Genomic DNA, 57671 nt, shown 5'->3' on the forward strand with positions numbered 1-57671 from the left:
TCACCGCGTGGAACGACTTCGTGTTCGCGAAGACCTTCATCCTGGACACCGACCACCAGACGCTGCCGGCGGCGCTGATGGTGTTCTTCAAGCCGGACGAGAACGACTGGGGCGGCATCATGGCCGCCTCCACCCTGATGACCATTCCGGTCCTGATCTTCTTCGTGCTGGTCCAGCGGCACCTGGTCTCGGGGCTCGGCGGAGCGGTGAAGGACTGATTCCTCCATGACCACCTCCTCGTCCTCCTCGACGGGTGGCTCGTCCTCGACGGGCGCCTCCTCCTCGCTGGGTGGCTCGTCCTCGCTGGGTGGCTCGTCCTCGACGGGTGCCTTCGCCTCGCCGTCGCCGGCGATGTCCGTGCTGCCGCGGCCGGCTCGGGTCGCCCCGGGCGCGGGCACGTTCACGCCCACCGCGACCACGGGGGTGACCCATCCGCCGGAACTGGCGGCCGAGGCCGCGTGGTTGCGCGGCGCGCTCGGCCCGGCGACCGGATGCCTCCTGGGGTCCGGTCCGGGCATCACACTGCTGCTCGACCCGGACGCGCTGCCGGCCGAGGGCTACCGGTTGGAGGTCACCACGACGGCGGTCGAGTTGCGCGGCGGCTCGGCGGCCGGGGTGTTCGCGGGTCTGCAGACGCTGCGCCAACTGCTGCCGGCGGACGCGTTCCGGCGCGCGCGGGTGGGCACGGCCGCGTGGTCGCTGCCGGTGTGCGTGATCGAGGACGAGCCCGCCTTCGCCTGGCGCGGGGTGATGCTGGACGTGGCCCGGCACTTCCTGCCCAAGCAGGACGTGCTGCGCTTCGTGGACCTGATGGCGGTGCACCGGTTGAACGTGCTGCACCTGCATCTGACCGACGACCAGGGCTGGCGGATCGAGGTTCCGGGATGGCCGCGGCTGACCTCGGTGGGCGCGTGGCGCACGGGCAGCATGCGGGGATCGCGGCAGCACGAGACGTTCGACGAGCGTCCGCACGGCGGCTACTACACAGGTGCGGACCTGCGCGAGATCGTCGCGTACGCGGCCGATCGGCACATCACCGTGGTGCCCGAGATCGACCTGCCGGCGCACGTGCAGGCGGTGGTGGCGGCCTATCCGGAGCTCGGCGCGGTACCGGTGGAGGGGGTGCGCACCCGGTGGGGCGGGTTGTCCGACGGGGTGCTCGCGCCGACCGAGGAGGCGCTGGGGTTCTGCCGCGACGTGCTGGCCGAGGTGTGCGCGATCTTCCCGTCCCGGTACGTGTGCGTGGGCGGCGACGAGGTGCCGACCGGGCCGTGGGAGCGGATGGGTCACCCCGATCCCGGCTCGCTCGGCGGCTGGTTCGTGGCCGAGTTGGCCGAGATGCTGGCCGCGCACGGGCGGCGGCTGTTCGGCTGGGACGAGGTCCTCGCGGGCGGCGCGGCGGTGCCGGCGGACGCGCTGATCGGCGGCTGGCGCGGCGAGCACGGCACGATCGCGGCGGCGCGGGCCGGGTTCGACGTGGTGGCCTGCCCGGACACCTCGGTGTACTTCGACTACCGACAGGGCGAGGGCGCGGACGAGCCGATTCCGGTCGGGCCGTTGCTGACGTTGGCGGACGTGTACGCCTTCCGGCCGGTGCCCTCGGCGCTGACGGCCGAGGAGGGCGCGCGGGTGCTGGGCGGGCAAGCGCAGATCTGGACCGAGCACATGGACTCGGTCCGGCGGATCGACTACATGGCGTTCCCGAGGTTGTGCGCGTTCGCCGAGGCGGTGTGGTCGGGTCCCGGCGACTTCGCCGAGTTCACGGAGCGGTTGACGTCGGCGCACCTGGCTCGGCTGGACGCGCTGGGGGTGGAGTATCGGCCCTTGGCCGGCCCGCATCCGTGGCAGACCCGGCCGGACGCGATCGGGTGGCCCCGGGAGCGCGCGGATCGCGAGGCGGAGTTGTTGGAGTTGACGAGGGACATTCGGCGGGGGGCTTGAGGCGGGACGGGGTGGGGCGGGGGCGGGGCCCGGATCGAGGCGTTCGGGACGTGGCTTCCGATCGAGACATCTGACGCAACGTCAGCTACGGTCGGGCTGCGGTCGCGGTGCGCCGCGGGTCGGGCCGTTGCCGTCGGTCGAAGCGTCGAGAGGTCGAGAGGTCGCCGTCATGTCGTCCGGATACCACGCGATTCCGAATCTGATCGGGCTGTACGCCGAGCGCATCGACGCCGGCGACTACGCGGGCGTGGGCGAGTTGTTCGCGCACGCGGTGATCACCGCCGAGGGCCAGAACCTGAAGGTGGCCGGGGCCGACGCGGCCCGGGCGATGTTCGAGGCGTGGACACGCCGCTATCCCGACAACGGCACACCGCACACCCGGCACGTGACCACGAACCTGGTCCTGGACGTTGACGACGAGGCGGGCACCGGAACGTGCCGCAGCTACGTGACGGTCTTCCAGGCCCTTCCCGACTTCCCGCTCCAACCCGTCTTCACCGGCCGCTACCACGACACCTTCGAACGACCCGAGGGAACCTGGCGCTTCACCCGGCGCCACATGATCACCGACTACGTGGGCGACCTGAGCCGGCACCTGAACCAGTCGTTGTGACGGGCGGGGCGCGGCCGACGCGTGGTGACGGGCGGGGCGTGCCCGACGCGTGGTGACGGGGCGGGGCCTGCCCGACACGTGGTGACGGGGCGGGGCCTGCCCGACACGTGGTGACGGGGCGGGGCCTGCGCGACGCGTGGTGACGGGGCGGGGCCTGCGCGACGCGTGGTGACGGCCCGAAGTGCGCCCGACGAGACCGGTCGTCGTGACGGAGCGAGGCAGGCCCGACGGTCGGCCGATCGCGCCGGACCGCTCGTGACCCCCGCGGCTCCGGCAGCCGGGGCGGGCGGCGGCGCCCGCTCCTCGCACCTACTCGAACGTGACGCCCTCCGGTGGTACGTCCACCCGGCTGTCGTCGTCGAGGATCGGGACGCCGAGGCGTTCGTGGGCAATGCGTTGGGCGGCCAGTGCCTGGAGCAGACGCGCGTCGTGGCCGCCGCCGAGGAGTGCGACGGCTCGGCGCGGGGTGACCAGGGCGCGGCTCCACGACCATCCCGTCGCCGGGTCGGGGGCGAGCGGACCGAGTGCGGCGAGCCGCGCGGCGCTGCGGGATCTGACGTCGCCGCCGTCCGGGTCGGACAGATAGCCCACATGGGTGGTCTTGCCCAGCACCGCGTTGGCCTCCTCGGCAACCTCGCGCGTCAGGGTCGCGAGCGCGTCCACGTCCTCCGGTTCGGCGCCGCCGCCGGGCAGCGCGTACCCGCCGTCCGGGTCGCCGACCAGCAGCACCCGACCCTCCGGGTCGAACAGCCAGCCCGCCGCGCGGCGGACCGGGGTCCCGGCCGGGATCGGTTCGTCCTCGTGCCACACCCGCTCCTTGGCCGGCCGGTACTCGCGCCCGTCGACCACGTACAGACAGGCCCCCGACGCGTACGCCTCCAACGCCACCGACACCCGCCGCCGAGTCCGCCCCGCGAAGCGCGGCAGCGCCTGGTCGGGCGTGAGTACGTACACCGCGTGCGACCCGGCGTCGACCGGGGCCAGTGCGGCGACCTGCTCGTCGGTCAGCGTCGGCCCGTCGAAGAGGAAGTCGAGCACGACCCGGCCGTACGCCCCGGCCGTCGAGGTGCACACCGCGAGCAGCCGGTCGACGGTGAGGTCGAGAGCCAACGCCTCCCGCACCGCGCGCCGGGCGGCCTCGTGCGGGGTCTCCCCCGGCTCGGCCGGCCCGCCCGGAAGGTCCAGTCCCGGCTTGTGGCGGGGATCCAACACCACGAGTCCGCCGTGCCGATCACGCAGCAGGACGGACGCGGCCACCGGCATCCCCCGCGGGGTCGCGTGGTGGTCGATCGGTCCCTGGGATACCGGTTCGTCGTTGCCGCTCACGCTCATCCGCTCCCCCGCCGCGTCCGTCGTAGTCGTGGCTCCATCCTGGCCGACGGTCGGGTGTAGCGGATTTCGGGGGCCGGATGCGGGGGCCGGATGCGGGGCGGATGGGCGGGTTCGGCGCGGGGCCGGGGCGGGAGCGGACGCGGGGTCGGTGGCGCGGGGTCGGTGGCGCGGGTCGACGGATCGCAACCTTCGGGGCCTCAGGACAGGCACAGGGGGGTCAGCCCGTCCATCGGCGAACCGGCGAACCCCGCCGATCGGTCCCGGATGCCACACTCCCGGATGCCGCCCCTTCGGGTGTCACCGCCATCGGAGTCGCCCCTACGGGTGCCGCCCCCACGGCAGCCGCCGCTACGGAGTGTCGCGCAGCATCTCGATGGCCTCGGCCGGGTCGAGCTCGGTGTCCTTCGCGGGCGCCCACCGCGCGAGGACATCGGCGGCGCCGAGGGCCAGTTCGGCGGGCAGGCCGACGGCCGTCAGAGCCGCGGCGACCTCTCTCATCTCCGGCTCCCAGCGCCAGGCCTTGGCGGCGACGTCCGCGATGTAGTCCGGCTCCGCGAGGTGCCGCGTGGAGTGATCCCGGGCGATGTCGAGCAGCTCCGCCCCGACGCCGTATTCGCTCGCCATCGCATGCGCCACGGCGGCAAGCGCCCTGCTCGCCTTCTGATAGCTCGCGAACGAGAACTTCAGTCCGGACGCCTGCCCGATCCCGCCGGGAAGGCTCCGCACCCGCACTCGCGTGTCGGCGAACAACTCGGCGACACGGGCCACCTCGCCGTCCGCACCGGACAGGTACAGGCGCGGAGACCGGGTCGGCGAAGGCGGGGACCCGACCACACTTGCATCGACAACGGCGGCTCCGCCCGCGGCAAGCAGCGCGGCCAGCCGCCCCATCCGCTCCGGACTCACCGCGTTCGCCTCCACGTACAGCCCGGCGTACCGCCGCTCGGCGACCGAACGGGCAACCGCCTCCGCCGCCGCGGGCGGGCACAGCGAGATCACGCAGGCACTGCGATCGAGCAACTCGTCGAGTTCCTCGACGGGTTCGAGACAGAACCCGTCCGCGCGCGCCGCGGTCGCCGCACCACGACCCGTGGGACACCACAACACGGTGATCCCGCGGCCGGTCAACTCCCCCGCCACCGCCGCGCCCATGCTGCCCGGATGAAGAATTCCGATCGTGGTCATGTCGCCCCTCGAAGCAGGTGGGTCGGGGTGCGTCGATCCGGCGCCCGGTCACGCACAGCCTGCCGGATCAGCGCCGCGGACTCGTCCGGCGACGTCCGGTCGGTCCGCACGATCACGGACCACGGCACCTCGCGGTGCGCCTCCAGGTCCGCGTACGTCTCCGCCCAGACCCTCAACCGGGCATCACCGTCGACATCGCCGCGCCCGGCCGAGCGCTCGGCGGTGACCTCCCGCGAACACCACAACAAGACCCGCGTCCAGTGCACCGGATACGCCGCAAGCGCGAAGACCGCCTCGACCTGTCCCACGTGCACCACGGGAACGCACCCGCGCGCCGTAAGCCGATCGAGCTCGGGTACGTCCGTCGCGTACTCCGCCCCGTAGCGCCGGTTGCCGTGCACGATCAACCCGTCCCGCCGCAACCCCGCCAACACTTGCGAGTCCGTCATGCGATACCCGGTCGAACGCCCCGGCCCGGCCTTCAACCGCCGGAACTGAACAAACGCCCCGTCCACCCGCGACAGGGCCGCCGTGACCGTGTCCTTCCCGGCCGCGGGCGGCCCATAAAGAACCACAGCCCCCGAAGTCACCGCCACCCTCCCCACCCACAACCCACGAGCGAAGTATGCCGCCGACCCCGCCCCCACCCCTCAACCCCCCGACCGATCGGCCCCACGCACAACAAAGGCCCCCGACCGCGTCTCCGCTGGTCAGGGGCCTTTGTTTCGGTGTGGCGGGTGTTGGGTTCGAACCAACGTAGGCATACACCGGCAGATTTACAGTCTGCTCCCTTTGGCCGCTCGGGCAACCCGCCGTGTGCGCCTTGCGGCGCGACGGGACAACAATAGCGGACCACCCGGGGTGCTTCGCCACTCGGTATCGGATCGGGCGGGGTGGGGCGCGGTCGGAGTCCGGGTCGTGGGGGACGCTCTAGGCTGGAGGGGTTGCCTTCCCTCTCACTTCAGATCCCACAGAAAGCGATTCCGAGCCTTGGCTGACTCCTCTTTCGACATCGTGTCCAAGGTCGACCGTCAGGAGGTCGACAACGCGCTGAACCAGACCTCGAAGGAGATCGCGCAGCGGTTCGACTTCAAGAACGTCGGCGCGCACATCGGCTGGACCGGCGAGCAGATCGAGATGCGCGCCAACTCCGAGGAGCGCGTGAACGCGATCCTCGACGTGTTCCAGGGCAAGCTGATCAAGCGCAGCATCTCGCTCAAGTCGCTCGACGCCGGGGAGCCGAAGGCTTCCGGCAAGGAGTACAAGATCTTCGCGTCGATCCAGGAGGGCATCTCCCAGGAGAACGCGAAGAAGGTCTCCAAGATCATCCGCGACGAGGGGCCCAAGGGCGTCAAGGCGCAGATCCAGGGTGAGGAGCTGCGCGTCTCGTCCAAGAACCGGGACGACCTCCAGGAGGTCATCGCGCTGCTCAAGGGCAAGGACCTGGACTTCGCGCTCCAGTTCGTGAACTACCGCTGACCGAGGCCGCCACCCTGCGGCGGCGGGATCGTGGCGGGCCCGGTGGGTGACGGGTCGAGGGCACGGCGAGGGCGGATCGCCGGTCGGTCACGGCCGGTGGATTCACCGCCCTCGCCGTGCCCGTTTTTTGTGCTCCGGGCGCGCGGCCGTGGAGGACGGTGTCCGCGTGTCGCGATCGGCTTCCCGAGCCGGAACCGCCCGACCGCCGCACGCGCTCCACCAGCCGGAACCGCCCTACTGCTGCACGCGCTCCACCAGGGGCCCGCACGCGTCGATCGTCGGGGTGTGGGCGCCGGTCAGGACGGCGGACAGGCGGGTGGGTACGGCGTCCTCCTCCAGGCGGCCGGTGAAGCCCGCGTGCAGGACGCGCAGGGCGTCCTCGTAGGCGAACGGGGCCAGGTGCGCGCCGGTGGACAGTTGTTCCCGGGCGATCGCGAACATGGTCAACGCGTGTCGGCGGAAGCGCGCGACGCGGCCGGTGGGCGGGACCGGCCAGCGGGCGATGATCGTGCGGTAGGTGTCCTCGTACCGGCTCAGCGAGTCGAGCTGGGCCGCCGCGCCGCCGGACAGGCTGGAGTCGGCGGGTTCGCGGTGGTAGACCACGCCGGGCTCGGACAGCCGGGCGAACGACCAGCCCCGATCGTGCACCAGCCGCAACCACAACGACCAGTCGACCAGAAGCGGCAGCTCCGGGTCGAAGCGGAACCACGACGCGGGCGCGGTGTGCGCGGGATTGCGGGCGACCACGGCGGTGGTCGGCACGAAGTTGGCCACCGAGAGCATGTCCGGGTCGTACGGGAAGTCGTAGCGGTACGGGCTGCCCGGCGTCTCGCCCGGCGCCGCCCGGTCGCCGCTGAGGATGCAGTCCGCGTACACGGCGTCGGAGCCGGTGCGCTCCAGAGCGGCCAGTGCCCGGTCGAGATGGCCGGGCAGGTACATGTCGTCGTCGTCGAGGAAGGCGACGAACCGCCCCGTGGCGATCTCCAGACCGGCGTTGCGCGCCGCCGCCGGGCCGCGCGAGCGCGGGAAGGAGAGCAGCCGCACGGTCATCCCCCGCACGCCCAGCGGCAGCACACCCGCGACGTCCGCGCCGCCGTCGTTGACCACGACGACCTCGATGTCCCGCGTGCCCTGGAGGGCCACGCTGCGCAGGGCATCGGCCAGTAGGGCCGTGCGGTCGCGGGTCGGAACGATGACACTGACCGTCGCCGCCACGGCAACCTCCGCGCTTCCCGGTGTGGGTCTGCTTCCCGGTGTGGGTGTCTTCTCCGTCTACCCGGGCCTACCGGGACATATCGACACACCGGGAGCGCGACTACAGCGGTTGGCTCCGGTCTCCCTCGTACGAGACCACACGATTGGCCTGTCCGGGCTCAGCGACCGCCCGACGGGCGATCGCCGAGGCCGCCCAACCGTTCAGACGCCCACGTGCATCGGGTCGTCGGTCGAGACGATCTCGCGGCCCAGCGGAGTGAGCGACACCGGGATCAGCTTGAAGTTCGCCAGCCCGAGCGGGATGCCGATGATGGTGATGCACAGGAGGAGGCCGGTGACCAGGTGCGCGAGCGCCAGCCACCAGCCGAACAGCACGATCCACAGGATGTTGCCGAGCATCGATCCGGCGCCGGCGTCGCGACGCCATTCCACCCGGCGGCCGAAGGGCCACAGCGCGTACGCCGCGATCCGCCAGGACGCGATGCCCAACGGGATGGTGACCACGAGGAAGAACAACAGAAAGCAGACGATGCCGGCGACGGCGTAGCCGATGGCCAGCCACAGGCCGGAGAACACGAGCCAAATGATGTTCAGGACAGTTTTCACGAACTTGTTCTACCCCGCCCCGGGCCCGCTGACGTCCCCGCGGGACCGACGGCCCACCGAATCCACCCGTCGAGGCCGGCGGCCCAGTCGCCGCGCGGCCTCGATGCCCCTCGGTGCACCGGCTCGGTGCCCCTCGATGCCCCGCCTCAGTGCCCCGCCATCGCCTCGAGCCGCGCGATCCGGTCCGCCATCGGCGGGTGCGTCGAGAACAGTTTGCTCATCCCGCCCGCGCCCCGGCGGAACGGGTTGGCGATCATCAGCGAGCTGGTGGTCTGCAGCTTCGGCTCCGGCGGCAGCGGCCGCGCCTGCGTGCCCGCGTCCAGCTTGCGCAGCGCGCTCGCCAGCGCCATCGGGTCTCCGGTGAGGCGGGCCCCGGAGGCGTCCGCCTGATATTCACGCGAACGGCTGACCGCCAACTGGATGACACCGGCCGCCAGCGGACCCAGGATCATGATGGCCAGCATCCCGAACAGACCCGGGCCCTCGTCGTCGTTGCTGCGGCCGAACGGGATCAGCCAGGCGAAGTTGACCAGGAACATGATCACGCTGGCCAGCGCACCGGCCACCGACGAGATCAGGATGTCCCGGTTGTAGACGTGCGAGAGCTCGTGCCCGATCACTCCGCGCAGCTCGCGCGCGTCCAGGATGCGCAGGATGCCGGTCGTACAGCACACCGCCGCGTGGCGCGGGTTGCGGCCGGTGGCGAACGCGTTCGGCGCCTCGGTGGGCGAGATGTACAGGCGCGGCATCGGCTGCCGGGCGTCGTTGGAGAGCTCGCGCACGATCCGGTACAGCTCGGGGTTCTCCGCCTCGCTGACCGGTCGCGCGCGCATCGAGCGCAGCGCGATCTTGTCGCTGTTGAAGTAGGCGTAGCCGTTCGTGGCCAGGGCCACGAACAGGGCGATGATCAACCCGGTCCGACCGAAGAAGCTGCCGACGACCAGGATGAGCGCCGACATGCCGCCGAGCAGTACGGCGGTCTTCAGTCCGTTGTGCTGGCCGTGCACGGCAGAGTCCTCTCGCAAGCGTCCCAGGGGTGACAATGCGGGTCCGTGCGGGGTATCCGCCGGCTTGTCGCCCTCTGCCCGTTGTCTCTTCTTTCGCAACGGGACAACGCCTCGCAGAGTTCCCTCCCGGGGCGGGCGTAACCCCCCGCTCCGGGACCGGAACCGCAGGTCAGCCGAGTAGGCCCGGCACAGTGAGCACGCGCAGCACAAGCTGTGGCGCGACCGAGAGCAGCACTCCGAGCGCCCCCGTGAGCACCAGCGCGGCGACCAACGGAGCCGGCGTCCGACCACGATCGAAACCGCCACGCGAGCCGGCCGAGCTGGCCGAGACGACCGAGGCATCCGAGCCGGCCGAGCCCTCCGCACCCCCCGCGCCGTCCGAGCCCCCGACCGCGCCCGGCGCCCCCGGCACCCCGGCCGCCGCGGGAGCGAACAACTGCGCCGTCCAGGCCAGGTAGTAGTACAGCCCGATCACCACGTTGACCGCCATCACCACCGCGAGCCACCCGGTGCCGGAGTCGATCACCGCCTGGAACACGGTCACCTTCGCGAACAGCCCGGCCAGCCCCGGCGGGATGCCCGCCAGGCACAACAGGAAGAACGCCATCGCCGCGGCGCAGACCGGGCGCGACCGGAACAGCGCGCGGTGGTCGGAGACCAGCCCGCCGCGCTCGCCGGCCACCAGCGTCACCACCGCGAACGCGCCCAGGTTCATCACCGCGTACACCGCGAGGTAGGCGACCGCCGCGGGCAGCGTGTCGGCCAGGTCCTCGCCGTGCCCGGCGGCGGTTCCGAACGGGACGAGTACGTAGCCCGACTGGGCGATCGAGGACCACGCCAGCAGTCGCACCGCGTCGGTCTGCCGCAGCGCGGCCACGTTGCCCGCGGTCATCGTCACCGCGGCGAGCACCGCCATGCCCGGACCCCAGATGTGCGCGTAGGGGCGGAACGCGATGCCGGCGACCAGGAGCAGCCCGGCGAACCCGGCGGTCTTGGAGACCACCGACAGGTAGGCGGCCACCGGGATCGGCGCGCCGCGATAGGTGTCCGGCACCCACGAGTGGAACGGCACCGCCGCGACCTTGAAGGCGAACCCGACCATGGTCAGCACCGCGCCGGTCGCGGCCACCTCGGTCAGCCGCGGGTCCAGGTGTTCCAGGTCGCCCGCGATCCTGGCCAGGTGCACGCTGCCGGTGCTCCCGTAGACCAGGCTCACGCCGAACAGCATCACCGCCGTGGCGGCCACGGACAGCAGGAAGAACTTCAGCGCGGCCTCGCCGCCCTGGCCGTCCCGACGCAGGCCGACCAGCGCGAACGCGGGCAGCGACAACGTCTCCAGGGCCACCACCAGGGTGAGCAGGTCGCGCGCGCCGGCCAGCGCGACCGCGCCGGTCACCGAGGACAGCAGCAGGAAGTGGTACTCGCCGCCGGGCACCTCGCCCTCGTCGCCGTCCGCACTGTGCCGGGTCATCGGCATCGACAGCAGCACGACCACGAACGCCGAGCCGAGCAGCACCAGTTGCAGGACCAGGGTCAGGTCGGTGACCACGTACGAGCAGCCCGACGGCGAGCAGAAGGTGCCGCGCGCGGTGTCGCCGTCGGCGCGCAGCGGCAGCAACAGCACCAGCGCCGCGCCGAGGCCGGCCAGGGTGAGCCAGGGCAGCGCGGCCTTGCGCGCGCCCTCCGGGAACAGGTCCGCGAGCAGCACCACGAGGGCGGCGACCGCGACGGCGACCACCGGCCCGATCGCGAGCCAGTCGATCGACTGGACGTCGAACGGCATGTCAGCTGCCTCCCATGAGGGCGCGCACGGCCGGGTCGGTGATCGCGAGCACGGTGGCCGGCCACAGCCCGGCGAGCAGGGTCAGCGCGACGAGCGGGGTCCACACCACGACTTCGCGGCCGGTCACGTCCGCCTCGGGCCGCCCGGTCGGGGCCTCGCCCGCCGGGCCCATGCACAATCGGCGGACCAGGCCGAGCATGTAGGCCGCGGTCAGCACGGTGCCCAGGCCGGCCAGGACCAGGAAGGTCCGGTAGCCGCCGGTGGACAACCCGGCCGCGGGTTCGTACGCGCCGTACATCGCGAGCAGTTCGCCCCAGAAGCCGGCCAGCCCGGGCAGCCCGAGACCGGCCACCGCGCCGAACGCCACGAGTGCGCCCAGCCGCGGCGTGCGCCCGTACATCCCGCCCCCGAGTCGGCCCAGCAGCGCGGTGCCGTGCCGGTCCTTGACCGCGCCGGCCAGGAAGAACAGCAGGCCGGTGATCAGGCCGTGGCCGATGTTGACGAACAACGCGCCGTTGATCCCCTGCGGGGTCAGCGTCGCGATGCCCAGCAGCGCGAAGCCCATGTGGCCCACCGACGAGTAGGCGATGATGCGCTTGAGGTCGCCGTCCGGGTCGCGCAGCAGGGCCAGGCACACCAGCGAGCCGTACACGATGCCCACCACGCCGAACGCGGCCAGATACGGCGCGAACGTCTCGGCGCCCTCCGGCAACATCGGCACCGCGATCCGGATCAGGCCGTACGTGCCCATCTTGAGCAGCACGCCGGCCAGCAGCACCGAGCCCGCCGTCGGCGCGGCGGTGTGCGCGTCGGGCAGCCAGGTGTGCAGCGGCCACATCGGCACCTTGACCGCCAGGCCCAGGCCGATCGCCAGGAACGCGAGCACCTGGGCGCCGTGCGACATGCCCGCGCCGTGCCGGTCGGCGAGCTCGACCATGTCGAACGTGCCGGTCTTCGCCTGGATCAGCAGGAAGCCGAGCAGCATCACGGCCGACCCGAGCAGCGTGTACAGGATGAACTTGTACGAGGCGGGGCCGCGCTCGCCCGGACTCCCCCAGCGGTTGATGAGGAAGTACATCGGGACCAGCACGACCTCGAAGAAGAGGAAGAACAGGATCAGGTCGAGCGCCGCGAAGGTGCCCAGCGTGCCGGTCTCCAGGAGCAGGAACAGCGCGACGAACGCGCGCGAGTCGCCGCCGGGCGGAATGTTCCACAGGCTGTGTACGGCGACCAGCAGCGTGAGCAGCGCGGTCAGCAGGAGCAGCGGCAGCGAGATGCCGTCGATGCCCAGGTGGAAGCGCAGGCCCAGCGAGGGCGCCCAGGACGCGTCGGTCTCGAACTGCATGCCGCGGCCGCGGTCGAACCCGCACGCGAGCACGACGGCGCCGAGCAGGGTCGCGGCGCTCGCGGCGACGCCGATCAGCCGGGCCGCGCGATCACCGACCCCGGGCAGCGGGAGCAGGGCGGCGCCGAGCAGCGGCGCGGCCACGACGAGGATCAGCACGACGCTCACCGCGAGGTCTCCTGGGCATGAGGGGGCGTCGGGGGCAACGGTCGACGGCGCGTCACGAGCCCACCGCCACCGCGACGGCGAGCACGACCACGCCCGCGAACAGGCCGGTCAGGTACAGCCGGGCGTTGCCGTTCTGGCCCCGGCGGATTCCGCCGCCGAGCAGCCACGCGCCCTGTGCGGCGCCCTTGACGTAGGTGTCGACGACGGCCCCGTCGGTGAACCGGGACGCCTTGGCGGCGAGCCGGACGGGGGTCAGGACCAGCGCCGCGTACAGCCCGTCCACGTCGAACCCGCGCAGGGCCGGGCCGCGCAGCGGACCCAGCGCGCGGGCCGGGTCGGCGGCCGGGTCGCGCCGCCACAGCGCGGCGACCGTGCCGGCCCCGAGCCCGAGCGCGATCAGGGCGAGCACCGTGGTCAGCGGGTGCGGGGCCAGGTCGTCGTAGCCCAGGTCGCTGCCGAGGGACGGCAGGCCGGAAAAGGCCACGAAGCCGAACAGCACGGTGGGCACCGTGAGCACGATCAGCGGCCACGACATCGCGGCGGGTGCCTCGCCCGCGTGCGCGGGCTCGCCGTAGTCCGCCGCGTCCGCGTGCGCGGGCACCTCCACGCCGGGCGCCGCCTCGCGCGCCGACCCGAAGAACACCCGCAGCCACACCCGGGCCGCGTAGGCCGCGGTCAGCACCGCGGTGAGCAGCCCGGCCACCAGGACCAGCCAGCCGGCCACCTGCGGTACCGGGCCGTGGCCGCCGGCGGTGTGCTCGGCCGCGCCGAGCACCGCCTCCTTGCTGAAGAAGCCGGAGAACGGCGGGACGCCCGCGAGCGCGGCGAGTCCGGCGGTCATCGTCCAGAACGCGATCGGCGCGCGGTGCCGCAGCCCGCCCATGCCGGCCAGCGCACCGGTTCCGGCGACGTGGATGGCCACCCCTGCGCCGAGGAAGAGCAGCGCCTTGAACGCGCCGTGCGAGAGCAGGTGGAACACCGCCGCGTCGCGCCCGCCGACCGCGAGTCCGCCGGTCATGTAGGCGAGTTGGCCGACCGTCGACCACGCGAGCACCCGCTTGAGGTCCTCCTGGGCGAGCGCGGCCAGCGCGGAGCCGATCATCGTCACGGCGGCCAGCACCGCGAGCACGATCAGCGTCGCGTGCGCGGCCAGGAAGGCCGGGTACAGGCGGGCCACCAGGTAGGCGCCGGCGGCGACCATGGTGGCCGCGTGGATCAGCGCGGACACCGGGGTCGGGCCGGCCATCGCGTCCGGCAACCAGGTCTGCAGCGGTACCTGCGCGGACTTGCCCGCGACGCCGCCCAGCAGCAGCAGGGTGCCCGCGGTGACCCACCCGGCGCCGCCCTCGGGGACGGCGGCGAGCACGTCCCGGATCAGGAACGAGTCGGCTCCCGCGGCGAGCACCAGGATGCCGATCAGGAACGGCACGTCGCCGAGCTTGGTGACCACGAACGCCTTGATCGAGGCGGAGCGGGCCGCCTCGGTCTCCCAGTGGTGGCCGATCAGGAAGTACGAGCAGACGCCCATCACCTCCCAGCCGACCAGGAGCACGATCAGGTCGCCGGTGAACACGACGAGCAGCATCGCCGCGGTGAACAGCGACACCAGCGCCGCGTAGGACGAGTAGCGCGGGTCCTCGCGCAGGTAGGCGGCCGAGTAGACCTGCACCAGCAGCGCGACCACGGTGACCAGCACCGCGGACAGCGCGGCGAGTCCGTCCACCTGCAGCGCCAGCGTGATGTCCAGGGCGCCGGTGGGGGTCAGCCGCACCGCCGATTCGCGCGTGTCGTCGCCGATGCCTGCGGCCACGACGATCGCGAGCACGGTCGCGACCAGGGCGGCGGGGACGGCGATCAGGGCCGGGCGCACCCGGCGTCCGAGGAACAGCCCGAGCAGGGCCGCGAGCGCGGGCAGGCCGGTGGCCGTCGCGGCGGCGACCGTCATACCGATCCCTCCTTGTGCTCGGCGAGCTCGCGCAGTTCGGGAACGTCGGTGGTGGCCCGGTTGCGGAACACCATCAGCACGATGGCCAGCCCGAGACCGATCTCGGCGGCGGCGATGGTGATCACGAACAGGGTCAGCGCCTGACCGGCGTGCAGCGTGTCGCGCAGATACATGTCGAACGCGACCAGGTTGATGTTGACGGCGTTGAGCATCAGCTCGATCGACATCAGCACGAGGATCGCGTTGCGGCGCGCGATCACCCCGTAGAGCCCGATGCCGAACAGCAGGACGGCGAGGACGAGCGGATAGACCAGATGCATCGCGGGGTCAGCCCTTCCGGCCCGAGCGCACGCCCGATCGGGAGCGGGACAGCACGATGGCGCCGATCAGCGCGGCCAGGAGCAGCACGGACAACACCTCGAACGGCAGCACCCACACCTTGAACAGGCTCTCCCCGGTGACCCGGGTGCTGCCCACGGTGTCGTCGCCCAGATGCAGGTAGGCGGTGCGGAAGGCGTCCACGATCACGGTGAGCAGGGTCGCGGTGGCGCCCAGCGCGACCACGGCGGCCGGGATCCGGGCGGCGGGGTCGGCCGGTTCGGAGTATCCGATCGGCGCCTTGGTGAGCATCAGGCCGAACAGCAGCAGCACCACGACCGCGCCGACGTAGATCAGCACCTGGACCCAGGCGATGAACTCGGCGGTGAGCAGCAGGTACTCGGCGGCCAGCCCGCCGAGCGTGACCACCAGCCACAGCGCGGCGTGCACGACCTGACGGGTGGTCACCACGAGCAGCGCGGAGCCGAGCACGACGACGCCGACCAGGACGAAGGCGATCTCGGCGCCGGTGGGCGAGAGGAAACCGTGCTCGGTGGCGGCGAGGTTCACGGGGTCTCCTCCGCTTCCGGTGCGGCGGCCCGGGCCGCGGCCGCGGCCTTCTCCGCCTTCTCGACGGCCTTGCGGGCCTGGATCAGTTCCTTGGGGTCCTCGGCGTGCTCGTCCAGGGCGGGTGGTGGCGGCACGGTCCACATCCACTCGCGCAGCTTGTCCTTCTCGTGCGTGAGTTCGTGGATGTCGCCGGTCGCGTACTCGAACTCCGGCGACCAGAACAGCGCGTCGAACGGACACACCTCGACGCAGATGCCGCAGTACATGCACAGCGCGAAGTCGATCGCGAAGCGGTCGAGCACATTGCGGGTGCGGTCGCGCGCGCCGGGTTCGCGGGCGGGCACGACCTCCTTGTGCGAGTCGATGTAGATGCACCAGTCCGGGCATTCGCGCGCGCACAACATGCAGACCGTGCAGTTCTCCTCGAACAGCGCGATCACCCCGCGCGAGCGGGGCGGCAGTTCCGGGAGGACCTCCGGATAGGACTGTGTGACGGACCTCTTGGTGAGCGTCCTCAAAGTCACCGCGAGGCCCTTGGCCAGGCCCTTCATCAGGTCGCCACCTTTACCACGCCGGTCAGGACGAGTTGGCCGAGCGCGAGCGGGACGAGCACCGTCCACGCGAGCTTTTGCAGTTGGTCCTCGCGCAGTCGCGGATAGCTGACCCGCAGCCAGATCACCACGAACGCCAGGACGCCGGTCTTGAGCAGAGTCCACAACCAGCCGACCGAGTCCGACCACGGTCCGTGCCAACCGCCGAGGAACAGCACGGTGGTCAGCGCGCACACGATCAGGATCCCGGCGTACTCGGACAGCAGGAACAGCGCGAAGCGCAGGCCGGAGTACTCGGTGTAGGCGCCGAAGATGATCTCCGAGTCGGCGACCGGCATGTCGAACGGCGGGCGCTGGATCTCGGCGAGGCCGGCGGTGAAGAACACCACGCCGCCGATCGCCTGCCAGGGCAGCCACCACCACTCGAAGCCCTCGACGATCCCGGACAGCGACACGGTCCCGGCGGCCATCGCGACCGAGGCCGCGGCCAGCAGCATCGGCAGTTCGTACGCCATCAACTGGGCGGCCGAGCGGATGCCGCCGAGCAGCGAGTACTTGTTGGCCGAGGCCCAGCCGCCCATCAGCGAGCCGAGCACGCCGACGCCCATCACCGCGAGCACGAACACGATGCCGGCGTCGACGGTCCGGCCGACCAGGCCGTTGGGGCCGATCGGGATGGCGATCAGCACCACGAAGTAGGGGATCAGCGCGACAGCGGGCGCGAGCTTGAACACCCTGCGGTCGGCACCGGCCGGGACGATGTCCTCCTTCTGGGCGAACTTGACGCCGTCGGCGACCAACTGCGCCCAGCCGTGGAAGGCGCCCGCGTAGATCGGGCCGACCCGCGCCTGCATGTGCGCCATCACCTTGTGCTCGGTCTGCCCGATCAGCAGCGGCAGCACGAGGAACGCCCCGAGCACGAGAACGAGCCGGAGGCACACGTCGAGGAGACTCACGGGGTGTCCCCTTCGGTGGACGGGCGGGTCGGGCGGGACGGACCGCTCTCGCGCGGCTCGACGGCGGGCGCCTCGGGCTCGGACGGCGCGTCGGGCTCGGCGGATGCCTCGGGCTCGGGTGGCGTCTCGGGCTCGGGTGGCGTCTCGGGCGACGCACCGGATTCGGAGGGCGGCGTGGACTCGGGTCGCGCGGCGGGCTCGGGTGGCGCCGCAGGCGCCGGTGACGTCGGCTCGGCCGGCGGAGTCGAGCCGGTCGCGGGAGGCTCGGGCGACGCCGGCTCGGGCGCGGCCGGCGGCGCGCCGGTCTGGCTCGCCGAACCCTGCGACACGCTGCGGGTGCGGCGCGCGGGCGGCGCGCCCTCGCCCGCCTGGCTCGCCGAACCGGCCGCGACACTGCGGGCGCGGCGCGCCGGCGGTGCGCCCTCGCCGGCCTGGCTCGCCGAACCGGCCGCGGCGCCGCGGGCGCGGCGTGGGCGTTCCTCGGCGGCGGCTGCGGCCTCGGCCGCCGCCTCCTCCTTGTGCGGACCCCAGGTCGCCGGATCCGGTACGCCCGGCGGCAACGTGCGGCGGCGGCCCGGCGAGCGGCCCGGCCCGGTGCCGTGGTCGGACTCGCCCGGCTCCTTGGCGCCCGGCCACGCCTTGGCCACCCGCGAGGCCAGGACGAACTCCTTGCGCAGCGGATGTCCCTCGAAGCCGTCCGGCAACAACAGCGGATCCAGGCCCGGGTGGTCGGTGAAGTCGATGCCGAACATCTCGTGCGTCTCCCGCTCGTGCCAGCGGGCCCCCGCGTACACGCCGGTCACGGTCGCGAGCACGGCGGCCTCGCGCGGCACGCGGGTGCGCAGCAACAGCCGGGGCCCGGTCGGGATCGCGCACACGTGCGCGACCACGTCGAACCCCTCGGCGAGTTCGTCGACACCGGTGAGCCAGTCGAAGAACGCGCAGCCGAGCCCGTCGCGCGCGGCGGTCAGCGCGGCCTGCCAGTTCTGCGCCGCGACATCGACGGTGACCAGTCCGTACGCGTCCGACACCGCGAGCACCAGGTCCTCGCCCAGGCCCGCGCGGATCTCCTCCGGGGTCATCCGGCATCCCCCGTCGCGGGCTTCGGCGGCGCGACCAGCGGTCGCGCGAGCGCGGCGGCGGGCAGCTTGCGGGCGTACCGGGCGGCCGGGTTCTCCACCGCGATCCGCTCCTGGAGCTTGAGGATGCCCTGGAGCAGCGCCTCGGGCCGAGGCGGGCAGCCGGGCACGTACACGTCGACCGGCACGATCTGGTCCACGCCCTTGGTGACGCAGTACGAATCCCAGTACGGCCCGCCGCAGTTCGCGCAGGATCCGAACGAGATGACGTACTTGGGCTCGGGCATCTGCTCGTACAGCCGCTTGATCGCGGGCGCCATCTTGTCGCTGACCGTCCCCGAGACGACCATCAGGTCGGCCTGCCGGGGCCCGGGCGCGAACGGGATCACGCCCAGTCGGATGAAGTCGTGCCTGGCCATCGAGGACGCGATGAACTCGATCGCGCAGCACGCCAGGCCGAAGTTGAACACCCAGAGGGAGTAGCGCCGTCCCCAGTTGAGCACGAGCCGCACCGGGTCCGGCGCGAGCCGCGAAAGCACCCCGAGCCGCGGCTGCGGGAGGTCGACCGGTGTGCGTTCCACCGGTGCCGGTGTCAGGTCCATGCGAGGACGCCCTTTCGCCACGCGTACAGCAGTCCGGTGGCCAGGAAGCCGACGAACACGAACATCTCCACCAGGGTCGCGGCGCCGAAGCCCGGCGCGTCGAACACCGTCGCCCAGGGGAACAGGTAGATCACGTCGACCGCGAAGATGACGTAGAGGTACGCGTAGAGGTAGTACCGGATGTGGACCTGCGCCCACCCCACCCCCACCGGGTCGACCCCGCACTCGTACGTCGTGAGCTTCTCGTGCGTGGGTACGCTCGGTCGCAGCAGTCGCCCGCCGGCGAACGCCACCGCGACGAAGGCCGACGCGACGAGAAGCACCAGACCCACGAGCGCGTACGTTCCGTAGTAGCCCTCCACCTGGCGCCTGCCTCCCGATCCGACATTGCCCGAACGTTGCGTGGACGTTGCTTACGTTTGTGGCACGGGAGTCTAGGGGGGTTGCGCCGGACCTGTCCCCGGTGTCCAATCCGCCGGCCGGCCGGATCGGCGATACCGCTCCCGAGCCGAAGGTGGTAGGGACAACCCCACCCCCAAGACACCGACCCGCGCCATGGGACCCGCCCGGGTCACCGGGCAGAGTTGACCCAACGGATCGGCTTCTCTCCCAGCGAGGCAACTCCATGTCCATGCCCTCACCCGTGACTGCCTACGACGGGTCCACAGGTGATGCCCCGGCCCGAGCGCGGCCGGGCATCCTGCGCGCGCCGTTCACGGTGCGCACGTGGACCGACACGATCCATCTCGTGCTCAATCTGCCCATCGGCATCATCGGCTTCACCTACGCCGTGGTGTTCATCGCGCTCGGCGTCGGTCTGACCCCGCTGTTCCTGATCGGGTTGCCGATGTTGGCGTTGACCCTGATGGGCAGCAGGCTGTTCGGCCGGATGGAGCGGGCCCGGGCGAGCGCGCTGCTGGACGAGCATGTGCGCGCACCCGCCCCGCTTCGGCCGCGGCCGGGGATCACCGGCTGGATCAAGTCGGCGCTGACCGATCGGACCGGGTGGCGGGCCAGTCTGTATCTGTTCGTGCAACTGCCCTGGGGCGTCTTCACCTTCGCCGTCACCACGGCGCTGTGGGCGGCGTCGCTGACCATGGTCACCTATCCGCTCACCCAGCCGCTGTACCGCCGGGCCGACATGCCCGGCGCGAAGCTCTCCGGCGACGGCCCGCACGCGCCGGGCGCCGACCACTACCTCGCCGGGCCCGGTCCGGTGACGCTGACCATGGCGGCGGGCGTGCTGCTGTTCCTGGCGACGCCGTGGCTGGTGCGCGGGATGGCCAACGTGGACCGGGTGATGGTGCGCGGGCTGCTCGGCCCGAAGTTCCTGTCCGAGCAGGTGCGCGACCTGACCGTCTCCAGGGAGGCCGCCGTCGACACCGCCGCGTCCGACCTGCGCCGGATCGAGCGCGACCTGCACGACGGCGCGCAGGCCCGACTGGTCGCCCTGGCGATGGACCTGGGCATGGCGAAGGAGAATCTGAACGCGAGCGAGGACACCGAGACCGCGCGGATGGTCTCCTCCGCGCACGACGAGGTCAAGCTCGCCCTCCAGGAGCTGCGCGACCTGGCCCGGGGCATCCACCCGGCGGTGCTCACCGACCGGGGTCTGGACGCGGCGCTGTCCTCGATCGCGGCCCGCTGCACGGTCCCGGTCCGGGTCGAGGTGGACCTGCCCGCCCGGCCGGCCGCGCCGATCGAATCGGTCGCCTACTTCTGCGCGTCCGAACTGCTGACCAACGTCTCCAAGCACGCCCGTGCCACCCACGCGTGGGTGACCGTGGGCCACCAGGACGGCCGGATGTATCTGATCGTCGCCGACGACGGCGCCGGTGGTGCCTCGACCGGCAAGGGGTCCGGGCTGGCCGGCCTGATCGAGCGGGTGCGCGGGGTGGACGGCACGCTGACCGTGGACAGCCCCGAGGGCGGGCCCACCAGGGTCACCGTGTGGTTGCCGCTGTGAGGACGCGGCGGGGCTGAGATCCGACCCGCCCGCGGTACACCGCATCGACTCGAATCCGGAAGACTGTAGCCGCACCCGCTCCTCGGGTGCGGCTACCGGATTTGGGGGATGTGAACGCTGTGCGCGTCGTCATCGCTGAGGATTCCGTACTACTTAGAGATGGTTTGTCCCGTCTGTTGACCGCTCGAGGCCACGAGGTCGTGGGCGAGGTCGGGGATGCCGAGCGGCTGGTCGCCGTCGCGGGCGAACTGCTCCCGGACGTGTGCGTCGTGGACGTGCGCATGCCGCCCACGCACACCGACGAGGGCATTCGCGCGGCGGTGCGGATGCGGGCGACGCTGCCGCAGGTCGGCGTGCTTGTCCTGTCACAGTACGTCGAGGAGCAGTACGCGACGGAGTTGCTGGCGGGCAACACCAGCGGGGTCGGCTATCTGCTCAAGGACCGGGTCGCCGACGTCGGCGACTTCGTCGCCGCGGTCGAGCGGGTCGCGACCGGCGGCACGGCGCTCGACCCCGAGGTCGTCTCCCAGCTGCTCGGCCGTTCCCGCAAGCGCGACGTGGTGGAAAAGCTCACACCGCGCGAGCGCGAGGTGCTCGGCCTGATGGCCGAAGGACGCACGAACGCGGCGGTCGCGCAGGCCCTGGTGGTATCCGACGGAGCGGTGGAGAAGCACGTCAGCAACATCTTCGGGAAGCTCGGCCTCGCACCCAGTGACACCGATCACAGACGAGTCCTCGCGGTACTCGCGTATCTCGGATCCTGACATCGTAGGGATCGAATTACTGGACCCATGCAATCATCCGGTCGATCGGAGCAGCCGTCCCACATCGGGGCGGGCTCTTGGTTTGCTCGGATATAGGCGGATATGTACCCCCCTGCGGGTCATGTCCGCAGCGTGACACCGCTCACGTCACGCGCCAGGGCGGATCCTCGCCCGCTCCGGGGGGCGCCACGGCCCCCATCTGTACCGCCGTACGATGAAACTGCGACATCCGCGCGGTGCGCGGACCAACCGCCGCAGCGCCGAGGAGGTCCTTCCCCGTGACCAAGCAGGTCAAGCAGCTCGACCGGGTAGTGATCCGGTTCGCCGGCGATTCCGGTGACGGAATGCAGCTGACGGGCGACCGTTTCACGTCCGAGACGGCGACGTTCGGAAACGATCTGTCGACCCTTCCCAACTTCCCGGCCGAGATTCGGGCGCCCGCGGGCACCCTGCCGGGCGTGTCGAGTTTCCAGCTCCACTTCGCCGACCACGACATCCTGACGCCGGGCGACGCCCCGACCGTCCTGGTCGCGATGAACCCGGCGGCGCTCAAGGCCAACATCCGCGACCTGCCGCGCGGGGCCGAGATCATCGTCAACACCGACGAGTTCTCCAAGCGCGCGATGGCCAAGGTCGGCTACGCGAACAGTCCGCTGGAGGACGGCTCGCTGGACGCGTACAACGTGCACGCGATCCCGCTGACCACGCTGACCGTGGGTTCGCTGGCCGAGTTCGAGATCTCCAAGAAGGACGCCGAGCGGGCGAAGAACATGTTCGCGCTCGGGCTGCTGTCCTGGCTGTACCACCGGCCGACCGAGGCGACCATCGCCTTCCTGCGCAAGAAGTTCGCCAAGCTGCCGGTGATCGCCGAGGCCAACGTCGCGGCGTTCAAGGCGGGTTGGAACTTCGGCGAGACCACGGACGACTTCGCGGTCTCCTACGAGGTGGCCCCGGCGAAGCTGCCGGCCGGGACGTACCGCAACATCACCGGCAACCTCGCGCTGTCCTACGGCCTGGTGGCCGCGGGGCAACTGTCCGAGCTGCCGGTCTACCTCGGTTCGTACCCGATCACCCCGGCCTCGGACATCCTGCACGAGCTGGCCAAGCACAAGAACTTCGGCGTGCGCACCTTCCAGGCCGAGGACGAGATCGCGGGCATCGGTGCCGCGCTCGGCGCGTCCTTCGGCGGCGCGCTCGGGGTGACCACCACGTCCGGCCCCGGCGTCGCGCTCAAGTCCGAGACGATCGGCCTGGCCGTCTCGCTGGAACTTCCGCTGCTGATCGTCGACGTGCAGCGCGGTGGGCCCTCGACCGGCCTGCCGACCAAGACCGAGCAGTCCGACCTGCTCCAGGCCATGTTCGGTCGCAACGGCGAGGCCCCGGTGCCGATCGTGGCCCCGCAGACCCCGTCCGACTGCTTCGCGGCCACCATCGAGGCGGCCCGGATCGCGCTGAAGTACCGCACCCCGGTCTTCCTGCTGTCCGACGGCTACCTGGCCAACGGCTCGGAGCCGTGGCGCCTGCCGGAGACCTCCGAACTGCCGGACCTGCGCGTCGAGTTCGCGACCGAACCGAACCAGGAGATGCCGGACGGGACCAAGGAGTTCTGGCCCTACAAGCGCGACCCCGAGACGCTGGCCCGCCCGTGGGCGGTCCCCGGCACGCCGGGCCTGGAACACCGGATCGGCGGCATCGAGAAGGCCGACGGGATCGGGTCGATCTCCTACGACCCGGCCAACCACGACCTGATGGTGCGCACCCGACAGGCCAAGGTCGACGGGATCGCGAACGACATCGAGCCGCTGTGGGTCGACGACGCGACCGGTGACGCCAAGGTGCTCGTGATCGGGTGGGGTTCCACCTACGGTCCGATCGCCGCCGGTGTCCGTCGCGTACGGGCCGCGGGCGGCAAGGTCGCGCAGGCCCACCTGCGTCACCTCAACCCTTTCCCGGCCAACACGGCCGAGGTGCTCGCGTCGTACGACAAGGTGATCGTCCCGGAGATGAACCTGGGTCAGCTCGCCCTGCTCCTGCGCGGGAAGTTCCTCGTGGACGCCATGTCCTACACCCAGGTTCGCGGTCTGCCGTTCAAGTCCGAGGAACTGGCTCACGTGATCCAGGAAGTGATCGAGAGTGTCTGAGTCCGCGAACGGCGCCGGCGGTTTTCCTTCGCTGTCGCTGATCCCGAAGGCCGACGGCAAGCAGTCCATGAAGGACTTCAAGTCGGACCAGGAGGTGCGCTGGTGCCCGGGTTGCGGGGACTACGCGATCCTGGCGGCCGTGCAGGGCTTCATGCCCGAACTCGGTCTCCGCAAGGAGAACATCGTGTGGGTCTCGGGCATCGGCTGCTCCAGCCGCTTCCCGTACTACATGAACACCTACGGCATGCACTCGATCCACGGGCGCGCGCCGGCCATCGCGACCGGTCTGGCCACCTCGCGCGAGGACCTCTCGGTATGGGTGGTCACCGGTGACGGCGACGCGCTGTCCATCGGCGGCAACCACCTGATCCACGCGCTCCGGCGCAACGTCAACCTGAAGATCCTGCTGTTCAACAACCGGATCTACGGCCTGACCAAGGGTCAGTACTCGCCGACCTCCGAGACCGGCAAGATCACCAAGTCCACCCCGATGGGCTCGCTCGACCACCCGTTCAACCCGCTGTCGGTGGCCATCGGCGCCGAGGCCTCGTTCGTGGCCCGGTCGATCGACTCCGACCGCAAGCACCTGACCTCGGTGCTGCGCGCGGCGGCGGCGCACGAGGGCACCGCGCTGGTGGAGATCTACCAGAACTGCAACATCTTCAACGACGGCGCGTTCGAGCAGCTCAAGGACCCCGATAAGCGGGACGACGTGACCATTCGGCTGGAGCACGGGCAGCCGATCCGGTTCGGCTCGGACGGGCAGTTCGGTGTCATCCGGGGTGCGCGCGGTTCGCTGGACGTGGCCGAGGTGGCCAAGGTCGGCGAGGACGCGCTGATGGTGCACGACGCGCACGCGGACAACCCCGAGTTGGCCTTCGCGCTGACCCGGCTCGGCGATCTGACCAGCAACACGCACACCCCCATCGGCGTCTTCCGCGACATTCGGCGCCCGGTCTACGACCGGCTGATGTCGGCCCAGATGGCCGAGGCGGCGAGCACCCAGGGCGCCGGCGACCTGGCCTCGCTGATCCGGGGCAACGACACCTGGACGATCAACTAGCGACACCGGCACGACCGGCGACGGTACGCGGGAGGGGCCCGGCGGATTTTCCGCCGGGCCCCACGCGTGTGTCCGCCCCGCGCGCCCCGCGTGCCGTACCGGCCGCACCGCCCCTGTTCGGCCGAGCGCGGGCATGTGCGGCGGGGCACCGGGGCAGCCGAGGGGTCATGCAGCCACCCACCGGCCCGCCCGCTCCGCTCAGCGTGGACGTCCGGATTCCCGAGACGGTCGGATACCGGCTCAAGAAACGACTGCTCGGTCCGCCGCTGGTGACCGCGCGGCTGCGCGGCGAGAAGTTGTCCAATCCGACCGCGCTCGGCGTACTGGCCTCGGACTGCATCTCGTCGTCGGCGTACGGCACCGAGCAGATGTTGCGGGCGCTGGTGCCCTACATCGGCCTCGCGGCGTTCACCCTGCTCCTGCCGGTCACCTACGCGATCCTCGCGGTGCTGCTGTTGCTGACCCTGTGCTATCGGGACGTGGTGACCCTCTACAGCAAGGCGGGCGGCTCCTACATCGTCGCGCGCGACAACTTCGGGCCGCGCGTCGCACAGGTCGCCTCGGTCGCGCTGCTGATCGACTACGTGGTCACCGTCGCGGTGCAGACGGCGGCCGGCACCGACGCCATCGCCTCGCTGCTGCACCTGTTGTGGGGCACCGACATCAGCGGCTGGAAGCCGGAGATCTGTGTCGGCGTGGTCGGGGTGCTGTTCTACGGCAACCTGCGCGGGGTCAAGGAGGCCGGGCGCACCTTCGCGCTGCCGGCGTACCTGTTCATCGGCGCGATGGCGATCGTGTTCGCGGTCGCGCTGGTGCGCTGGGCGAGCGACGGCGCGCTGCCACAGGCGGACGTACACGCCGCCGGCGCCGTGCCGCTCGGCGAGTCCGGCAACGGACTGCTTTACGGCGCCTCGTTGTTCGTGGTGCTGCGGGCGTTCGCCAACGGCGGCTCCTCGCTGACCGGGCTGGAGGCGCTCTCGAACAGCGTGTCCACCTTCCGCGAACCGCGCGCCCGCAACGCGCGCAGGACGCTGGTGGCGATGTCGCTGGTGCTCGCGACCCTGGTGTTGGGCATCTCCCTGCTCGCGCACGCCACCCACGCGATCCCCTACCTGGAGGGCGATCCGACGGTGATCGCGCAGGAGGCGCACCTGGTCCTGGGCGAGGGCGTGCTCGGTCGGGCCGGGTTGATCTTCGTGCAACTGGCCACCGCGCTGATCCTGTACACCGGCGCGAACACGCCGTTCAACGGCTTCCCGTTCCTGGCCGACTTCGTCGCCGAGGACGCGTTCCTGCCGAAGATGTTGCGCAAGCGCGGCCACCGGCTGGCCTTCTCGAACGGGATCATCCTGCTCGCGGTGCCCGCCGTCGCGCTGCTGCTGGCGACCGGGGCGAGCGTGGACTCGCTGGTCGCGCTGTACGCGATCGGCGTGTTCACCGGGTTCATGATGGCCGGCGCCGGGCTGACCAGGCATCACTGGACGGTGCGCACCGGTCGCTGGCGGGCCGCGACCGTGCTCAACGCGCTCGCGGCCGTGGTCTCCGCGGCGGTGGTGCTGATCTTCGCGATCACCAAGTTCACCGAGGGCGCGTGGCTGGTGGTGGTGCTCTTCCCGTTGGGCGTGTGGGCGCTGATCGGGGTCAACCGGCGCTACCGCGAGGAGGCGGCGGCGCTCGCGGTGGCGCCGGCCACGGCGGACTTCGGCATTCGCGATCGCTCGGTGGTCGTGGTGCTGGTCGACTCGCTCGACGTCGCGGTGCTCCAGGCGGTGCGCTACGCCCGCTCCCTGCGCGCGGACGACCTGCACGCGGCGCACTTCGTGCTGGACAGCCGGCACGCGAAGAAGCTGAGCAAGCGATGGGAGGCGAGCCGGGCCGCCGACATCCCACTGGAGCTGATCGAGTGTCCGGACCGGCGGCTGGCCCGGGCGGTGCTGGAACTGGCCGCGCGCGAGGTGGCGGACGGCGCGTCGGGGATCACCATGCTGCTGCCTCGGCACACCTATCCACCCGGGATCGGGCGCCTGCTGCACGGCCGCACCACCGACTCGATCGCGTCGGCGCTGACCCGGGTACCGCACGCGGTCGCCAGCATCGTGCCGTTCGACGTGGCCGCGGCGATGGCGCACCGGCCGATGCCCGCGGAGCCCGCGGCGGCCAAGTGTGTGCCCCGGTTGTTGCCGGCGATGGACGCGGAGCCGGAGTCGACGGAGCACCCGGCGGTCACCGCGTCCGTGGCCGAGCTCAAGTGGCGGCAGCGAGCCGAGGTGGTCGGCCGGATCCGGGCGGTGTCCCCGTCGTCGGAGACCGCCCGGCCGTCCCTGGAGGTCGAGTTGTACGACCGCACCGGCGGCCTCAGGCTGCTCTTCCACGGCCGCCGGCACCTCGCCGGCGTGGAACCGGGCCGCCGGATGCGGGTCCACGGGGTGGTCGGCGAGGCGGAGGGCCACCTGGCGATGTCCGACCCGTTCTACGAACTGCTGCCGGAGGACGACTAGCGGGAGTCCTCCGCGACGTCGTCGCCTTGCTCGGCGCGCTCGTCGCTCTTGGCGCTTCCGGCGCCCTCGGCGCCCCCGTCGCTCTTGCCGTTGTTGCCGTCGCCGTCGTCGCCGTCGCCGTCGTCCGAGCCGTCGACGCGGCGGAGCAGGCCCAGGCGGCTGGCCGTGCGGGTGATGTCCGTCGGCAGGTCGTCGCCGGCGAGGATCTCGGTCAGGGTGCGGTCGCTGCACAGGAAGAGCCGTACGTCGGCGTCGCAGCAGACGTCGATCAGGTTCACGAACCGCTGCCGGGCCTCGGCGCTCGCCGTCTTGAGCGCGGGCAGCCCACCGAGCACCCACGTGGGGTACGTCTCGGCCAGGACGAGGTAGTCCAGCGGCGACGTCCGGCCCTCGCACAGCGCCGCGAACCCGCCCCACAACTCGCCCGGCCGGGCCGCCGCGACGGCGAGCTCGCGGTGGTTCACCCGCAGCGTGACCGCCTCGTCCGGTGTGGGCGGTACGAGTCCCTGCCCGCGCAACTGCTCGGGGTCGCCCGGCCACAACACCGCTCCGCGTGCGAACGCGGTGTCCGCGGTCTCGGTCCGGGGCAGCGACCGGTAGTCCCGCCGGCCGGCGACGGTGACAACGGTCATCCGCGCCTCGATCTCGCGGATCGTCGGCTCGAACAGGTGGTGGTGGAGCGGGTTGGGCAACAGCCCGGCGGGCGGGTAATTGGACGTGCAGACCAGAACCACCCCGCGCGCGTGCAGTTCCCGCAGCAGGCGGGTGACCAGCATCGCGTCGCCCGGGTCGTGCACGTGGAACTCGTCGAAGCACAACAGGTCGACGTCGCCGACCAGTTCGGACACGGCCGCGTCGACGGCACTGCGCTCGTGGCCGCGGTCGTCGCGGTGCCGGCGGACCGCCTCGTGCAGGCGTCGGAAGAAGGCGTGGAAGTGCACCCGCGTCCGGCGCTCGGCGGGCAGCGGTACGGCCGCGAAGAACGTGTCGAGCAGCCAGGTCTTGCCCCGGCCGACCGGACCCCACAGGTACAGCCCCGCTGCCGGCCGGCGATGGAACAGGCCGTGTCCCCGGCCCCGACCCAGTGCCGCGCCGAGCTCGGCGAGCCGGTCGGCGGCCTGCTCCTGTGCCGCGTCGAGCAGGTAACCGCGCGCGCGTGCGGTCTCGTGGAAATGGCCTCGCATCGTCTCGACCGTCGTCCGCCCCATGATCGAGATCGTAGTGAACGGCTCCTTCGAGAGCCTCGCCGCCGGCCGGGATCGGGCGGCGCGGGTCAGGGGCGCGCGGCGAACAGCACGGTCAGCAGCGGTACGACCCGCATCGCGGGTACCTCGTAGTGCCCTCGGCCCACGGTGCGCAGCCAGCCGGCCGCGACCAGTTGGCGCAGGTGGTGGTAGATCTGACCGCTGGTCCCCATCCCCTCCAGGGCGCCGAGTTCGGCCGCGGTATCGGTGCCGCGCAGGATCTCGCGCAGCAGGGACAGTCGTACGGGGTGGCCCAGTGCGCCCAGGTGCTCGGCGAACGGCGCCCAGTCCTCGGCGAGCAACGCGTCCGCGTCGGCGGCCAGTTGCCACTCGACGGGCGTTCCCTCGGGCAGTCGCAGGGCGCCGGTGTACAGCAGTGCGCCGATCCCGTAGTGCTCCTTGAGCCCTTCCAGGGCCCAGAACGCCTCGGCGTCCGGGCTCGACACGAACCGGTCGGCCGATCCGGTCGGCGGTTCGGCGGCCGCGGCCTCCAGCGCCGCGACGCGCTCGGTCAACGCGTCCAGGCGCGCGAGCAGGACGGCCGGGTCGGTCTCGTCGGTGTTGTCGGTGTTGTCGGTGTTGTCGGTGTTGTCGGTGTTGTCGGTGTTGTCGGTGTTGTCGGTGTTGTCGGTGTTGTCGGTGTTGTCGGTCACGGTGGTCGGGTCGGTCCGCTCACTGTCGTCGTCCGGTCGATGCGCCACGTCGTGATTGTTACGCAGTTACGTAATCTCTTCAATCCATCGACGAGTCGTCGGCCCGCACGGGTATCGCGTGGTATTCGACCTCGACGTAGAACTGACCGTTGGGCTTCTTCAGCCGGCGCACGGTGCGGTGCCCGGTGGCGCCCAGTTCGCGCAACGCCTTCTGCACCCGGTACGGCCCTTCCGGCATCACGTCGGCCACGTCCTTACCGGTGAACTTGATCCCCGCGGGCACCGCCAACATGCACGCGAGCACCCGCCGGGCGAGCGGGCTGAGGTCACTGTCCAAAGCATCCGACACGGGATCACGTCCCCACGGTTCAGTCGACGATCGAAGCGGTGTCGAGCACGAATCCAAAAGGATCGGGCAACGGCAGCCGCTTGCCGAAGCCGACCTCGACCCGACCGGTGTAGCTGCCCTTGTCCGGATCGGTGAACAGTGTGAGCTTGGATTCGGAGCGGTCGATCAGGAGGTACAAGGGGATCGCAGCCTCGGCGTAGACCTGCCGTTTGGTGATGCGATCCCGTCCGGGGGCGGTCGATGTCACCTCGACCACCAAGAGCACGTCGCCGGACGGCATCCACGGCTCCGCGTCCCGCATGCCACCGGACGAGGTCACCGTGATGTCCGGAATGACCCGAGCCCCACCCGGGGTCTGCAAGCCCTTGTTCATCGCGGCATCGAAGCGTTCGTCCACGTCGAAACGCGCGAGTTGTCTGACCAGGCGCCAGATCAAGGTCTCGTGATCGCCGTCCGGCGGTGGTGCCACGCTCGTCTCCCGATCGATGAACTCCACGCGATAGTCGTGAAGTCGCTCGGACAGGGCGAAGAACACCTGCAACGGATCCGGCATCGCATCGTCGTCGGTTTCCACACCATGTGTGTACACAGCTTCGACGGACATCACACCCGCTCCTCCCCTCCCCGAGGCAACATCTTCAGCCTAGTTTCGGGTCCGACCGCACAGTAGTCCTCCCGATCCGGTTCACCCGATCGAGCCGAGGCGGGGTCTTCCGGGCTTGGCCTAGGCTGCGGCGTATGCGCGTGGACCTGCATCAGATCGTGGTGGACGCCCGGGAGCCCCGGCAGTTGGTGCGGTTCTGGGCCGGCCTGCTCGGTGGCGAGCCGGTGGATCGGGAACGGGGTTGGTCGCATGTCGAACCGCCCGGGGCGGTACGCATGTCGTTCCAGCCGGTGCCCGAGGACAAGGCGGGGAAGAACCGGCTGCACCTGGACCTGCGGGTGACCGACATCGACGCCGCCGTGGCCCTCGCGGTCTCCCTCGGCGCCGACGCCCGGGGCGCCACGGTCACCGACGAACAGGGCTCGTTCCAGGTCATGGGCGACCCCGAGGGCAACGAGTTCTGCTTCGTGACCTGATCCCGGCGGCCGGCTCGGGGCACCCGGAAACGCGGCGACGGATCGGCGCGGGCAGGGAGTCGGCGGGACACTTCGCCGCTCGCTGCTTCGCGCCGATCCGTCGATCGTCGGCTCGGATCGGGCCCGGTCAGGCCGCCGTGACCACCGCTGCGCGGGCCAGCACGCGCTGCGTGGCCTTCGGGCCCTTCTTCGCGAAGATCACCAGGCGCATGAAGGCGAACCGGCCGATGCCGGCCAGGCCCGACGCGGACAGGTACACCGTCTGCTCCACCAGCACACCGGCGTTCGGCTCGATCGCGCGCAGGATGAGCATCGCGGCGGTGGTGAACAGGTAGCAGACCAGGACGGTCAGCGCCGCCTTGATGTGGTCGCTCTTGCCGGGCTTGTCCTGGCCGAAGGTGAACCGGCTGTGCAGCTCGGTGGCGATCAGCGTCGAGCCGACGGTCACCAGCGCGTTGGCGGCGACGAACGGCACGTGGCCGGAGAGCAGGACCAGCGTCGCGCTGCTCGCGAGGCCGACACCGCCGCCGAAGACGACGAAGCGGGCGAAGGAGCCGATCACTCCGGGTGCCTTGGCGGTGGTGTTGCTCGTGGTGTCCATGTGCAAGAGCATCCACTTCACCGCCGGCAGCCCCCGCACAAACCACTGACCGCCCCGACAGCCCGCTGTCAGCGCCGGCTCCGGCTGTCAGCCGACCCCACTGACCTGCGCATTCACTCGAAGTTCCAGTCCCGCGGCAACTCGGCGGCACAGCAGGCGCAGACGAAGTCGCCCTCCTTGACCACGGCGCGCTCACCGCAATCCGGACACCGGCGAAACACGAACACGTCGGTGAAACCGTCCGGGCGGGCCACACCGATCCGCGCGAGGGCCGCGGCGACCGCCGGCCACGAATCCGGCTCCGGGCAATAGCCGGTCGACTGGTTGCCGATCCCGACCACCGCCCATGCCCCGTCCTCGAATCCGAAGGCGATCTCCCCGGCGCCGAGCGCCCGTCCGCCGCCCGCGCAGGCCACGTGCTCGCTGCGGCGCGGGGCGAGCCGCAGCACCCCGTCGAGCGCGACCACGTACGTGAACGGCTCGGCCAGGTCGCCCCGCTCCTGTGCCCCGAGCCAGGCCGCCAACTCGCCGGCCGAGCGGATCGGCCGCCCACCGCCTCCGTCGCGCACCACCTCGGCGCGGATGTCCGCCGGCCCGACGTAGCGATAACTGCGGGAGGAAGCACTCACGACACCACCCTGCCGGCCCGGGCACGCCGGCACCCGGGTGTTTCGGCGCGGGCCCCGGGGTGACCCGCACCGTGAGCCCGTTGTCGGCGCCCGCCCCGAGTGCGGTGCGCACGACCGGGTCACTCCCCCGGGCGCACCGCGTGGAACGCGTCCACCAGGCCGTGGCCGTGGAACGAGTCGATGTCGCCCGACGCGGTGCACGGTGCCGCGCACGGCAGGGGGGTCGCCGTCGCGTACAACCGGGCGGTGATCGCCGCCGGCCCCCACCCGGGATGCGCCGACGCGATCAGCGCGGCCACCCCGCTCACCGCCGGTGCCGCCATCGACGTGCCCGCCTTGCGCGCCCAACCGCCGTCGCGCGCCGTCGACAACACGCCCTCGCCGCCCGCCCCGCCGCCGCCCGGGCCGGCCAGGTCCACCACGCCCAGGCCGGTGTTCGAGTAGCCGGCCCGGCGCCCGTCCGCACCGACCGCCGCGACCGTGACCACACCCGGGAGTTCGGCCGGCAACATCCGGCACGCGTCGGTCACCGGCCGCGGCCTCGCGGGCCGATCGGCCGCGTCGTTCGGGCTGTACGGATCCACCGTCTTGTGCGCGAGGTCGTAGTCGGCGTTGCCCACCGCCGCGATCGACAACACGCCCCGGTCGGCCGCGTACGCCGCCGCCCGGCGCACCGCCTCGTGGATCACCGCCTGGTCCTCGTCGTCCGGACACAGCAACCACCACGGGTCGTTGTAGTAGCTGTGGTTGGCGATCCGCAGCCCCCGGTCCGCGTGCTCGGCGAGCCAGACGAACCCGCACACGCCGGCCTCGCCGTGGAACATCGCGTCCGCGTCGCCGATCCGCAGCGCCGCGATCCGCACCCCGGGCGCCACGCCGACCACGCCCGTGCCGTTGCGGGCCGCCGCGATGGTGCCGGCCACGTGTGTGCCATGGTCCGAACGCGGGGCCCGCCACGCCGCGTCCGCCTGGATCGGCCGGCCCGTCGAACAGTCCGCGGACAACGCGGCGTCGAAGTTCGGCGCCAGATCCGGATGCCGATCATCGACGCCCGTGTCGGCCACCGCGACCACGACGTCCGGAACGCCCTCGGTGATCCGCTGCGCCTCGTACGCGTGCACCATCGCCAGATTCCACTGCGCCGCCTCGGCCGGATCCGCGGCCGGCGCGCCTGCCCGCTCCGCCGCCCGCACCGGCACCGTGCGCGTCGCGCCGACCCGCGCCACCCCGGGCCGCCCTCGCACCGCCGCCGCGAAGCCCGGCCCGCCGTGCGCCACCACCACTCCGATCCGCCCGTACGCCCGCACCACCGTGCCCCCGGCCCGCCGCACCGCCGCCTCGGCGAGCGCCGCGCCCGCCGCACCGTCGGGCCGGGTCAGCACCAGGTACGAGTAGGTCTCCGGCGGCGCGTCCGCCGTCCGCGCCGCCGCGGGCACTGTCCCGAACACCGCGGCCGCGGCCGCCGACACCATCGCGATCGCCGCGCGCATCCTCATGGGGCCGTACATGCACCCGGGACGCCCGAGCCAACCGGACATTCACCCGGACGAGTCGCCCATCCGGATCACCGGCCCGCCCGCGCTCACTCACGTGGTGATGTCGCGTTCGGTCATCCTGGCCCAGGCCGCCGCGCCGAAGACGGCCGTGTAGGCCGTCTGAACGCCCAGGTTGCGCAGGATCTCGTCGGTGGGGATCGGGTTGCGCAGCAGGTCGCCGAAGCTCATCCAGCCGTCGGTGAACAACCACGGATGGATTCCCGACAGTTGCGGGATGCCGGTCAGGATCGCGGTCACGATGACCACGCCCACCGTGGTGGCCATCGCCGCGACCGGCACCGTGGTCAGCGTCGACACGAACAGCCCGATCGCCGCGAGGCCGACCAGCGAGGCCGCGACGCACAGCGCGATCAACAGCGCGCGCCAGGACGCCTCGGCCATCGAGATGGTGTCCCCGGTCAACAGCGGCACATCGCCCATCGGGAACAGCGCGGCGCCCACCACCAGCGCGGACAGCGCCACCGTGAGCGTGGCGGCCAGACAGAAGGCCAGCACGCCGGCGAACTTCACCAGCAACAACCGGGTCCGACCGGCCGGCGCGACCAGCAGATAGCGCAGCGTCCCGGCGTGCGCCTCGCCCGCGATCGAGTCCCCCGCCACCACGCCCACCGTCATCGGCAGGAAGAACGGCAGTGCGGCGGCCAGCGACGCGAAGACCAGGAACAGCCCGTTGCCGGTGACCTGGTTCACGAAGTCCATCCCCCCTCCACCACCGCCACCGCCCGAGGAACCCCCGTCGTGGAAGTAGCGCAACGCGACCCCGAGCATGACCGGCACGAAGGCCAGGAAGCCCAGCATCGCGGCCGTGCGCGGGCGCAGGAAGACCAGGCGCAGTTCGCTGCGCATCAGCCCGCGCAGCCGCGGCAGCCGCTCGGACCCGAACGTCTCGGTGCCCGTCGAGTACCGGAACGCGGGCGACAGGACACCCGTCTTGGGCAGTGCGTCAGTCGGTGACATCGAAGCCTTCTCCGGTCAGCGCGACGAACGCGTCCTCCAGGGACGGCCGCGCGAGGGTGAACGAGCGGACCCGGACGTCGGCGCGCACCAGCGCCGCGCAGATCTCGTCGGGCTCCAGGGGGGCGGGGTCGGCCTCGACACCGCCCGAGGTGGTGACGATGTCGGTCGCGCCGAGCCTGGCCAGCACCACGACCGCCGCCTCCGCGTCGGGAGTCGTGACCACCAGGCGGGCCCGGGTGCCCGCGCGCAACGATTCCACCGTGCCCTGGGTGATCAGCCTGCCGTGGCTCATCACCGCGACGTCCGTGCACACCTGCTCGATCTCGTCCAGCAGGTGCGAGGACAGGAACACCGTCGTGCCGTCCGCGGCCAGGGCCCGGATCAGCGCCCGGATCTCGCGCATTCCCTGCGGGTCCAGGCCGTTGGTCGGCTCGTCCAGCACCAGCAGGTCGCGCGGCCGCAAGAGCGCGGAGGCGATGCCGAGCCGCTGCTTCATGCCCAGCGAGTACGCCCGCGCCTTGCGCCCGGCCACCGCCGTGAGCCCGACCTTGGCCAGTGCCCCGTCCACCCGGGCGGCGCGGGTGCGCGGATCCGACGTGGGGTCGGCGGCGTCCAGCCGCTCCAGGTTCTGCCGACCCGTCAGGAAGCCGTAGTGGGCCGGGCCTTCGATCAGCGCGCCGACCCTGGGCAGGACCTGCCCGACGGCCCCGGGCATGGGGCCGTCGAGCAGGGTGACCGAACCGCCGGTCGGCCGGATCAGGCCGAGCAGCATCCGGATGGTCGTGGTCTTGCCGGAACCGTTGGGCCCGAGGAACCCGAAGACGGAACCGGCCGGCACGGTCAGGTCGAGTCCGTCCACGGCGAGCCGGTCCCGGCCGTAGCGCTTGGACAGCCCCTCGGTACGGATCGCCGCGGCCCCGACCGCCGTGGACGCGCTCATCGCTGGGCCGCGATCCGCCGGAGCGTGTCCGCGTCGACCGCGCCGGCGAAGACCCGGCCCGAGTCGGTGCTCAACACGTTCAGCAGCCGGGTGTCGATCAGCGTCCCGCCCGGAACCGGCTTGCCCAGCTTGCCCAGCAGCCGGGTGGCGTCCTTGGCCTCCGCGCCGGCGGGCAACTCGACCACGGTGGCCCACCCGTCGCCGAACAGACCCGGGTTCTGCTTCGGCTGCTCCCCGCCGGGCGCGGCGGGCGGGTTCGGCGCGGCGGGCGGCTCGGGCACCGCCTCGTTCGTCGGCACCTCCTTGACCCGCGCCCCGGCCGGCGGCTTGAAGTCGAACGTGTCGGCCGCCGGCTTGTCGTAGGAGACCTTCTCGAAGCCGATGTCGATCGCGGGCTTGCCGCCCTTGACGGTGTCGACCGTCACCCGCAGCGGCACCCCGGTCCTCGCGTCCACGAACACCGTCGCCGCGGCGATCAGGCTGCCCCGCGCCTTGGGCGCGAAGCGGAGCTTGTAGACGTCGTGCCCGGCGACCTGGGCGGTGCCGTCGACCCGGACGTCGGTGGTCGGGCCGACCAGGTCGAGCAGTTGCCGAGCCGCGTCCTGCGGCGTGGTCGGCACCAGCGAGGCCACGTCCGGCCGGCTCGTGTCGATCGTGCCGTGGGTGACCGCGTGCGCGCGGCTGTCGTAGGTCCACACGTCGCGGCCGTTGTGGATGACGTTGTACTCGGCCAGATCGGACATGATGCCGATCCGCTGCCGGTCCGGGCCGTCCACGGCCACCTGGAGCTTGTTGGTGCCGGACAGCAGCGCCTGCGGGCCGCCGCCGGCCTTGCCGGGCAGGGCGGGCAGGCCCAGGTCGGTGTCGATGCGGACGGTGCCGGTCAGCGCGTCCGCCCGGGCGGCGGCGACCTTGGCGACGAGTTGGTCGGCGGTCAGGTCCGGTAGCCCCGGATGCGAGTCGTCGGCGAACGCGGCCGGGCCGAACGTCACGGCGCCGACGGTCGCGGCCGCGATCGCGGCAGGCACCGCGAAGCGCCACGGAACGGATCGGCGGGTGGTGCGAGTCATGGAGATTGCCCCCTGATTCGAGTGTCGAATGCGACACCCCAAGGGGATCACCGGGACCGGGCACTCGGCGTCGGCCTCACGTCACCGCAAAACGTCACCCTCAAGACGTGCGCCGCACCCGGGCACAGGACTTGATGCTGACGCACCACCCCCCGCGCTACTCCCGAGGGAGCAGCCGGCGAGCACTCCCGAAGCAGACCGCGGCCCGCCCACCCGACGTCACGGGCGGGCGGGCCGGCACCACGAACTACGCGCTGCGCTCCACGACCAACTCGCACAACGAGGACAACGCCCGCTTCGCACTGCACTCCGGCAGCGGCGCCAAGACCTCCCGAGCCTCCTCGGCATAACGCCGAGTGTCCTCGCGGGCCTTCGCCAGTGCCGGGTGCGCGCGCAACAGCGCGAGCGCCTCCGCGTGCTCGTCGTCGTCGGTGATCGGCCCGTCCAGCAGGTTCAGCAGGTGCCGGTCGGCCGCCGGCGACGACCCGGGCACGCCCGCCCGCAGGTGCAGCACCGGCAGCGTCGGCACGCCCTCGCGCAGGTCGGTGCCCGGCGTCTTGCCGGACTCGGTCGCCTCGCTGGCGATGTCGAGCACGTCGTCGGCCAGTTGGAACGCGACGCCGAACCGCTCGCCGTACCGGGTCAGGATGTCCACCACGTGCTCGTCCGCGCCCGCGAACATCGCGCCGAACTGGCCCGAGGCCGCGATCAGCGAGCCGGTCTTGTCCGCCATCACCGACAGGTAGTGCTCGACCGGGTCGTCGCCGGGGCCCGGTCCGACCGTCTCGCGGATCTGTCCGGTGACCAGCCGGGCGAACGCCCGCGCCTGGATCCGGACCGCCTCGTTGCCCAGGTCGGCGACGATCTCCGAGGCCCGCGCGAACAGGAAGTCGCCGGTCAGGATCGCGACCGAGTTGTCCCACCGGGAGTTCGCGCTGGGCGCGCCGCGCCGCAGCGGGGCCTCGTCCATCACGTCGTCGTGGTACAGCGTGGCCAGGTGGGTCAGTTCGCACACCACCGCCGCGGGCACCACGCCCGGGGACTGCCAGTCGCCGAACTGGGCGGCGAGCAGCACCAGCAGAGGCCGGAACCGCTTGCCGCCCGCCTCGACCAGGTGCCGCGAGGTCTGCGTCAGATAAGGGAACTCGCTCTTGGTGGCCGCCAGGAGCTCCTGCTCCACGGCGGCCATCCCCGCCCTGATATCGGCGTCGAGAGTCTCGTCCGTGACGCTCAGCCCGAAGGGCCCCACGATCGCCATGACGGTTCTCTCCTGTCGATCACGCAGAGTCTCTGCGTCGTGCTCAATGGACGAACAAGGCTGCCTTGTCCGCGAGGTCCAGTACCGGCTGCGGGAGGATGCCAAGGACCACGGTAACGGCTACCCCGAGCGCGATGGCAGCGGTGGTCATCACGCTGGGTACGACAACCGTCGGACCGTCGACCTTGGGCTCCGAGAAGAACATCAACACGATCACCCGTACGTAGAAGAACGCGGCGATCGCGCTGCACAGCACACCGACCACCACGAGGCTGCCCGCACCCCCTTGCGCCGCTGCCTGGAAGACCGCGAACTTTCCGGAGAAACCGCTGGTCAGCGGGATGCCGGCGAAGGCGAGCAGGAACAGTGCGAACACTCCTGCGACCAGCGGGGAGCGCCTGCCCAGACCCGCCCAGTGGGACAGATGGGTCGCCTCGCCGCGGGCGTCGCGTACCAGTGTGACCACCGCGAAGGCACCCAGAGTGACGAACCCATAGGCCACAAGGTAGAACATCGTGGACGACACGCCCGCGTCGTTCATCGCGATCATTCCGGTCAGGATGAAACCCGCGTGGGCGATCGACGAGTAGGCCAACAGGCGCTTCACGTCGGTCTGGGTGATCGCGATGATCGCGCCGGCGACCATGGTCAGGATCGCGACACCGATCATCACCGGCCGCCAGTCCCAGCGCATGCCCGGCAGCGCGACGTAGAAGAACCGCATCATCGCGCCGAACGCGGCGACCTTGGTGGCCGCCGCCATGAACCCGGTGATCGGGGTCGGCGCGCCCTGGTACACGTCCGGCGTCCAGGAGTGGAACGGCACGGCGCCGACCTTGAACAGCAGGCCGACCGCCACCATCGCGAGCCCGATCAGCAGCAGCGCGTCGTTGTCCATCGCGCCCGCCGAGGCCACGCCGATCCGGTCCAGCGAGACGCTGCCCGAGTAGCCGTACAGCATGGCCACGCCGAACAGGAAGAACGCCGAGGAGAACGCGCCGAGCAGGAAGTACTTGAGCGCCGCCTCCTGGGAGAGCAGCCGGTTGCGCCGGGCCAGCCCGCACAGCAGGTAGAGCGGCAGCGACAACACCTCGAGCGCCACGAACATCATCAGCAGGTCGTTGGCCGCCGGGAAGAGCAGCATGCCCACCAGCGAGAACATGGTCAGCGGGTAGACCTCGGTCTGCGTCCACCCGGCCGCCGTCGCGTCCTTCTCCTGCCGGCTGCCCGGCGCCGCCGCGGCCTGCGGGGCGAACGCGTCGCCGCCGGCCGGTTCCAGCCTGCGTTCGCCGATCAGCAGCACCGAGGCGATGCCGATCAGCAGCAGCGTGCCCTGCAGGAACAGCGACGGGCCGTCCACGGCGACCGCGCCCATCGCGGTGATGCTGCCCCGGTGGTCGTCCGGGAGGTCCCGGGCGAGCCAGACGACCGCGCCGAAGGCGCCGATCATGCCGACCAGGGCCACGGTGAGCTGCGCGCGGTAGCGGGCCGGTCGGGGCAGGAACGCCTCGATCAGCACGCCGATCACGGCGGCGCCCGCGATGATCAGGATCGGCGAGAGCTTGCCGTACTCGATGGTGGGCGCGTCCACCTTCGTCGCGGCGAGCGTTGCCGTAGCGGCGGTGCTCATGCTCACTTGGAGCCTCCAGTGGTGTGCGCCTCGGTGCCCGCGGCCTGTTCGATGGGCTTGGTGGGCGCCGGGTCCTTCTGCTCCACCCGGCTGAGCGTGTGGTCCACGGCCGGGTTCACCGCGTCGAGCACCGGCTTCGGATAGACGCCGAGCACGAGCAGGAACGCGATCAGCGGTACCACGACCGCCAGTTCACGCGGCACCAGGTCGCGGAGCTTCTCATTGCCCGGCCGCAGTGGGCCGGTCATCGTGCGTTGGTACAGCACCAGCACGTACAGGGCGGCGAGCACGATGCCGGTGGTGGCGAAGATCGCGGCCACCTTGTACTTCGCGAACGCGCCCACCAACACCAGGAATTCGCTCACGAACGGGGCGAGTCCCGGCATCGAGAGGGTCGCGAGTCCGGCCACCAGGAACGTACCCGCGAGAACGGGGGCGACCTTCTGCACGCCGCCGAAGTCGGCGATCGTCTTGCTGCCGCGGCGGGTGATCAGGAAGCCCGCGATCAGCAGCAGGGCCGCGGTGGAGAAGCCGTGGTTGACCATGTACAACGTCGCGCCCGACTGGCCCTGACTGGTCATCACGAAGATGCCCAGGATGATGAAGCCGAAGTGCGAGATGGACGTGTACGCGATCAGCCGCTTGATGTCGGTCTGGCCGACCGCCAGCAGCGCGCCGTAGATGATCCCGATCACCGCGAGCGTGATGATCACGGGGGCGAAGTACCTGGACGCGTCCGGGAAGATCTCCAGGCAGAACCGCAGCATCGCGAACGTGCCGACCTTGTCCACCATCGCGGTGACCAGCACCGCGATGCCGGGCGTGGCCTCGGTCATGGTGTCCGGCAGCCAGGTGTGGAACGGCCACAGCGGGGCCTTGACCGCGAACGCGAACATGAAGCCCAGGAACAGCGCCTTCTCCGCGGTCGGATCGATGTCGAGCTGACCGGTGGCCACCGCCTGCGAGATCTTCACGAAGTCGAACGTGCCGTTGCCGTCGATCCCGATGCCCTGGTTCGCGGTCGCCACGTACAGCCCGACCACGGCGGCCAGCATGACCAGGCCGCCGAGCAGGTTGTAGAGCAGGAACTTGACTGCCGCGTAGGAGCGTTGCGCGCCGCCGTAGCCGCCGATCAGGAAGTACATCGGGATCAGCATGGCTTCGAAGAAGACGTAGAACATGAACACGTCGGTGGCCGCGAAGGACACCACGACCATGGCCTCGACCAGCAGCATCAGCGCGAAGAACGCGTGTGTGCTGCGCGGCGCGGGCTTGCCGGTGCCGGCCGAGCCGTCGGCGTTCACCGGCGCCTGGTCCGCGTCGTGCCAGGAGGCCAGGATCAGCAGCGGCATCAGCACCGCGGTGAGCAGGATCAGCACCAGGCCGATCCCGTCCACACCCAGCGACCAGCGCACCCCGAACGAGGAGATCCAGCTGTAGCTCTCGGTGATCTGGAAGCGGCCGCCGTCGTTGTCGAACCTGGTCGCCACCGCGATCGCGACGGCCAGTGTGAGCAGGCTGAACAGCAGCGCCACGTTCTTGGCGAGCTTGCGCTTGCCGGCCGGAACGGCGGCGACGCACAGGCCGCCGACGAACGGCAGCGCCGCGAGCGTCGTCAGCCAGGGGAAGTGGCCGTTCATCGAAGTCCCTCCGCCGAGGCGCCTACGGTGTGGGCGATCTGGGGTCGTGTCCGGATGGTCATGTTCAGGCCATCCGAGCCATCAGCGTGCAGGCCACGACCAGCAGCGTGCCGCCGAACATGGACAGCGCGTACGAGCGGACGAAGCCGGTCTGCACCTTGCGCACGCGCGCCGAGGTGCCGCCGAAGAACGCCGCGAGTCCGCCCACGAATCCGTCCACGCCGCGGTTGTCGAACCACACGAGCAGGCGGGTCAGGTACTGACCGGGCCGCATCACCAGGCCCTCGTTGACCGCGTCCTGGTACAGGTCCCGACGAGCGGCCACGGTGACCAGGCTCGCGGCCGGCGCCACGGCGGGCACGTCCCGGCGGGCGTACTGCACGTAGGCCACCGCCGAGCCGAGCGCGACCATCGCGAGCGCCATACCGGTGACCGCCCACTCGCTCATCGGCAGGTCGCCGTGCGAGAAGCCGGTGACCGGCGTGAGCCAGTTCACGAACGAGTCGTTGAGCACGAACAGGCCACCCGCGAACACCGATCCGAACGCGAGCAGGATCATCGGGCCGGTCATCGAGGTCGGCGACTCGTGCGGGTGCGGCTCGTGCCAGTCCGCCGGGGCACCCGCGGGCGCCTCCTTCCAGCGTTCCTTGCCGAAGAAGGTCATCAGCATCACGCGCGTCATGTAGAACGCGGTGAGGCCGGCGGCGAGCAGGGTGACCGCGCCCAGGATCCAGCCGGAGGTGCCGCCCTTGGCGAACGCCGCCTCGATGATCTTGTCCTTGGTGAAGAACCCGGACAGCAGCGGGAAGCCGATGATCGACAGGTAGCCCAGGCCGAAGGTGGCGAAGGTGATCGGCATGTACTTGCGCAGGCCGCCGTAGCGGCGCATGTCGACCTCGTCGTTCATGCCGTGCATGACCGAACCCGCGCCCAGGAACAACCCGGCCTTGAAGAAGCCGTGCGTGACCAGGTGCATGATCGCGAACGCGTAGCCGATCGGCCCCAGGCCCGCGGCCAGGATCATGTAGCCGATCTGGCTCATCGTCGAGGCGGCCAGCGCCTTCTTGATGTCGTCCTTGGCGCAACCCACGATCGCCCCGAACAGCACCGTGATCGCGCCCACGACGGTGACCGCGAGCTGGGCGTCCGGCGAGGCGTTGAAGATCTCCGCCGACCGCGTGATCAGGTACACGCCGGCGGTGACCATGGTCGCCGCGTGGATCAGCGCGGAGACCGGGGTCGGGCCCTCCATCGCGTCGCCGAGCCAGGCCTGGAGCGGGAACTGCGCCGACTTGCCGCACGCGGCGAGCAGCAGCATCAGGCCGATCGCGGTCATCGTGCCGTCGCTCGCGCTCGCGCTGCCGCCGAGCACGTCGGCGAAGTCGAAGGAGCCGAACGTGGTGAACATCAGGAAGATCGCGACGGCCAGACCGAAGTCGCCGACGCGGTTCATGATGAACGCCTTCTTGGCGGCGGTCGCGGCGCTGGGCTTGTGCTGCCAGAAACCGATCAGCAGGTAGGAGGCAAGACCCACACCCTCCCAACCGACGTACAGCAGCAGGTAGTTGTTCGCCAGCACCAGCAGCAGCATCGCGGCGACGAACAGGTTCAGATAGGCGAAGAAGCGCCGACGGTTCTCGTCGTGCGCCATGTAGCCGATCGAGTAGATGTGGATCAGCGAGCCCACGCCGGTGATCAGCAGCACGAACACGATGGACAGTTGGTCCAGGTGCAGACCGATGTCGGCCTGGAACTCGTTGACCGGCGCCCAGGTCCACAGGTGCTGGTCGACCGAGCGGTCCGCGTCGTCCTTGCCGAGCATGGTCACGAACAAGAGCGCGCCGACCACGAACGACCCGAGGGCCAGCGCGGTGGCGAGGATGTGGCCGAAGGCGTTGGTGCGCTTGCCGCCGACGAGCAGCAGCAGCGCGCCCAGCAGCGGCAGGCCGACGACCAGCCACAGCGCCGAGTACGCGCCGGTTGCCGCGACGGAGTGCAGCCCGCCGCCGCCCTCGTTGGCGAGCACGACGCCGGAGGCCAGGGAGGAGGTTTCGATCACCGGTTCCGACCTACCACTTCATGAGGCTGGCGTCGTCGACCGAGGCCGAACGGCGGCTGCGGAAGATGGCGATGATGATGGACAGTCCGACCACGACCTCGCACGCGGCGACGACCATCGTGAAGAACGCGATGATCTGGCCGTCGAGGTTGTCGTGCATGCGGCCGAACGTCACGAACGCGAGGTTGCACGCGTTCAACATCAGTTCGACGCACATGAACACGACGATCGCGTTGCGCCGGAGCAGGACCCCGGCCGCGCCGATGGTGAACAACAGCGCGGACAGGTACAGGTAGTTCACCGGGTTCACGGGCGCCCCTCCTTGGAGCCTGCGCCGGCGGCAACCTCGTTGCCCGACCCGTCGCCCGCCGAGGTGTCGGCGTCGTCGTGTTCCTGCCGGGCGGTGGGCACCGGCGCGGACGAGGTCCCGTCCGACTCGTCGGGCCACGCCTCGTCGTCGGCGTCGGCACCGGCGCTCTCCAACTCGGCGACGCTGTGCACCTGCTCGGCGCTGACGTCGCGGACCTGTCCGCGCGCGCGGAGCGTGTTGTTGATCGACAACTGCGAGATGCTGCCGTCCGGCAGCAGCGCGGGCACGTCCACGGCGTTGTGCCGGGCGTACACACCGGGCGTGGGCAGCGGCGCGACCTGCTGGTTCTCGCGCACCCGCTCCTCGGAGAGTTCGCGCTGGGTCTTGCGCGCCACCAGCCGCTCGCGGTGCGCGAGCACCATCGCGCCGACCGCCGCGGTGATCAGCAGCGCGCTGGTCATCTCGAAGGCCCAGATGTACTTGGTGAAGATCTGGTGCGCCAGACCCTGGACGTTGCCCTCGGCCACCGCGCGCAGCGCCTCGTCGTCGGTCTCGGCCGGGTAGACCGGGCGGCTGCCCGGCGTCTTGCCGGCCAGGGCGCTGAAGTGCGTGATGGACGCGTTGGCGATGCCGGCGACGAGCAGGATGCCGAAGCCCAGGCCGAGCCCCGCGGCGGCGATCCGCTGGCCCTTCAGCGTCTCCTTGAGCGAGTCCACCGCGGAGACGCCGACCAGCATCAGCACGAACAGGAACAGCATCATGATCGCGCCGGTGTAGACCACGATCTGCACGATGCCCAGGAACATCGCGCCCTGGGCCAGGTAGAAGATCGCCAGGCACATCATCGTGGTGACCAGCGCGAGCGCGCTGTGCACCGCCTTCTTCATGAAGACGGTGGCCAGGGCGCCGATCAGTGCGACGGCCGCGAGCACCCAGAACTGCAGCGCCTCGCCGGTGGAGGTCTTGGTGACCTCGGCCGCGAAGTCGATTCCGGGGCTCATCGGCCCGCCTCCGTCCCCTGCTCGTGCGCCTCGGCCGTCTCGCGGGGCTGCCCCTGGGTCACCGTGCCGGGCGCGGCCGCGGTGACCTTGCCCAGGTAGTAGTCGGTGTCGGTGGTGCCCGGGTACATCTCGTGCGGCGCCGGGACCATGCCCTCGTACAGCGGCGCGAGCAGCTGTTCCTTGGTGAAGATCAGGCTCGCCCGGCTGGTGTCGGCGAGCTCGAACTCGTTGGTCATGGTCAGCGCCCGGGTCGGGCAAGCCTCGATGCACAGGCCGCAGAAGATGCAGCGCAGGTAGTTGATCTGGTAGTTGCGGCCGTACCGCTCACCGGGCGAGAAGCGCTCCTCGTCGGTGTTGTCGGCACCCTCCACGAAGATCGCGTCGGCGGGACACGCCCACGCGCACAGTTCGCAGCCGATGCACTTCTCCAGGCCGTCGGCGTACCGGTTGAGCTGGTGCCGGCCGTGGAATCGCGGTGCGGTGACCTTCTTCTCGTACGGGTAGTACTCGGTGTTCGCCTTCTTGAACATCGTCGCGAAGGTGACACCGAACCCCGCGACCGGTCCGAGGAACTTGGGCACGGGTCTATGCCTCTCCTTCAGTGCGGTCGGCCGGGGGCTCCGCCGCGGCCGGCACCCCGACCGGCTCGGGTTCGCGCACGTTGCGGCGCGGCACCGGCGGGAGTTGCTGTCCCGGCATCGGCGGTACGGGGAACCCGCCCGCCATCGGGTCGAACGGTTCGGGGCCGGCCGCCTTCGCGTCGGCCTCCTCGTCCTTGTTGGGCGTGACCGCGTCCCACAGGATCGACAGCAGGAGCAGGGCGACCACGCCGCCGGCGACCCACAACACGATCCGGGACTGCTCGTAGCCCTCGTTCTTGAGCGCGCGCACGGTGGCCACCAGCATCAGCCACACCAGCGAGAGCGGGATCAGCACCTTCCAGCCGATCTTCATGAACTGGTCGTAGCGGAAGCGCGGCAGCGTGCCGCGCAGCCAGATGAACACGAAGATGAAGGCCTGGACCTTGAGGAAGTACCAGAGGAAGGGCCACCAGCCGGAGTTGGCGCCGTCCCAGACCGCGGTGATCGGCCACGGCGCGAGGTAGCCGCCGAGGAACAGGGTGGTCGCCAGCGAGCTGACCACGACCATGTTCACGTACTCGGCGAGGAAGAACAGCGCGAACTTCAGCGACGAGTACTCGGTGTGGAAGCCGCCGACCAGCTCGCCCTCAGCCTCGGGGAGGTCGAACGGCGCGCGGTTGGTCTCACCGATCATCGCGACCACGTAGATGATGAAGGAGACCGGCAGCAGCACGGCGTACCAGGTGTCCTGCTGGGCCGCGACGATCTCCGACGTGGACATCGAGCCGGCGTAGAGGAAGACCGCCGCGAACGACAGGCCCATCGCGATCTCGTACGAGATCATCTGCGCCGAGCTGCGCAGCCCGCCGAGCAGCGGGTAGGTCGAGCCCGAGGACCAGCCCGCGAGCACGATGCCGTAGATGCCCACGGACGCGACCGCGAGGATGTAGAGGACCGCGACCGGCAGGTCGGTCAGTTGCAGGTGCGTGCGGTGCCCGAAGATGGAGACCTCGGGGCCGAAGGGGATCACCGCGAACGCCATGAACGCCGGGACCATCGCCACGATCGGGGCGATGATGTAGACGGCCTTGTCGGCGCCCTTGACGGTGATGTCCTCCTTGAGCGCGAGCTTCACGCCGTCCGCGAGGGACTGGAGCAGGCCCTGCGGGCCGGTGTACTTGGGCCCGATGCGCATCTGCATCCAGGCCACGACCTTGCGTTCCCACCAGATCGCGAACAGCGTCATGACGACGCAGAACGCGAAGATGAGCACCGCCTTGAGCAGGACCAGCCACCAGACGTCGGTACCGAACCCGACCGCGGCGAGCTGCATGCCGCTGTCCGTCACCGCTCCTCCTCATGAACCTGTGCGGCCCGACCGTTGAGGCCGGTGCCGTTGAGTGGGCCTTCGGCCTGGGCGGGATCGACCACGGCCGGGCGGATCTTGACCACCTCGCCCGCGCCGACCCCCAGCGCGCGACGCACCGAGGAGCCCGGCGAGTTCGCGGGCAGGAACACCACGCGCTCGGTCATGTCGGTGACGCGCAGCGGCAACGTGACCTCCCCGTGCGACGAGGTCACGGTGACGCCGCCCCCGTCCTCGGCGCCGATCTCGGCGGCCGTGGACGCACACAGCCGGACGACCGGCGCACGCCGGGTGCCCGCCAGATGGGGTTCGCCGTCCTGGCCCCGGCCCTCGTCCAGGAGCAGACGCCAGGTGGCCAGTACGGCCTCGCCCGCGCCGGGACGCGGGAGTTCGCGGGCCCGGCCCTCGGGGGCCGGTCCCCGGTCGCCGGTCCACCGGCCGAGCCGGCGCAGTTCGCGCCGGGCGGCGGTGAGCGAGGGCAGTTCGATCGGGGTGCCCTCGCGCTGCTCGGCCATCGCCTCGGCGATCGCGTCGAGCACGCGCAGGTCGGACATCACCGCGGCCAGGTCGCCGGCGAGCTGGTCCTTCTTCAGCACGGTGGCGAACGGGCGCTCGCGGCCCTCCCAGTCGACGAAGGTGCCCGGCTTCTCGGCGGGCGCGGCGACCGGGAAGACCACGTCGGCGCGTTCGGTGACCGCGCTGTGCCGCAGTTCCAGGCTGACCACGAAGCGGGCCGCGTCCAGCGCGGCCAGGGCGCCGGCCGGGTCGGGCAGGTCGTCCACGTCGACGCCGCCGACCACGAGCGCGGCCAGGCGCTGTTCGCGGGCCGCGGTGAGCATCGAGGTGGTGTCCAGGCCGTAACCGCCGGGCAGGTCGGCGACCCGCCAGAGCGAGGCCACCTCGGCGCGGGCCGCCGGATCGCCGAGCGGTCGCCCGCCCGGGAGCACGTTGTACAGCGCGCCCGCGTCGAGCGCGCCGCGCTCGCCGGCCCGGCGCGGGATCCAGGCGAGTCGGGCGCCGGTGCGCGCGGCCAGCGCGGTGACCTCGGCCAGTGCGCCCGGCACGCCCGCCAGTCGTTCGCCGACGAGCACGACGGCGCCGGGGGTGCGCAGCAGGTCCGCCGCGCCGCGGGCGAGTTCGCCCTCGATCGCCGGGTCGCCGAGGGCGGACAGCCACTCGGTCTCGGTGCCGGGCGCGGCCCGCAGCAGGCTGCCCTTCATCCGGACCAGGCCGGCCGAGGCGAACGGCGCGATGCCGTACACCTTCAGGCCCTTGCGGGCGGCCTTGCGCAGCCGCAGGAACACGATCGGCGACTCGTCCTCGGGCTCGAACCCGACGAGCAGCACGCCGGGGGCCTTCTCCAGCTCGGCGTAGGTCACGCCCAGTCCGGTACCGGCCACCTCGGCGGCGAGGAACTCGGCCTCCTCGGCCGAGTGCTCGCGGGCCCGGAAGTCGATGTCGTTGCTGTCCAGCGCGACCCGGGCGAACTTGCCGTACGCGTAGGCGTCCTCGAGGGTGGCCCGGCCGCCGACCAGGACGCCGGCCGAGCCGCGGGCGGCGGCCAGTCCGCGCGCGGCCACGCCCAGTGCCTCGGACCAGGACGCGGGAACCAGTTCGCCGCTGTCCTCGTCCCGGATCAGTGGGGAGGTGAGCCGGTCCTGTCGAGTGGCGTAGCGGAACGCGAAGCGGCCCTTGTCGCAGTTCCATTCCTCGTTGACCTCGGGCTCGTCGCCGGCCAGCCGGCGCAGCACCTTGCCCCGCCGGTGGTCCGCGCGCAGCGAGCACCCGGACGCGCAGTGCTCGCACGTGGTCGGGGAGGACACCAGGTCGAACGGCCGGGCCCGGAACCGGTAGGCGGCCGAGGTGAGGGCGCCGACCGGGCAGATCTGGATGGTGTTGCCGGAGAAGTAGGACTCGAACGGCTGCTTCTCGTAGATCCCGACCTGCTGGAGCGCGCCGCGTTCGATCAGCGCGATGAACGGGTCGCCCGCGACCTGCTCGGAGAAGCGGGTGCAGCGTGCGCACAACACGCAGCGCTCGCGGTCCAGGAGCACCTCGGAGGAGATCCGCAGCGGCTTGGGGAAGGTCCGCTTGACCTCGGTGAAGCGCGAGGCCGAACGACCCGCGCCCATCGCCTGGTTCTGCAGCGGGCACTCGCCGCCCTTGTCGCAGACGGGGCAGTCCAGGGGGTGGTTGATCAGCAGCAGCTCCATCACCCCGTCCTGCGACTTCTTCGCGACGGGCGAGGTGAGCTGGGTGCGCACGACCATGCCGTCGGTGACGGTGGTGGTGCAGGACGCGAGCGGCTTGCGCTGGCCCTCGACGTCGACCAGGCACTGCCGGCAGGCGCCGACCGGGTCGAGCAGCGGGTGGTCGCAGAACCTGGGGATCTGGATGCCGATCAGCTCGGCGGCCCGGATCACCAGGGTGCCCTTGGGCACGGAGACGTCGATCCCGTCCACCGAGATGGTGACGAGATCCTCCGGCTTGGGGGCCGGCGGCCCGCTCGCGGGGGTGTTGGTCGTGACTGTCATGTCAGCTTTGCGCTCCTGCCCCGGTTGAAGCGGGGGCTGTCTTCGCCCACGCGGTGGATGCCGCGGTGTCGAACGGACAGCCGCCGTGCTCGAAGTGCGCCAGGTACTCGTCGCGGAAGTACTTGAGCGAGGACTGGATCGGGCTCGCCGCACCGTCGCCGAGCGCGCAGAAGGACTTGCCGAGGATGTTGTCGGCGACGTCGAGCAACGTCTCCAGGTCCTCCTCGGTGCCCTCGCCGCGCTCGAGTCGGGTGAGCAACTGGGTGAGCCAGTACGTGCCTTCGCGGCACGGTGTGCACTTGCCGCAGGACTCGTGCTCGTAGAACTCGGTCCAGCGCAGCACCGCGCGCACCACGCACACGGTCTCGTCGAAGATCTGCAGCGCCTTGGTGCCGAGCATGGACCCGGCCGCGCCGACGCCCTCGTAGTCGAGCGGCACGTCCAGGTGCTCGTCGGTGAACATCGGGGTGGACGAGCCGCCGGGCGTCCAGAACTTGATCCGGTGCCCCTCGCGCACGCCGCCCGCCAGGTCCAGGAGTTGGCGCAGGGTGACCCCGAGCGGGGCCTCGTACTGGCCGGGTCGCTCGACGTGTCCGGACAACGAGTACAGCGTGAAGCCGGGCGACTTCTCCGAGCCCATCGAGCGGAACCACTCGACGCCCTTGTTCAGGATCGGCGGCACCGACGCGATCGACTCGACGTTGTTCACGCAGGTCGGGGACGCGTACAGGCCGGCCACCGCCGGGAAGGGCGGGCGCAGTCGGGGCTGGCCCCGGCGGCCCTCCAGCGAGTCGAGCAGCGCGGTCTCCTCGCCGCAGATGTACGCGCCGGCGCCCGCGTGCACGGTGAGTTCGAGGTCGAAGCCCGAGCCCAGCACGTTCTTGCCGAGGTAGCCGGCGGCGTACGCCTCGCGGACCGCGTTGTGCAGTCGGCGCAGCACCGGGACCACCTCGCCGCGCACGTAGATGAACGCGTGCTCGGAGCGGATCGCGTAGGACGCGATGATCACGCCCTCGATCAGCACGTGCGGGTTGGCGTACATGAGCGGGATGTCCTTGCACGTTCCCGGCTCGGACTCGTCCGCGTTGACCACGAGGTAGTGCGGCTTGCCGTCGTTCTGCGGGATGAAGCCCCACTTCATGCCGGTGGGGAAGCCCGCGCCGCCGCGACCGCGCAGACCGGAGTCCTTGACGGTCTGGATCACCTCGTCGGGGTGCATCGCCAGCGCCTTGCGCAGTCCGTCGTAGCCGCCGCCGCGCCGGTAGGTGTCCAGCGTCCACGGCTGGTGCTCGTCCCAGTTCGCGGAGAGCACGGGGGTGAGGAGGGAGGGCTCGGTCACGGCGCTTGGTCCCCGTCCTGGTCGGTGGCGGGCGCGGGGTGGGCCGGGTCGGAGGCGGCGGTGGGCGCCGGGGCGTCGTGCGAACTCGGGGTCCGCGGGGCCTGGGTCGCGCTCTCCTCGGTGGCTCGCCGGGGTGCGGGCGCGGTCGCGGCCCGGGCCGGTTCGTCGGTGTGCGTGCCGTTGGCGATGCGCAGCCCGATCAGGCTGGCGGCACCGCCGGCGCCGCCCTCGTCGACCGCGCCGGGTCGCTCGTCCGGGAAGCCCGCCAGGATCCGTGAGGTGTCCCGGAAGGTGCACAGTCGCGCGCCGCGGGTGGGTACCGCGTCCTTGCCCGCGCGCAGGTCGTCCACGAGTTCCTTGGCCGACTGCGGGGTCGCGTCGTCGAAGAACTCCCAGTTGACCATCACCACGGGCGCGTAGTCGCAGGCGGCGTTGCACTCGATGTGCTCCAGGGTGACCACGCCGTCGGCGGTGGTCTCCTTGTTGCCGATCCCGAGGTGGTCCTTCAGGCTCGCGAAGATCTCGTCGCCGCCCATCACCGCGCACAGCGTGTTGGTACAGACGCCGACGTGGAAGTCGCCGCCCTGGCGGCGCCGGTACATCGTGTAGAAGGTGGAGACCGCGGAGACCTCCGCCGTGGTCAGGCCCAGCATGTCGGCGCAGAACTCGATGCCGGTGCCGGTGACGTAGCCCTCTTCGGCCTGCACCAGGTGCAGCAGCGGCAGCAGCGCCGAACGGGCCTGCGGGTAGCGCCCGATCACCTCCTTCGCGTCCACCTCCAGGCGCGCGCGCACCGCGGGCGGGAACGGCGGAGCCGGCTTGGCCGGCGGCATCGGCATGCCCAGGTCCGTACTCATCGGTCGACACCTCCCATGACGGGGTCGATGCCCGCCACTGCCACGATCACGTCGGCCACCTGACCGCCTTCGCACATCGCGGCCATGGCCTGCAGGTTGTTGAACGAGGGGTCGCGGAAGTGCACGCGGTAGGGGCGGGTGCCGCCGTCGCTGACCGCGTGTACGCCCAGTTCGCCGCGCGGCGACTCGATCGCGCTGTAGACCTGGCCCGGTGGTACCCGGAAGCCCTCGGTGACCAGCTTGAAGTGGTGGATGAGGGACTCCATCGAGGTGCCCATGATGTTCGCGATGTGGGCGGGCGAGTTGCCCAGGCCGTCCGAGCCGAGCGCCAGTTGCGCGGGCCAGGCGATCTTCTTGTCGCCGACCATGACCGGACCGGGCGCGAGGCGGTCCAGGCACTGTTCGACGATCCGCAGCGACTGCTTCATCTCCTCGATGCGGATCAGGTACCGCCCCCAGGAGTCGCAGGAGTCCGCGGTGGCCACGTCGAACTCGTAGTTCTCGTAGCCGCAGTACGGCTGTGTCTTGCGCAGGTCGTGCGGCAGTCCGGTGGAGCGCAGCACCGGGCCGGTCAGGCCCAGGGCCATGCAGCCGGCCAGGTCGAGGTAGCCGATGCCCTGGGTGCGGCCCTTGAAGATCGCGTTGTCGTTGAGCAGCAGTTCGTACTCGCGGATCCGGCCGGGCAGGATGTTCACCAGCTCACGGACCTTGTCCACGGCGCCGGGCGGAAGGTCCTGGGCGAGGCCGCCGGGGCGGATGTAGGCGTGGTTCATCCGGAGCCCGGTGATCATCTCGAAGACGTCGAGGATCAGTTCGCGGTCGCGGAACCCGAAGGTCATCACGGTGAGCGCGCCGATCTCCATGCCGCCGGTGGCCAGGCAGACCATGTGCGAGGAGATCCGGTTGAGCTCCATCAGCAGGACCCGGATCACCTGCGCGCGCTCGGGGATGTCGTCGGTGATGCCGAGCAGCTTCTCCACCGCGAGGCAGTACGCGGTCTCGTTGTGCAGCGGCATCAGGTAGTCCATGCGCGTCACGAAGGTGACGCCCTGGGTCCAGTTGCGGAACTCCAGGTTCTTCTCGATGCCGGTGTGCAGGTAACCGATTCCGCAGCGGGCCTCGGTGACGCTTTCCCCGTCGATCTCCAGGATCAGCCGCAACACACCGTGGGTGGACGGGTGTTGCGGGCCCATGTTGACGACGATGCGCTCTTCGGCGTCCGCCGCGGCCTGGACCACTTCGTCCCAGTCGGAGCCGGTGACCGTGTAGACCCGGCCCTCGGTGGTCTCCCGCGCGTGCGCGGCGGATGGGGGTGTCGTTGTCTGATCGCTCATCAGTTGTACGACCTCCGCTGGTCGGGCGGCGGGATCTGGGCGCCCTTGTACTCGACGGGCACGCCGCCGAGCGGGTAGTCCTTCCGCTGCGGGTGGCCGGGCCAGTCGTCCGGCATGAGGATGCGCGTGAGCGCGGGGTGGCCGTCGAAGACGAGGCCGAAGAAGTCGTAGGTCTCGCGCTCGTGCCAGTCCAGCGCGGGATACACGCTCACCAGGGACGGCAGGTGCGGGTCGGCGTCGGGGACGCTCACCTCGAGCCGGACCGCGCGATTGTGGGTGATCGAGCGCAGGTGGTAGACCGCGTGCAGCTCGCGGCCGGTCTCCTGCGGGTAGTGCGTACCGGAGACGCCGGTGCACAGCTCGAAGCGCAGGGCCGGGTCGTTGCGCAGGGTCAGCGCGATCCGGGGCAGCGACTCGCGGAGCACGTGGAAGGTGAGTTCGCCGCGGTCGACCACGACCTTCTCGATCGCCTCGTCGAACTCGATGCCGGCTTCCGCGAGGGCCCCGGAGAGCTCGTCGGCGACCAGGTCGAACTCGCCCTCGCCGTCCGCGGTCCCGCGCGGGCCGCCGTAGGGGCGGGCGGCGGAGCCGGGGAAGGCGACGGTACGGACCAGCTTGCCGTAGCCGGAGGTGTCGCCCGATCCGCTCGCGCCGAACATGCCGTGCCGGACCTCGATGGGTTCCACGTCGGCGTCGCGGGGGGTGGGCAGCTGGGCCTTCTCCTCGGGGGTGCTGCCGGGAGTGGTCATCGGGCGCCCCCGTCCTGTGCGTGGCCGACCGGGATGCCGGGATCGAGCTCGTGCGCGCCGCGGCGGGCACTCGCGGGCAACATCTCGATGGTGGGCAGCGCCTTCAGGGCGGCCTGCTCGGCGGCGCGGGCCGCCTTCTCGCGGTTGACGCCCAGTGGCGCCGCCTGGATCTCCTCGCGGAGTTTGATGATCGCGTCCATCAGCATCTCGGGTCGGGGCGGGCAGCCGGGGAGGTAGATGTCCACCGGCACCACGTGGTCGACGCCCTGGACGATCGCGTAGTTGTTGAACATGCCGCCCGAGGACGCGCAGACGCCCATCGACAGCACCCACTTGGGGTTGGGCATCTGGTCGTAGATCTGCCGCAGGACCGGCGCCATCTTCTGGCTGACCCGGCCGGCGACGATCATCAGGTCGGCCTGGCGCGGCGAGGCGCGGAACACCTCCATGCCGAACCGGGCCAGGTCGTAGCGCCCCGCGCCGGTCGCCATCATCTCGATCGCGCAGCACGCGAGTCCGAACGTGGCCGGCCAGAAGGATCCCTTGCGGAAGTAGCCGGCCAGCCCTTCCACGGTGCTCAGCAGGAAGCCGCTGGGCAGCTTCTCCTCGATACCCACGCGGATGCCCTCTCTCCGTCAGTCGTTGGGGGAAGCCTGTGGGGAAGCCTGGGCGTCTCGGCTCATCGGTCCCACGTCGTTCGTCGCTTCCACGTCAATCCCACTCCAGGCCGCCGCGACGCCACAGGTAGGCGTACGCGACGAAGACCGCGGCGACGAACAGGACCATCTCGACGAGACCGAACATCCCGAGCGAGTCGAAGTACACGGCCCACGGGTAGAGGAAGACGATCTCGATGTCGAAGACGATGAAGAGCATCGCCGTCAGGTAGTACTTGACCGGGAATCGCCCGCCGCCGATCGGCTGCGGGGTGGGCTCGATGCCGCATTCGTAGGCTTCGAGCTTGGCCCGGTTGTAGCGCTTGGGCCCGGTGACCGCCCCCATCACGAGGGAGACCACTCCGAAGGCCAGGGCAATGCCCCCGAGCACGAGGATCGGCGCGTACAGGTTCACCGCGCTCCCATCTCCCTTCTCAGTCCCCCGGAGTCACGCATGTGACCGGGTTCACAAGCTGCCGGAACGGCGCCCATCCTAGGCCCCTCACGATGTGATCTGCGACACGGGCAGGGAACGATCATGGTGTGATCTTCCCCACCTGATGATCGATCAGAAACGGTTGCGTGCAGGCAAAAATCACACAGGGTGAGAAATAGGGGAGCCTAAACGGTTCGGCGCTCACGGACGATGTTGATCACGAAAATCGCCTATACCACCCGTTCACAAGCTCATCAAATTTGGCCGAACATGATCGGTTGTGATAGCCGCTGAGGGCCCTCGCGCACAGAGCGTCACGGTTGGAACCGCCCTTCGGGCGGGAAAAACGCGGCTCCGCCGCTCTCCTCGCTGCCGCTCGTCGATCACTGGACACGATCAAGTCGTGGGCGCTGACGCACCGGGGAGTCGCCGAGTGCGCAGCAGCGCCGGAAGGGGTCGACCCGGGTCGTGGCGGAGTGGTGGGCGACGGGCTCCCGAGCGGTGCTCGGGGGTTCAAGCGGTCGGCCGGCCCGAGTCGCGACACCTGACGGCCTTCCCGGCCCGAGCGGCCCAACCGCCCCATCCACCACATCACTCACACCGGTGAACCAGCACATCCCGGGCACCGAGCAACACGGCATTGCTCGCCAAGTCGTCAGCAGACCGAACGCACGAACATCGCGAACCGTGGCCCACTCTCCCGCGGAACGCTCGGCCCCAAGGAGCGATACCCCCGGCTCGTCCAGAAGGCCAAGGCTCCCGGCGCATCCGCCCGAGCAGTGAGCGCCGTCCGCTCCCCTCCCTGGAACACCGCGCTTCGCGCGGGGCGGCTGCGCCGCCGGCGGCCTCCGGCCGCTCTCCTCACGCGCTCGTCGATCACTGGTCGACGATCAAGTCGTGGGCGCTGACGCGCCGGGTGTCACCGAGTGCACAGCGGCCTCGGAACACCGCGCGCGAATCGCCCCAGGGTCGGGCGGCCGATTCGGCATCCCGGGGAGTCGGGCAGCGTCGTGGCACCCCGCCACCCCATGGCGCCCACTCGGACCAAATACCCATCAGCTACGAAGCAGGATCTCAACTACTGCGAGACGAGCGAGTGGTCAGACGATACCGACGGGACCTCGACTACTACCGAGACACAGCACAGGACGAAGTTTCGTCACGGAAGATGATCACAAGGAGGTTGAGAGGGCTATGAACATGGACCAAACGCTGGCATGGCGAACATCAACGTGGTCACAGCACAATCAGGAGTGCGTCGAGATAGCCCCACTGCCGACGGCCACGGGTATTCGGGATACGAAGGACCGAACCCGAGGCCACCTCCAAGTCAGCCCCGCTGCGTGGACCGAACTGATACGCAGGCTCAAGGATTGACAACCGTACCCGGGAACTCCCCGCACATCACACGAGGCCGGTTGGGTTCTCCGGTCGAGACCGGGCGCCTTACCGGCAGGCAGATGATGGAGTTCACGAAGTGATCAGCCCCATCCCCCATCCGGGCGGACCGGCCTCAAGGTTCGTGCAGCACGGCAGCGCACTGCGTGAGCGGGAAGTCGACGGCGATACGCATCTCGCGGTCGGGGTCCTCATCGGTCCAGGGGCCCCGGTCTTCCTCGCCGAGGAAGACCGCCTGGAACCAGTGGTACTCGACCCAGCGGAGGTGGTTGATCAATCCGCTCATGTTTTGCGGGCGTTCTCCGCAAAGACGCCATCGCACTTGGCGCGGGCGGTGGCATGTGTGTAGTCGAGAAATGTGGTGAGCCGCGTGCGCTCGTCCCACGCGGGCGGCGTGTCGTCGATTCTGAGAGTCGTGCCAAGCGTCCCCGATCGCCGTGGCCGATGTCGAGGCACTTGTCCGGCGGGTCGCTACAGCAATTCAGCGCCGGTGAGACGCCCGGCATAATCCGCCGGACATACCCTGCGCACGTCGAGGTCACCGGCGCGGGAGAACACCTCGGCGGGGTCCGTCGACGCGGCCTCGTGTTGTTGGTTTACGCGCCGAGTGTCGTTCTGGGCTCCGTCGACCGCGCGCGTCGATTCCCGCAGGCTTTTCGGTCGATGCCCTCGGCGGGCGGCGGGGTGCTCACGACGAGGCATAGCGTCGGTGCGCATCAGGGTCGGGTCGCTGGACGCCGATCGATGAATCCGTCGGCGCCGGCACTGACGGCGGCCGGGGGCCGGCGTGTGGGTGGCAGTGTCTGTGGGTCTGTGGGCAGGGGCCCCACCGCTTGTGCGGTGGGGCGGGGCCCGGGGTGTGCGTCGGTGTTGCGCGGGTGTGGGTCAGCCGCCCTGGCCGGCGCCGCCCATGGGGCCGACGTTGATCGGGGAGCCGGCCCCGTCGATGACCGGCACGGTGGGGGTGCCGGGCCAGTTCAGGGTGATGGTCTTGGTCTCTCCGGGCGGGGTGACCTGCAGGCCCGTGACCTTGACGCCGTAGTCGCCGGTGGCGCCGCTGGGGTAGGTGACGCCGAAGGACACGGACTTGTCGCTCTTGAGGACGAACGGGTCGGCCGGGGCGCCGACGCGCTTGGCGGACAGGGGCCCCTTGGCGGTCTGGAGGTCGACGCCCGCGAATCCGGACATCGTGCAGTTGTGACCGATGTTCTTGAACGTCACCATGACGGTGAGTTCGTCGTCGCCGCTGATGGTGGCGTCCTGCGCGGTGGCCCTGAGGTCGTCGGTGCGGCACTTGCCGATCGAGTCGTCGCTGCCGGCGCCGGCCCCGCCGGTCGTGCCCTGCCCACTGGAGGTCTTCCCGGCGGAGTCTTTCCCGGTCGAGGTCTTGCCGCCACCCTGATTACTGAGCTGATTGGTGACCTGGTCGGTATTGGCGCCCTGGTTGCCGCCCGTGGTCGACGAGCCGGACGGCGCGACCGCCTGGCCGGCGACAGGGGCGGGCGGAGCACCCTTCGCAGCGCCCGAGTTCGAGTCCGTGCCCTGGCAGGCCGTCATCAGCATGACGCCGCCGAGAAGGGCTGCGGAGACGAGAACGGACTTGCGGTGGTTGCCGGACATGTAAATACCCCTTGGTATCCCGTAGTTGAGGCCGCATCGGTCTCGGCCCTCGGTGTCTGCGTGATCACTATGAAGCGCCGCGGACGCCGGGGATATGGGAGTCGTCGTCCCACGACACCGCTGTCGCAGACCGGTGACATGGTCACAGGACACGCCAACGGCCCCTCCAGCCCCGTTCGTCACCCCGACAACGGCACACCCGACCAAGCGACAACCGCCACTGCTCGACCGACGTACGAACCCCTGGAAGTCCCGCCGTTCTGCGGTGCCGCCGCCGTTCCCGCCGGTCCCCGAACGCCACACTTCCGGTGTCTTCGTCGCGGCCCCGGTCGGGTTCGTACACATCGGCCGGCTCGCCCCGGCGCCTACGCGTGCGCGTAACGAACCGTGACACTCGCAGACTTGCTCCGGAGGCACCCCGGGCGAGCAGGGACCAAGGCTCCGCCCGCATCCTGACCCCGGGCCGGAAAATGGGTTCGAGGTCAGCGCGGGTGTCCGGCTATGGTCGGGGCATGTTCGCTTCCGCCTTCACGAGGACTCGCCGCTTCTAGCGGCGGGCCGAGGGTCTCTTCTCTCCGAGTTCCGCCGCACTTCGGGTCCATTCGCCGGTGCGGCCGATTCGTGCTGCCCGGCTCCGAACTGCCTTCGCGGAGCCCCCTCGTGCCTTATCCCACTCATGGTGGACGTCATGAACTCG

At 70.9% G+C, this 57671-nt stretch carries 53 protein-coding genes, 1 tRNA gene and 2 pseudogenes (2 of these 56 only partly in view); 12 read left to right on the forward strand and 44 right to left on the reverse strand.

All coding sequences use genetic code 11. The features are described from left to right. From ACWCPW_RS13805 to ACWCPW_RS13815, 3 genes are all read left to right on the forward strand, one after another. Positions 1-218 carry the final stretch of a carbohydrate ABC transporter permease gene (locus ACWCPW_RS13805; RefSeq protein ID WP_449761728.1) on the forward strand. 613 nt of this gene lie to the left of the window's left edge, so only the last 218 of its 831 coding nucleotides appear in the window; its start codon lies beyond the left edge, outside the window; its stop codon occupies positions 216-218. Between the two features lie 133 nt (positions 219-351). Continuing rightward, the gene (locus ACWCPW_RS13810; protein WP_449761780.1) at positions 352-1941 is read left to right on the forward strand and encodes a beta-N-acetylhexosaminidase; all 1590 of its coding nucleotides are present in this window, start codon (positions 352-354) and stop codon (positions 1939-1941) included. Between the two features lie 169 nt (positions 1942-2110). Next, positions 2111-2554: a nuclear transport factor 2 family protein gene (locus tag ACWCPW_RS13815; protein ID WP_449761729.1), complete on the forward strand. Its 444-nt coding sequence runs from the start codon at positions 2111-2113 to the stop codon at positions 2552-2554. Between the two features lie 309 nt (positions 2555-2863). Here the strand turns inward: ACWCPW_RS13815 and ACWCPW_RS13820 are convergent, their stop codons facing one another. The 4 genes from ACWCPW_RS13820 to ACWCPW_RS13835 all read right to left on the reverse strand — a co-directional run bounded on the left by ACWCPW_RS13820 (position 2864) and on the right by ACWCPW_RS13835 (position 5885). After that, positions 2864-3880 carry an NUDIX hydrolase gene (locus tag ACWCPW_RS13820; protein WP_449761730.1) on the reverse strand — a complete coding sequence of 339 codons (1017 nt, stop codon included), beginning with the start codon at positions 3878-3880 and terminating at the stop codon, positions 2864-2866. Between the two features lie 354 nt (positions 3881-4234). Continuing rightward, positions 4235-5071 carry a DUF1932 domain-containing protein gene (locus ACWCPW_RS13825; protein WP_449761731.1) on the reverse strand — a complete coding sequence of 279 codons (837 nt, stop codon included), beginning with the start codon at positions 5069-5071 and terminating at the stop codon, positions 4235-4237. Beyond that, complete coding sequence (locus tag ACWCPW_RS13830) at positions 5068-5520, reverse strand: guanylate kinase (RefSeq protein WP_449761732.1); 453 nt, start codon at positions 5518-5520, stop codon at positions 5068-5070. Before ACWCPW_RS13830 ends, ACWCPW_RS13825 begins: the two co-directional genes overlap by 4 nt. A gap of 282 nt (positions 5521-5802) precedes the next feature. Next, a tRNA-Tyr gene (locus ACWCPW_RS13835) sits at positions 5803-5885 on the reverse strand. 176 nt (positions 5886-6061) lie between these two features. Between ACWCPW_RS13835 and ACWCPW_RS13840 the strand changes: the two genes are divergently transcribed. After that, positions 6062-6550 carry a YajQ family cyclic di-GMP-binding protein gene (locus tag ACWCPW_RS13840; protein WP_026217952.1) on the forward strand — a complete coding sequence of 163 codons (489 nt, stop codon included), beginning with the start codon at positions 6062-6064 and terminating at the stop codon, positions 6548-6550. 234 nt (positions 6551-6784) lie between these two features. Here the strand turns inward: ACWCPW_RS13840 and ACWCPW_RS13845 are convergent, their stop codons facing one another. The 13 genes from ACWCPW_RS13845 to ACWCPW_RS13905 all read right to left on the reverse strand — a co-directional run bounded on the left by ACWCPW_RS13845 (position 6785) and on the right by ACWCPW_RS13905 (position 19057). Next, a complete protein-coding gene (locus tag ACWCPW_RS13845; RefSeq protein WP_449761733.1) occupies positions 6785-7765 on the reverse strand; it encodes a glycosyltransferase family 2 protein in 981 nt (326 codons plus the stop codon). Between the two features lie 201 nt (positions 7766-7966). Next, positions 7967-8371 (reverse strand): YccF domain-containing protein, encoded by a 405-nt coding sequence (locus ACWCPW_RS13850; RefSeq protein WP_449761734.1) that lies wholly within the window; start codon positions 8369-8371, stop codon positions 7967-7969. 146 nt (positions 8372-8517) lie between these two features. Continuing rightward, a complete protein-coding gene (htpX, locus tag ACWCPW_RS13855; protein WP_449761735.1) occupies positions 8518-9378 on the reverse strand; it encodes a zinc metalloprotease HtpX in 861 nt (286 codons plus the stop codon). Positions 9379-9547: 169 nt separating this feature from the next. Beyond that, positions 9548-11161 (reverse strand): NADH-quinone oxidoreductase subunit N, encoded by a 1614-nt coding sequence (locus ACWCPW_RS13860; RefSeq protein ID WP_449761736.1) that lies wholly within the window; start codon positions 11159-11161, stop codon positions 9548-9550. A 1-nt stretch (position 11162) separates the two neighbouring features. After that, positions 11163-12674, reverse strand: coding sequence for a complex I subunit 4 family protein (locus ACWCPW_RS13865; protein ID WP_449761737.1), 1512 nt, complete (start codon positions 12672-12674; stop codon positions 11163-11165). Positions 12675-12726: 52 nt separating this feature from the next. Beyond that, positions 12727-14625 (reverse strand): NADH-quinone oxidoreductase subunit 5 family protein, encoded by a 1899-nt coding sequence (locus ACWCPW_RS13870; RefSeq protein ID WP_449761781.1) that lies wholly within the window; start codon positions 14623-14625, stop codon positions 12727-12729. Beyond that, positions 14616-14939 (reverse strand): NADH-quinone oxidoreductase subunit NuoK, encoded by a 324-nt coding sequence (gene nuoK, locus ACWCPW_RS13875; RefSeq protein ID WP_406298155.1) that lies wholly within the window; start codon positions 14937-14939, stop codon positions 14616-14618. The genes ACWCPW_RS13870 and nuoK (ACWCPW_RS13875) overlap by 10 nt, the downstream gene beginning before the upstream one ends. Positions 14940-14946: 7 nt before the next feature. After that, complete coding sequence (locus tag ACWCPW_RS13880) at positions 14947-15507, reverse strand: NADH-quinone oxidoreductase subunit J family protein (RefSeq protein ID WP_449761738.1); 561 nt, start codon at positions 15505-15507, stop codon at positions 14947-14949. Then, positions 15504-16058 carry a NuoI/complex I 23 kDa subunit family protein gene (locus ACWCPW_RS13885; RefSeq protein ID WP_406298153.1) on the reverse strand — a complete coding sequence of 185 codons (555 nt, stop codon included), beginning with the start codon at positions 16056-16058 and terminating at the stop codon, positions 15504-15506. Before ACWCPW_RS13885 ends, ACWCPW_RS13880 begins: the two co-directional genes overlap by 4 nt. Continuing rightward, a complete protein-coding gene (locus ACWCPW_RS13890) occupies positions 16058-17014 on the reverse strand; it encodes a complex I subunit 1/NuoH family protein (protein WP_449761739.1) in 957 nt (318 codons plus the stop codon). Before ACWCPW_RS13890 ends, ACWCPW_RS13885 begins: the two co-directional genes overlap by 1 nt. Then, positions 17011-18096, reverse strand: a complete 1086-nt coding sequence (locus ACWCPW_RS13895) for an NADH-quinone oxidoreductase subunit C (protein WP_449761740.1) — start codon at positions 18094-18096, stop codon at positions 17011-17013. Before ACWCPW_RS13895 ends, ACWCPW_RS13890 begins: the two co-directional genes overlap by 4 nt. Further along, entirely contained in the window at positions 18093-18695 is a 603-nt protein-coding gene (locus ACWCPW_RS13900; protein ID WP_449761741.1) for an NADH-quinone oxidoreductase subunit B, read from the reverse strand. The genes ACWCPW_RS13895 and ACWCPW_RS13900 overlap by 4 nt, the downstream gene beginning before the upstream one ends. Beyond that, positions 18686-19057, reverse strand: coding sequence for an NADH-quinone oxidoreductase subunit A (locus ACWCPW_RS13905; protein WP_395871777.1), 372 nt, complete (start codon positions 19055-19057; stop codon positions 18686-18688). Before ACWCPW_RS13905 ends, ACWCPW_RS13900 begins: the two co-directional genes overlap by 10 nt. 269 nt (positions 19058-19326) lie before the next feature. Between ACWCPW_RS13905 and ACWCPW_RS13910 the strand changes: the two genes are divergently transcribed. The 5 genes and pseudogenes from ACWCPW_RS13910 to ACWCPW_RS13930 form a co-directional block, all read left to right on the forward strand. Beyond that, on the forward strand, positions 19327-20661 hold the full coding sequence (locus ACWCPW_RS13910; protein WP_449761742.1) for a sensor histidine kinase: 1335 nt from the start codon (positions 19327-19329) through the stop codon (positions 20659-20661). Positions 20662-20780: 119 nt separating this feature from the next. Continuing rightward, entirely contained in the window at positions 20781-21425 is a 645-nt protein-coding gene (locus tag ACWCPW_RS13915; RefSeq protein ID WP_395871781.1) for a response regulator, read from the forward strand. Positions 21426-21703: 278 nt separating this feature from the next. After that, positions 21704-23566, forward strand: coding sequence for a 2-oxoacid:acceptor oxidoreductase subunit alpha (locus ACWCPW_RS13920; RefSeq protein ID WP_449761743.1), 1863 nt, complete (start codon positions 21704-21706; stop codon positions 23564-23566). A 67-nt stretch (positions 23567-23633) separates the two neighbouring features. Further along, positions 23634-24629: a 2-oxoacid:ferredoxin oxidoreductase subunit beta gene (locus ACWCPW_RS13925; RefSeq protein ID WP_449761782.1), complete on the forward strand. Its 996-nt coding sequence runs from the start codon at positions 23634-23636 to the stop codon at positions 24627-24629. A gap of 167 nt (positions 24630-24796) precedes the next feature. Then, positions 24797-26752: pseudogene (locus tag ACWCPW_RS13930) on the forward strand (APC family permease); the annotation flags it as partial. Positions 26753-27123: 371 nt separating this feature from the next. Here ACWCPW_RS13930 and zapE read toward each other — a convergent pair. From zapE to ACWCPW_RS13950, 4 genes are all read right to left on the reverse strand, one after another. Beyond that, positions 27124-28335 carry a cell division protein ZapE gene (gene zapE, locus ACWCPW_RS13935; protein WP_449761744.1) on the reverse strand — a complete coding sequence of 404 codons (1212 nt, stop codon included), beginning with the start codon at positions 28333-28335 and terminating at the stop codon, positions 27124-27126. Positions 28336-28400: 65 nt separating this feature from the next. Beyond that, a complete protein-coding gene (locus tag ACWCPW_RS13940; RefSeq protein ID WP_449761783.1) occupies positions 28401-28907 on the reverse strand; it encodes an ArsR/SmtB family transcription factor in 507 nt (168 codons plus the stop codon). Positions 28908-29103: 196 nt separating this feature from the next. Beyond that, positions 29104-29373, reverse strand: coding sequence for a hypothetical protein (locus ACWCPW_RS13945; protein WP_449761745.1), 270 nt, complete (start codon positions 29371-29373; stop codon positions 29104-29106). 19 nt (positions 29374-29392) lie between these two features. Next, a complete protein-coding gene (locus ACWCPW_RS13950) occupies positions 29393-29947 on the reverse strand; it encodes a Uma2 family endonuclease (protein WP_406298145.1) in 555 nt (184 codons plus the stop codon). A 164-nt stretch (positions 29948-30111) separates the two neighbouring features. On the opposite strand from ACWCPW_RS13950, the gene ACWCPW_RS13955 reads away from it, so the two are divergent. After that, a complete protein-coding gene (locus tag ACWCPW_RS13955) occupies positions 30112-30453 on the forward strand; it encodes a VOC family protein (protein WP_449761746.1) in 342 nt (113 codons plus the stop codon). A gap of 127 nt (positions 30454-30580) precedes the next feature. Here the strand turns inward: ACWCPW_RS13955 and ACWCPW_RS13960 are convergent, their stop codons facing one another. The 21 genes from ACWCPW_RS13960 to ACWCPW_RS14060 all read right to left on the reverse strand — a co-directional run bounded on the left by ACWCPW_RS13960 (position 30581) and on the right by ACWCPW_RS14060 (position 53935). Then, positions 30581-31054, reverse strand: coding sequence for a hypothetical protein (locus ACWCPW_RS13960; protein ID WP_449761747.1), 474 nt, complete (start codon positions 31052-31054; stop codon positions 30581-30583). A gap of 113 nt (positions 31055-31167) precedes the next feature. Continuing rightward, positions 31168-31683, reverse strand: coding sequence for a hypothetical protein (locus ACWCPW_RS13965; RefSeq protein WP_449761748.1), 516 nt, complete (start codon positions 31681-31683; stop codon positions 31168-31170). Between the two features lie 119 nt (positions 31684-31802). Next, the gene (locus ACWCPW_RS13970; protein WP_449761749.1) at positions 31803-33179 is read right to left on the reverse strand and encodes a S8 family serine peptidase; all 1377 of its coding nucleotides are present in this window, start codon (positions 33177-33179) and stop codon (positions 31803-31805) included. Positions 33180-33269: 90 nt separating this feature from the next. Beyond that, positions 33270-34196, reverse strand: coding sequence for an ABC transporter permease (locus ACWCPW_RS13975; protein WP_449761750.1), 927 nt, complete (start codon positions 34194-34196; stop codon positions 33270-33272). Beyond that, positions 34183-35136, reverse strand: a complete 954-nt coding sequence (locus ACWCPW_RS13980; protein WP_449761751.1) for an ATP-binding cassette domain-containing protein — start codon at positions 35134-35136, stop codon at positions 34183-34185. Before ACWCPW_RS13980 ends, ACWCPW_RS13975 begins: the two co-directional genes overlap by 14 nt. Next, positions 35133-36206 carry a LolA family protein gene (locus ACWCPW_RS13985; RefSeq protein ID WP_449761752.1) on the reverse strand — a complete coding sequence of 358 codons (1074 nt, stop codon included), beginning with the start codon at positions 36204-36206 and terminating at the stop codon, positions 35133-35135. The genes ACWCPW_RS13980 and ACWCPW_RS13985 overlap by 4 nt, the downstream gene beginning before the upstream one ends. Before the next feature lie 247 nt (positions 36207-36453). Then, positions 36454-37464, reverse strand: coding sequence for a polyprenyl synthetase family protein (locus ACWCPW_RS13990; RefSeq protein ID WP_449761753.1), 1011 nt, complete (start codon positions 37462-37464; stop codon positions 36454-36456). A gap of 43 nt (positions 37465-37507) precedes the next feature. Further along, entirely contained in the window at positions 37508-39094 is a 1587-nt protein-coding gene (nuoN, locus tag ACWCPW_RS13995) for an NADH-quinone oxidoreductase subunit NuoN (RefSeq protein ID WP_449761754.1), read from the reverse strand. Between the two features lie 2 nt (positions 39095-39096). Continuing rightward, complete coding sequence (locus ACWCPW_RS14000; RefSeq protein WP_449761755.1) at positions 39097-40734, reverse strand: NADH-quinone oxidoreductase subunit M; 1638 nt, start codon at positions 40732-40734, stop codon at positions 39097-39099. Between the two features lie 64 nt (positions 40735-40798). Further along, positions 40799-42733, reverse strand: coding sequence for an NADH-quinone oxidoreductase subunit L (gene nuoL, locus ACWCPW_RS14005; protein ID WP_449761784.1), 1935 nt, complete (start codon positions 42731-42733; stop codon positions 40799-40801). A 70-nt stretch (positions 42734-42803) separates the two neighbouring features. Continuing rightward, positions 42804-43103: an NADH-quinone oxidoreductase subunit NuoK gene (gene nuoK / locus ACWCPW_RS14010; protein WP_020549317.1), complete on the reverse strand. Its 300-nt coding sequence runs from the start codon at positions 43101-43103 to the stop codon at positions 42804-42806. Further along, a complete protein-coding gene (locus ACWCPW_RS14015) occupies positions 43100-44104 on the reverse strand; it encodes an NADH-quinone oxidoreductase subunit J (RefSeq protein WP_449761756.1) in 1005 nt (334 codons plus the stop codon). Before ACWCPW_RS14015 ends, nuoK (ACWCPW_RS14010) begins: the two co-directional genes overlap by 4 nt. After that, on the reverse strand, positions 44101-44685 hold the full coding sequence (gene nuoI, locus ACWCPW_RS14020) for an NADH-quinone oxidoreductase subunit NuoI (protein WP_449761757.1): 585 nt from the start codon (positions 44683-44685) through the stop codon (positions 44101-44103). Before nuoI ends, ACWCPW_RS14015 begins: the two co-directional genes overlap by 4 nt. A gap of 4 nt (positions 44686-44689) precedes the next feature. Continuing rightward, positions 44690-46018 (reverse strand): NADH-quinone oxidoreductase subunit NuoH, encoded by a 1329-nt coding sequence (gene nuoH, locus ACWCPW_RS14025; protein WP_449761785.1) that lies wholly within the window; start codon positions 46016-46018, stop codon positions 44690-44692. An 11-nt stretch (positions 46019-46029) separates the two neighbouring features. Next, a complete protein-coding gene (locus ACWCPW_RS14030; RefSeq protein ID WP_449761758.1) occupies positions 46030-48585 on the reverse strand; it encodes an NADH-quinone oxidoreductase subunit G in 2556 nt (851 codons plus the stop codon). Between the two features lies 1 nt (position 48586). Then, positions 48587-49924, reverse strand: a complete 1338-nt coding sequence (nuoF, locus tag ACWCPW_RS14035) for an NADH-quinone oxidoreductase subunit NuoF (RefSeq protein ID WP_449761759.1) — start codon at positions 49922-49924, stop codon at positions 48587-48589. Then, complete coding sequence (nuoE, locus tag ACWCPW_RS14040) at positions 49921-50781, reverse strand: NADH-quinone oxidoreductase subunit NuoE (RefSeq protein WP_449761760.1); 861 nt, start codon at positions 50779-50781, stop codon at positions 49921-49923. Before nuoE ends, nuoF begins: the two co-directional genes overlap by 4 nt. After that, positions 50778-52115, reverse strand: a complete 1338-nt coding sequence (locus tag ACWCPW_RS14045) for an NADH-quinone oxidoreductase subunit D (RefSeq protein WP_449761761.1) — start codon at positions 52113-52115, stop codon at positions 50778-50780. The genes nuoE and ACWCPW_RS14045 overlap by 4 nt, the downstream gene beginning before the upstream one ends. Then, positions 52115-52864 carry an NADH-quinone oxidoreductase subunit C gene (locus ACWCPW_RS14050; RefSeq protein WP_449761762.1) on the reverse strand — a complete coding sequence of 250 codons (750 nt, stop codon included), beginning with the start codon at positions 52862-52864 and terminating at the stop codon, positions 52115-52117. The genes ACWCPW_RS14045 and ACWCPW_RS14050 overlap by 1 nt, the downstream gene beginning before the upstream one ends. After that, positions 52861-53481, reverse strand: coding sequence for a NuoB/complex I 20 kDa subunit family protein (locus ACWCPW_RS14055; RefSeq protein ID WP_449761763.1), 621 nt, complete (start codon positions 53479-53481; stop codon positions 52861-52863). Before ACWCPW_RS14055 ends, ACWCPW_RS14050 begins: the two co-directional genes overlap by 4 nt. Before the next feature lie 94 nt (positions 53482-53575). After that, positions 53576-53935 carry an NADH-quinone oxidoreductase subunit A gene (locus ACWCPW_RS14060; protein WP_449761764.1) on the reverse strand — a complete coding sequence of 120 codons (360 nt, stop codon included), beginning with the start codon at positions 53933-53935 and terminating at the stop codon, positions 53576-53578. A gap of 1221 nt (positions 53936-55156) precedes the next feature. Here ACWCPW_RS14060 and ACWCPW_RS14065 point away from each other — a divergent pair. Further along, entirely contained in the window at positions 55157-55333 is a 177-nt protein-coding gene (locus tag ACWCPW_RS14065) for a DUF397 domain-containing protein (protein WP_449761786.1), read from the forward strand. Positions 55334-55496: 163 nt separating this feature from the next. Here ACWCPW_RS14065 and ACWCPW_RS14070 read toward each other — a convergent pair. After that, positions 55497-55759, reverse strand: a pseudogene (locus tag ACWCPW_RS14070) (mycothiol transferase); the annotation flags it as partial. 480 nt (positions 55760-56239) lie between these two features. Next, positions 56240-56974 (reverse strand): DUF4232 domain-containing protein, encoded by a 735-nt coding sequence (locus tag ACWCPW_RS14075; RefSeq protein WP_449761765.1) that lies wholly within the window; start codon positions 56972-56974, stop codon positions 56240-56242. A 660-nt stretch (positions 56975-57634) separates the two neighbouring features. Between ACWCPW_RS14075 and erm the strand changes: the two genes are divergently transcribed. After that, a protein-coding gene (gene erm / locus ACWCPW_RS14080) for a 23S ribosomal RNA methyltransferase Erm (RefSeq protein ID WP_449761766.1) crosses the window boundary here: on the forward strand, positions 57635-57671 show its start. Its footprint extends 800 nt past the window's final position; only the first 37 of its 837 coding nucleotides appear in the window; its start codon is at positions 57635-57637; the stop codon falls past the right edge of the window.

The organism is Embleya sp. NPDC001921, assembly GCF_053594475.1.

Coding starts and splice junctions, on each gene's coding strand:
- ACWCPW_RS13810 (WP_449761780.1), top strand. CDS start 352: ATGTCCGTGCTGCCGCGGCCGGCTCGGGTCGCCCCGGGCGCGGGCACG.
- ACWCPW_RS13815 (WP_449761729.1), top strand. CDS start 2,111: ATGTCGTCCGGATACCACGCGATTCCGAATCTGATCGGGCTGTACGCC.
- ACWCPW_RS13825 (WP_449761731.1), bottom strand. CDS start 5,071: ATGACCACGATCGGAATTCTTCATCCGGGCAGCATGGGCGCGGCGGTG.
- ACWCPW_RS13830 (WP_449761732.1), bottom strand. CDS start 5,520: ATGACGGACTCGCAAGTGTTGGCGGGGTTGCGGCGGGACGGGTTGATC.
- ACWCPW_RS13860 (WP_449761736.1), bottom strand. CDS start 11,161: ATGCCGTTCGACGTCCAGTCGATCGACTGGCTCGCGATCGGGCCGGTG.
- nuoK (WP_406298155.1), bottom strand. CDS start 14,939: ATGCATCTGGTCTATCCGCTCGTCCTCGCCGTCCTGCTGTTCGGCATC.
- ACWCPW_RS13885 (WP_406298153.1), bottom strand. CDS start 16,058: ATGAAGGGCCTGGCCAAGGGCCTCGCGGTGACTTTGAGGACGCTCACC.
- ACWCPW_RS13895 (WP_449761740.1), bottom strand. CDS start 18,096: ATGACCCCGGAGGAGATCCGCGCGGGCCTGGGCGAGGACCTGGTGCTC.
- ACWCPW_RS13900 (WP_449761741.1), bottom strand. CDS start 18,695: ATGGACCTGACACCGGCACCGGTGGAACGCACACCGGTCGACCTCCCG.
- ACWCPW_RS13910 (WP_449761742.1), top strand. CDS start 19,327: ATGCCCTCACCCGTGACTGCCTACGACGGGTCCACAGGTGATGCCCCG.
- ACWCPW_RS13925 (WP_449761782.1), top strand. CDS start 23,634: ATGAAGGACTTCAAGTCGGACCAGGAGGTGCGCTGGTGCCCGGGTTGC.
- zapE (WP_449761744.1), bottom strand. CDS start 28,335: ATGGGGCGGACGACGGTCGAGACGATGCGAGGCCATTTCCACGAGACC.
- ACWCPW_RS13955 (WP_449761746.1), top strand. CDS start 30,112: ATGCGCGTGGACCTGCATCAGATCGTGGTGGACGCCCGGGAGCCCCGG.
- ACWCPW_RS13960 (WP_449761747.1), bottom strand. CDS start 31,054: ATGGACACCACGAGCAACACCACCGCCAAGGCACCCGGAGTGATCGGC.
- ACWCPW_RS13970 (WP_449761749.1), bottom strand. CDS start 33,179: ATGAGGATGCGCGCGGCGATCGCGATGGTGTCGGCGGCCGCGGCCGCG.
- ACWCPW_RS13975 (WP_449761750.1), bottom strand. CDS start 34,196: ATGTCACCGACTGACGCACTGCCCAAGACGGGTGTCCTGTCGCCCGCG.
- ACWCPW_RS13980 (WP_449761751.1), bottom strand. CDS start 35,136: ATGAGCGCGTCCACGGCGGTCGGGGCCGCGGCGATCCGTACCGAGGGG.
- ACWCPW_RS13985 (WP_449761752.1), bottom strand. CDS start 36,206: ATGACTCGCACCACCCGCCGATCCGTTCCGTGGCGCTTCGCGGTGCCT.
- ACWCPW_RS13990 (WP_449761753.1), bottom strand. CDS start 37,464: ATGGCGATCGTGGGGCCCTTCGGGCTGAGCGTCACGGACGAGACTCTC.
- nuoN (WP_449761754.1), bottom strand. CDS start 39,094: ATGAGCACCGCCGCTACGGCAACGCTCGCCGCGACGAAGGTGGACGCG.
- ACWCPW_RS14000 (WP_449761755.1), bottom strand. CDS start 40,734: ATGAACGGCCACTTCCCCTGGCTGACGACGCTCGCGGCGCTGCCGTTC.
- ACWCPW_RS14015 (WP_449761756.1), bottom strand. CDS start 44,104: ATGAGCCCCGGAATCGACTTCGCGGCCGAGGTCACCAAGACCTCCACC.
- nuoH (WP_449761785.1), bottom strand. CDS start 46,018: ATGCAGCTCGCCGCGGTCGGGTTCGGTACCGACGTCTGGTGGCTGGTC.
- ACWCPW_RS14030 (WP_449761758.1), bottom strand. CDS start 48,585: ATGACAGTCACGACCAACACCCCCGCGAGCGGGCCGCCGGCCCCCAAG.
- nuoE (WP_449761760.1), bottom strand. CDS start 50,781: ATGAGTACGGACCTGGGCATGCCGATGCCGCCGGCCAAGCCGGCTCCG.
- ACWCPW_RS14045 (WP_449761761.1), bottom strand. CDS start 52,115: ATGAGCGATCAGACAACGACACCCCCATCCGCCGCGCACGCGCGGGAG.
- ACWCPW_RS14050 (WP_449761762.1), bottom strand. CDS start 52,864: ATGACCACTCCCGGCAGCACCCCCGAGGAGAAGGCCCAGCTGCCCACC.
- ACWCPW_RS14065 (WP_449761786.1), top strand. CDS start 55,157: ATGGACCAAACGCTGGCATGGCGAACATCAACGTGGTCACAGCACAAT.
- ACWCPW_RS14075 (WP_449761765.1), bottom strand. CDS start 56,974: ATGTCCGGCAACCACCGCAAGTCCGTTCTCGTCTCCGCAGCCCTTCTC.